Annotated in this window: 56 protein-coding genes and 1 pseudogene (2 of these 57 running past the window's edge); 19 read left to right on the top strand and 38 right to left on the bottom strand. The window is 67.8% G+C overall.

The window, feature by feature from the left end; genetic code table 11:
• The 6 genes from IG196_RS18505 to IG196_RS18480 form a co-directional block, all read left to right on the top strand.
• Positions 1-112 carry the 3' end of an energy-coupling factor ABC transporter permease gene (locus IG196_RS18505; protein ID WP_192192280.1) on the top strand. It extends 566 nt beyond the left edge of the window, so the window shows 112 of its 678 coding nt (coding positions 567-678); its start codon lies off the left edge, out of view; the stop codon is at positions 110-112.
• 81 nt (positions 113-193) lie between these two features.
• The gene (gene cobW, locus IG196_RS18500) at positions 194-1,261 is read left to right on the top strand and encodes a cobalamin biosynthesis protein CobW (RefSeq protein ID WP_192192279.1); all 1,068 of its coding nucleotides are present in this window, start codon (positions 194-196) and stop codon (positions 1,259-1,261) included.
• Between the two features lie 7 nt (positions 1,262-1,268).
• Positions 1,269-5,081 carry a cobaltochelatase subunit CobN gene (gene cobN / locus IG196_RS18495; protein ID WP_192192278.1) on the top strand — a complete coding sequence of 1,271 codons (3,813 nt, stop codon included), beginning with the start codon at positions 1,269-1,271 and terminating at the stop codon, positions 5,079-5,081.
• Positions 5,078-6,136 (top strand): ATP-binding protein, encoded by a 1,059-nt coding sequence (locus IG196_RS18490; RefSeq protein ID WP_192192277.1) that lies wholly within the window; start codon positions 5,078-5,080, stop codon positions 6,134-6,136. Before cobN ends, IG196_RS18490 begins: the two co-directional genes overlap by 4 nt.
• 83 nt (positions 6,137-6,219) lie before the next feature.
• Positions 6,220-6,774 carry a vWA domain-containing protein gene (locus IG196_RS18485; protein ID WP_225616720.1) on the top strand — a complete coding sequence of 185 codons (555 nt, stop codon included), beginning with the start codon at positions 6,220-6,222 and terminating at the stop codon, positions 6,772-6,774.
• Between the two features lie 145 nt (positions 6,775-6,919).
• The gene (locus tag IG196_RS18480) at positions 6,920-7,204 is read left to right on the top strand and encodes a DUF1090 family protein (RefSeq protein WP_225616719.1); all 285 of its coding nucleotides are present in this window, start codon (positions 6,920-6,922) and stop codon (positions 7,202-7,204) included.
• A 24-nt stretch (positions 7,205-7,228) separates the two neighbouring features.
• Here the strand turns inward: IG196_RS18480 and IG196_RS18475 are convergent, their stop codons facing one another.
• Genes IG196_RS18475 through IG196_RS18455 form a run of 5 tightly spaced genes read right to left on the bottom strand, consistent with a single transcriptional unit; the run spans position 7,229 to position 11,557 of the window.
• On the bottom strand, positions 7,229-7,783 hold the full coding sequence (locus tag IG196_RS18475) for an SET domain-containing protein (RefSeq protein ID WP_192192275.1): 555 nt from the start codon (positions 7,781-7,783) through the stop codon (positions 7,229-7,231).
• Entirely contained in the window at positions 7,780-8,646 is an 867-nt protein-coding gene (locus IG196_RS18470; protein WP_192192274.1) for a GNAT family N-acetyltransferase, read from the bottom strand. Before IG196_RS18470 ends, IG196_RS18475 begins: the two co-directional genes overlap by 4 nt.
• A 10-nt stretch (positions 8,647-8,656) precedes the next feature.
• On the bottom strand, positions 8,657-9,586 hold the full coding sequence (locus IG196_RS18465) for an ABC transporter substrate-binding protein (RefSeq protein WP_192192273.1): 930 nt from the start codon (positions 9,584-9,586) through the stop codon (positions 8,657-8,659).
• A 22-nt stretch (positions 9,587-9,608) separates the two neighbouring features.
• Positions 9,609-10,460 (bottom strand): PA4780 family RIO1-like protein kinase, encoded by an 852-nt coding sequence (locus IG196_RS18460; RefSeq protein WP_192192272.1) that lies wholly within the window; start codon positions 10,458-10,460, stop codon positions 9,609-9,611.
• Positions 10,457-11,557, bottom strand: coding sequence for an N-acetyltransferase (locus IG196_RS18455; protein ID WP_192192271.1), 1,101 nt, complete (start codon positions 11,555-11,557; stop codon positions 10,457-10,459). The genes IG196_RS18460 and IG196_RS18455 overlap by 4 nt, the downstream gene beginning before the upstream one ends.
• A 337-nt stretch (positions 11,558-11,894) precedes the next feature.
• On the opposite strand from IG196_RS18455, the gene IG196_RS18450 reads away from it, so the two are divergent.
• Positions 11,895-12,707, top strand: a complete 813-nt coding sequence (locus IG196_RS18450) for an ankyrin repeat domain-containing protein (protein WP_192192270.1) — start codon at positions 11,895-11,897, stop codon at positions 12,705-12,707.
• A 3-nt stretch (positions 12,708-12,710) separates the two neighbouring features.
• Here IG196_RS18450 and IG196_RS18445 read toward each other — a convergent pair whose 3' ends face one another.
• Positions 12,711-14,132 carry a PLP-dependent aminotransferase family protein gene (locus IG196_RS18445; RefSeq protein ID WP_192192269.1) on the bottom strand — a complete coding sequence of 474 codons (1,422 nt, stop codon included), beginning with the start codon at positions 14,130-14,132 and terminating at the stop codon, positions 12,711-12,713.
• A 96-nt stretch (positions 14,133-14,228) separates the two neighbouring features.
• On the opposite strand from IG196_RS18445, the gene IG196_RS18440 reads away from it, so the two are divergent.
• The 4 genes from IG196_RS18440 to IG196_RS18425 all read left to right on the top strand — a co-directional run bounded on the left by IG196_RS18440 (position 14,229) and on the right by IG196_RS18425 (position 16,533).
• Positions 14,229-14,972, top strand: coding sequence for an NAD-dependent epimerase/dehydratase family protein (locus tag IG196_RS18440; RefSeq protein ID WP_192192268.1), 744 nt, complete (start codon positions 14,229-14,231; stop codon positions 14,970-14,972).
• The gene (locus IG196_RS18435; RefSeq protein ID WP_192192267.1) at positions 14,969-15,502 is read left to right on the top strand and encodes a cupin domain-containing protein; all 534 of its coding nucleotides are present in this window, start codon (positions 14,969-14,971) and stop codon (positions 15,500-15,502) included. Before IG196_RS18440 ends, IG196_RS18435 begins: the two co-directional genes overlap by 4 nt.
• Positions 15,503-15,564: 62 nt before the next feature.
• Positions 15,565-15,900 (top strand): SMR family transporter, encoded by a 336-nt coding sequence (locus tag IG196_RS18430; protein WP_101489956.1) that lies wholly within the window; start codon positions 15,565-15,567, stop codon positions 15,898-15,900.
• Between the two features lie 252 nt (positions 15,901-16,152).
• Entirely contained in the window at positions 16,153-16,533 is a 381-nt protein-coding gene (locus IG196_RS18425) for a helicase SNF2 (RefSeq protein WP_153283593.1), read from the top strand.
• Between the two features lie 119 nt (positions 16,534-16,652).
• Here the strand turns inward: IG196_RS18425 and IG196_RS18420 are convergent, their stop codons facing one another.
• Positions 16,653-17,042, bottom strand: a complete 390-nt coding sequence (locus IG196_RS18420) for a DUF427 domain-containing protein (RefSeq protein WP_101489957.1) — start codon at positions 17,040-17,042, stop codon at positions 16,653-16,655.
• 95 nt (positions 17,043-17,137) lie between these two features.
• Entirely contained in the window at positions 17,138-17,956 is an 819-nt protein-coding gene (locus tag IG196_RS18415; protein WP_192192266.1) for an NAD(P)H-dependent oxidoreductase, read from the bottom strand.
• An 88-nt stretch (positions 17,957-18,044) separates the two neighbouring features.
• Between IG196_RS18415 and IG196_RS18410 the strand changes: the two genes are divergently transcribed.
• Together IG196_RS18410 and IG196_RS18405 are read left to right on the top strand one after the other, a co-directional pair.
• Positions 18,045-18,938 (top strand): LysR family transcriptional regulator, encoded by an 894-nt coding sequence (locus tag IG196_RS18410; RefSeq protein WP_192192265.1) that lies wholly within the window; start codon positions 18,045-18,047, stop codon positions 18,936-18,938.
• A gap of 189 nt (positions 18,939-19,127) precedes the next feature.
• The gene (locus IG196_RS18405) at positions 19,128-19,439 is read left to right on the top strand and encodes a hypothetical protein (RefSeq protein WP_101489960.1); all 312 of its coding nucleotides are present in this window, start codon (positions 19,128-19,130) and stop codon (positions 19,437-19,439) included.
• A gap of 63 nt (positions 19,440-19,502) precedes the next feature.
• Here the strand turns inward: IG196_RS18405 and IG196_RS18400 are convergent, their stop codons facing one another.
• On the bottom strand, positions 19,503-20,924 hold the full coding sequence (locus IG196_RS18400) for an FAD-binding oxidoreductase (protein WP_192192264.1): 1,422 nt from the start codon (positions 20,922-20,924) through the stop codon (positions 19,503-19,505).
• A 103-nt stretch (positions 20,925-21,027) separates the two neighbouring features.
• Between IG196_RS18400 and IG196_RS18395 the strand changes: the two genes are divergently transcribed.
• Positions 21,028-21,744: a winged helix-turn-helix transcriptional regulator gene (locus IG196_RS18395; protein ID WP_192192263.1), complete on the top strand. Its 717-nt coding sequence runs from the start codon at positions 21,028-21,030 to the stop codon at positions 21,742-21,744.
• Positions 21,745-21,762: 18 nt separating this feature from the next.
• Here IG196_RS18395 and IG196_RS18390 read toward each other — a convergent pair whose 3' ends face one another.
• The gene (locus IG196_RS18390; RefSeq protein ID WP_192192262.1) at positions 21,763-22,149 is read right to left on the bottom strand and encodes a VOC family protein; all 387 of its coding nucleotides are present in this window, start codon (positions 22,147-22,149) and stop codon (positions 21,763-21,765) included.
• Between the two features lie 145 nt (positions 22,150-22,294).
• Entirely contained in the window at positions 22,295-23,080 is a 786-nt protein-coding gene (locus tag IG196_RS18385; protein ID WP_225616718.1) for a phytanoyl-CoA dioxygenase family protein, read from the bottom strand.
• A gap of 179 nt (positions 23,081-23,259) precedes the next feature.
• On the opposite strand from IG196_RS18385, the gene IG196_RS18380 reads away from it, so the two are divergent.
• The 3 genes from IG196_RS18380 to IG196_RS18370 are packed head-to-tail and all read left to right on the top strand — an operon-like array spanning position 23,260 to position 25,917.
• The gene (locus tag IG196_RS18380) at positions 23,260-24,807 is read left to right on the top strand and encodes an ankyrin repeat domain-containing protein (protein WP_192192261.1); all 1,548 of its coding nucleotides are present in this window, start codon (positions 23,260-23,262) and stop codon (positions 24,805-24,807) included.
• A 25-nt stretch (positions 24,808-24,832) separates the two neighbouring features.
• Complete coding sequence (locus IG196_RS18375) at positions 24,833-25,489, top strand: ankyrin repeat domain-containing protein (RefSeq protein ID WP_192192260.1); 657 nt, start codon at positions 24,833-24,835, stop codon at positions 25,487-25,489.
• Positions 25,486-25,917, top strand: coding sequence for a VOC family protein (locus tag IG196_RS18370; protein WP_192192259.1), 432 nt, complete (start codon positions 25,486-25,488; stop codon positions 25,915-25,917). The genes IG196_RS18375 and IG196_RS18370 overlap by 4 nt, the downstream gene beginning before the upstream one ends.
• A 92-nt stretch (positions 25,918-26,009) precedes the next feature.
• Here the strand turns inward: IG196_RS18370 and IG196_RS18365 are convergent, their stop codons facing one another.
• From IG196_RS18365 to IG196_RS18285, 17 genes and pseudogenes are all read right to left on the bottom strand, one after another.
• A complete protein-coding gene (locus tag IG196_RS18365; protein WP_192192258.1) occupies positions 26,010-28,220 on the bottom strand; it encodes a hypothetical protein in 2,211 nt (736 codons plus the stop codon).
• Between the two features lie 95 nt (positions 28,221-28,315).
• Positions 28,316-30,823 (bottom strand): TonB-dependent siderophore receptor, encoded by a 2,508-nt coding sequence (locus tag IG196_RS18360; protein WP_225616717.1) that lies wholly within the window; start codon positions 30,821-30,823, stop codon positions 28,316-28,318.
• Between the two features lie 130 nt (positions 30,824-30,953).
• The gene (locus tag IG196_RS18355) at positions 30,954-31,940 is read right to left on the bottom strand and encodes a FecR domain-containing protein (RefSeq protein ID WP_318646636.1); all 987 of its coding nucleotides are present in this window, start codon (positions 31,938-31,940) and stop codon (positions 30,954-30,956) included.
• A 2-nt stretch (positions 31,941-31,942) separates the two neighbouring features.
• Complete coding sequence (locus IG196_RS18350; RefSeq protein ID WP_192192257.1) at positions 31,943-32,467, bottom strand: sigma-70 family RNA polymerase sigma factor; 525 nt, start codon at positions 32,465-32,467, stop codon at positions 31,943-31,945.
• Between the two features lie 73 nt (positions 32,468-32,540).
• A complete protein-coding gene (locus tag IG196_RS18345; protein ID WP_192192256.1) occupies positions 32,541-32,912 on the bottom strand; it encodes a VOC family protein in 372 nt (123 codons plus the stop codon).
• Between the two features lie 300 nt (positions 32,913-33,212).
• Positions 33,213-34,261, bottom strand: a pseudogene (locus tag IG196_RS18340) (IS110 family transposase).
• A 175-nt stretch (positions 34,262-34,436) separates the two neighbouring features.
• Positions 34,437-34,997, bottom strand: a complete 561-nt coding sequence (locus IG196_RS18335) for a hypothetical protein (RefSeq protein WP_192192255.1) — start codon at positions 34,995-34,997, stop codon at positions 34,437-34,439.
• 21 nt (positions 34,998-35,018) lie between these two features.
• Positions 35,019-35,228, bottom strand: coding sequence for a DUF4287 domain-containing protein (locus IG196_RS18330; RefSeq protein ID WP_101489970.1), 210 nt, complete (start codon positions 35,226-35,228; stop codon positions 35,019-35,021).
• Positions 35,229-35,378: 150 nt separating this feature from the next.
• Entirely contained in the window at positions 35,379-35,795 is a 417-nt protein-coding gene (locus IG196_RS18325) for a VOC family protein (protein WP_192192254.1), read from the bottom strand.
• Positions 35,796-36,590: 795 nt separating this feature from the next.
• Positions 36,591-37,019: a hypothetical protein gene (locus tag IG196_RS18320; protein ID WP_192192253.1), complete on the bottom strand. Its 429-nt coding sequence runs from the start codon at positions 37,017-37,019 to the stop codon at positions 36,591-36,593.
• A gap of 45 nt (positions 37,020-37,064) precedes the next feature.
• Positions 37,065-37,517, bottom strand: a complete 453-nt coding sequence (locus tag IG196_RS18315) for a hypothetical protein (RefSeq protein ID WP_192192252.1) — start codon at positions 37,515-37,517, stop codon at positions 37,065-37,067.
• Positions 37,514-37,762, bottom strand: coding sequence for a DUF1272 domain-containing protein (locus IG196_RS18310; RefSeq protein WP_192192251.1), 249 nt, complete (start codon positions 37,760-37,762; stop codon positions 37,514-37,516). Before IG196_RS18310 ends, IG196_RS18315 begins: the two co-directional genes overlap by 4 nt.
• Positions 37,763-37,828: 66 nt before the next feature.
• A complete protein-coding gene (locus IG196_RS18305; protein WP_192192250.1) occupies positions 37,829-38,347 on the bottom strand; it encodes a GNAT family N-acetyltransferase in 519 nt (172 codons plus the stop codon).
• Positions 38,348-38,462: 115 nt separating this feature from the next.
• The gene (locus IG196_RS18300) at positions 38,463-38,990 is read right to left on the bottom strand and encodes an AAA family ATPase (protein ID WP_192192249.1); all 528 of its coding nucleotides are present in this window, start codon (positions 38,988-38,990) and stop codon (positions 38,463-38,465) included.
• Between the two features lie 67 nt (positions 38,991-39,057).
• The gene (locus IG196_RS18295) at positions 39,058-39,441 is read right to left on the bottom strand and encodes a DUF1016 N-terminal domain-containing protein (protein WP_225616716.1); all 384 of its coding nucleotides are present in this window, start codon (positions 39,439-39,441) and stop codon (positions 39,058-39,060) included.
• Between the two features lie 45 nt (positions 39,442-39,486).
• Positions 39,487-39,747 carry a hypothetical protein gene (locus tag IG196_RS18290; RefSeq protein WP_192192247.1) on the bottom strand — a complete coding sequence of 87 codons (261 nt, stop codon included), beginning with the start codon at positions 39,745-39,747 and terminating at the stop codon, positions 39,487-39,489.
• Positions 39,748-40,043: 296 nt separating this feature from the next.
• Positions 40,044-40,538: an Lrp/AsnC family transcriptional regulator gene (locus tag IG196_RS18285; protein WP_192192246.1), complete on the bottom strand. Its 495-nt coding sequence runs from the start codon at positions 40,536-40,538 to the stop codon at positions 40,044-40,046.
• A 65-nt stretch (positions 40,539-40,603) separates the two neighbouring features.
• Between IG196_RS18285 and ilvB the strand changes: the two genes are divergently transcribed.
• Positions 40,604-42,397 carry a biosynthetic-type acetolactate synthase large subunit gene (gene ilvB, locus IG196_RS18280; RefSeq protein WP_192192245.1) on the top strand — a complete coding sequence of 598 codons (1,794 nt, stop codon included), beginning with the start codon at positions 40,604-40,606 and terminating at the stop codon, positions 42,395-42,397.
• Positions 42,398-42,498: 101 nt separating this feature from the next.
• On the opposite strand, the gene IG196_RS18275 is transcribed toward ilvB, so the two are convergent.
• From IG196_RS18275 to IG196_RS18230, 10 genes are all read right to left on the bottom strand, one after another.
• Positions 42,499-43,704, bottom strand: coding sequence for a hypothetical protein (locus IG196_RS18275; RefSeq protein ID WP_192192244.1), 1,206 nt, complete (start codon positions 43,702-43,704; stop codon positions 42,499-42,501).
• Between the two features lie 443 nt (positions 43,705-44,147).
• Entirely contained in the window at positions 44,148-45,869 is a 1,722-nt protein-coding gene (locus IG196_RS18270; protein WP_225616715.1) for a hypothetical protein, read from the bottom strand.
• Positions 45,870-45,892: 23 nt separating this feature from the next.
• On the bottom strand, positions 45,893-46,531 hold the full coding sequence (locus tag IG196_RS18265; RefSeq protein ID WP_192192243.1) for an FMN-binding negative transcriptional regulator: 639 nt from the start codon (positions 46,529-46,531) through the stop codon (positions 45,893-45,895).
• 10 nt (positions 46,532-46,541) lie between these two features.
• Positions 46,542-47,531: an alpha/beta hydrolase fold domain-containing protein gene (locus tag IG196_RS18260; RefSeq protein ID WP_225616714.1), complete on the bottom strand. Its 990-nt coding sequence runs from the start codon at positions 47,529-47,531 to the stop codon at positions 46,542-46,544.
• Positions 47,528-49,189 (bottom strand): ABC transporter ATP-binding protein, encoded by a 1,662-nt coding sequence (locus IG196_RS18255; RefSeq protein WP_192192242.1) that lies wholly within the window; start codon positions 49,187-49,189, stop codon positions 47,528-47,530. The genes IG196_RS18260 and IG196_RS18255 overlap by 4 nt, the downstream gene beginning before the upstream one ends.
• Entirely contained in the window at positions 49,186-50,001 is an 816-nt protein-coding gene (locus IG196_RS18250) for an ABC transporter permease (protein WP_225616713.1), read from the bottom strand. The genes IG196_RS18255 and IG196_RS18250 overlap by 4 nt, the downstream gene beginning before the upstream one ends.
• Entirely contained in the window at positions 49,998-50,942 is a 945-nt protein-coding gene (locus tag IG196_RS18245) for an ABC transporter permease (protein ID WP_099790235.1), read from the bottom strand. The genes IG196_RS18250 and IG196_RS18245 overlap by 4 nt, the downstream gene beginning before the upstream one ends.
• A 15-nt stretch (positions 50,943-50,957) precedes the next feature.
• Positions 50,958-52,562: an ABC transporter substrate-binding protein gene (locus tag IG196_RS18240; RefSeq protein ID WP_192192241.1), complete on the bottom strand. Its 1,605-nt coding sequence runs from the start codon at positions 52,560-52,562 to the stop codon at positions 50,958-50,960.
• A 38-nt stretch (positions 52,563-52,600) separates the two neighbouring features.
• Positions 52,601-53,698, bottom strand: coding sequence for a C45 family autoproteolytic acyltransferase/hydolase (locus IG196_RS18235; RefSeq protein WP_192192240.1), 1,098 nt, complete (start codon positions 53,696-53,698; stop codon positions 52,601-52,603).
• 56 nt (positions 53,699-53,754) lie between these two features.
• A complete protein-coding gene (locus tag IG196_RS18230; RefSeq protein WP_225616712.1) occupies positions 53,755-55,113 on the bottom strand; it encodes an aspartate aminotransferase family protein in 1,359 nt (452 codons plus the stop codon).
• 164 nt (positions 55,114-55,277) lie between these two features.
• On the opposite strand from IG196_RS18230, the gene IG196_RS18225 reads away from it, so the two are divergent.
• On the top strand, positions 55,278-55,739 hold the 5' portion of the coding sequence (locus IG196_RS18225) for a GntR family transcriptional regulator (protein WP_192192239.1). The gene runs 486 nt beyond the window's last position; 462 of the gene's 948 nt are visible here — the first part of the coding sequence; its start codon is at positions 55,278-55,280; its stop codon lies off the right edge, out of view.

Genomic DNA, 55,739 nt, shown 5'->3' with positions numbered 1-55,739 from the left:
CGTCGTGCTGGTCGAGCCGCTGGTCGACCTGGGCGTGCTGGCTGCGGCCAAGGCCAGGCGCCGCCTGCAGGGCACGGCCCTCGTCGAGCGCCGCCTGTACAGCGCCGTCTGATTCGCGCCCATCTGAAGAGGGGGCGCCGCTCGCCGGCGCCCGATTCCCTGTGCGCCCTCGGCGCCTGAAAGCACTCACTCCATGACATCCAGCAACAACGCCAAGATCCCCGTCACCATCGTCACGGGCTTCCTCGGCAGCGGCAAGACCACGCTGCTGCGCCACATCCTCGGCAATGCCGAGGGCCGTCGCATCGCGGTGGTGGTCAACGAGTTCGGCGAACTCGGCATCGACGGCGACATCCTGCGCGGTTGCGGCATCGGCTGCGACGACGAGGGCAACGAGCGCGAAGGTGCGCTGTACGAGCTCGCCAACGGCTGCGTCTGCTGCACCGTGCAGGAAGAGTTCCTGCCCGTGATGCTGCAGCTGGCCGAGCGCCGCGGCGACATCGATGCGGTGATCATCGAGACCTCGGGCCTGGCGCTGCCCAAGCCGCTGGTGCAGGCCTTCCAGTGGCCCGACATCGCGAACATCTTCACCGTCGATTCGGTGGTGACCGTGGTCGACGGCCCCGCCGCCGCCTCGGGCCAGTTCGCCGCGAACCCCGCGCAGGTCGACGTGCAACGCCGCGCCGACCCCAACCTCGACCACGAATCGCCGCTGCACGAGCTGTTCGAAGACCAGCTCTCGGCCGCCGACCTCGTGGTGCTCAACAAGACCGACCTCATGGACGCCGCCGCGCGCGCACAGGTCGAGGCGCTGGTGCGCGAAGAGCTGCCGCCCGAGGTGAAGATCGTCGGCGCCACCGAAGGCAAGCTGCCGCTCGCACTGCTGCTGGGCCAGGGCCGCGCCGCCGAAAGCACCATCCACCTGCGCGAGAGCCACCACGACCATGAGGAAGACCACGACCACGACGAGTTCGACTCGCTCGTGATCGAGCTGCCGCCCGTGGACCGCGACAGCCTCATCGCCGTGCTGACCACGCTGGTCGAGCGGCACACCATCTACCGCGTGAAGGGCTTCGTCGCCGTGCCGAACAAGCCGATGCGCCTGCTCGTGCAAGGCGTGGGCCGCCGCTTCGACCACCACTTCGATCGCCGCTGGCGCGACGGCGAGGCGCAACGCACGCGCCTCGTGTTCATCGGCGAAGACCTCGACGAGGCCGCGCTGCGCAAGGCGCTCGAAGGCGTGGCCGCCGTGCTCGCCTGATCAACGCATGCACCTGCTGAGCACCCAGCCCGGACGCTTCGTCGAAGACGATCCGAGCGTCGTCACCCGGCTCGACCAGACGCCGGGCGACATCGTGGTGCTCAGCTCGGCCGACACCACGCTCGCGCTGCTCGCCGCCGCGCGCACCGCGCTGGCGGCCACCGACCCCGGCTACCCGTCGCTGCGGCTGGCCAACCTCATGCACCTGCGCCAGCCTGCGTCGCTCGACCTGTACGTCGACGAAGTGCTGCGGCATGCGCGCGTGGTGGTGGTCGATCACCTGGGGGCCGAATCGGCCTGGGCCTACGGGCTGCAACAGCTCGAAAAGCTCGCCAAGCGCCAGGGCCAGCAGCTCGCGATGTTCTCGGGCGACCTGCAGGAAGACGAAGACCTGCTCGCGCGCGGCACCGTGCCGCGCGGCGTGAGCCGGCAGCTCTGGCAGTACCTGCGCTCGGGCGGCGCGGGCAACGCGGCGCAGTTCCTGCGCGCGGTGGCCTTCCACGGGCTGGGCCATGGCGAAGCGCCGTTGCCGCCGCGCAGCCTGCCGCAGGTGGCACTGCATGTGCCGGGCGGCATCGATGCGGCGCACACGGTTGCGGGCATCGACGACCTGCGTGCGGGCTGGCATGCGAACGCGCCCGTGGTGGCGCTGGTGTTCTATCGCTCGCACCTGCTGTCGGGCAACACCGAAGCCTTCGATGCGCTGGCCGCCGCGCTGCATGCCGAAGGGCTGAACCCGCTGCCCGTGGCGCTCGATTCGCTGAAAGACCCGCTGTGCCTTTCCGCACTGCGCGCGCTGTGCATCGAGCACGACGTGCAGCTGGTGCTCAACACCACCGCCTTCGCTGCGTTGGGGCAGGGCGCTTCGGACGAGAGCGGTGAGCCCGTGGCACTCGCGGGCGACGCCCCCGTGCTGCAGGTGATCGTGAGCGGCGGCAACCGCGAAGACTGGCTTGCTGACAGCCAGGGCCTGCGCCCACGCGACATCGCGATGCAGATTGCCCTGCCCGAGATGGACGGGCGCATCGTCACGCGCGCCGTGAGCTTCAAGGGCCTGTCGCACCGCTGCGAACTCACGCAGACCGAAGTGGTCGGCTACAGGCCCGAGCCCGACCGCATTGCCTTCGTGGCCGAGCTGGCGCGCCGCTGGTGCCGGCTGCGCAGCCTGCGCGCCGACGAGAAGCGCGTCGCGCTGATCCTGGCGAACTACCCCGGCAGCGAAGGCCGCATCGGCAGCGGCGTGGGGCTGGACACGCCGGCCTCGGTGATGGCCATCCTGCGCACGATGCAGGCCGAGGGCTACACGCTCGACGCGCTGCCCGCGGACGGCGACGCGCTGATGCGCACGCTGCAGGAAGGCATCGCCAACGATTCTGCTCAATGGGCCGCGCGGCCCGCGTGGCAGAGCTACGCGCTCGCCGACTACCGCGCCCGCCTTGCCGCGCTGCCCGAGGGCATGGCCGCTGCCATCGATGCGCAATGGGGCCCGCCTGAAAACGATCCGATGCTGCGCCAGGGCCGCTTCATGATCGCCGGGCTGCGGCTGGGCCGCGTGTTCGTCGGCATCCAACCGGCGCGCGCGCTGGGCCCGCTGGGCTTGGCCGACTACGCGAGTTACCACGACGCCGAATTGGTGCCGCCGCACAGCTACCTCGCCTTCTACTTCTGGCTGCGCGACGTGTTCGCCGTCGACGCGGTCGTCCACGTCGGCAAGCACGGCAACCTCGAGTGGCTGCCGGGCAAGAGCCTCGCGCTGTCGGCCACCTGCTGGCCCGATGCGATCCTCGGGCCGCTGCCCAACGTCTATCCCTTCATCGTCAACGACCCCGGCGAGGGCGCGCAGGCCAAGCGCCGCACGCAGGCCGTGATCGTCGACCACCTGATGCCGCCGCTCACGCGCGCCGAGAACCACGGCCCGCTGCAGGACCTGGAGCGGCAGGTCGACGAGTACTACGACGCGCTGCTGGTCGACGCGCGCCGCGCCAAGGTGCTGCGCGCGCAGATCCTCGCGACCGTGCGTGCCCAGCACCTGGTCGAAGAGCTGGGCATGCCGGGCGCGGAAGACGATGCCGTGCTCGCGCGCGTCGATGCGTACCTGTGCGAACTGAAAGAAACCCAGATCCGCGACGGCCTGCATGTGTTCGGCGACTCGCCGCGCGCGCGGCTGCGGCGCGACACGCTGCTCGCGCTCGCACGCTACCCGGCCGGCGACGGCGCGGGCGAGAACGCCGGGCTGCTCGGCGCGCTCGCGGCCGATCTGCTGCCCGGCGAGGCCTTCGACCCGCTCGACATCGACGCAGCGCGGCCCTGGCAGGGCGCACGGCCGGCATTGCTGGCGGCCGTGAGCGACGAGGCCTGGCGCCACCAGGGCGACACGCGCGAGCGACTGGAGCTGTTGGCCCAGCAGCTGCTCGAAGCGGAGAGCTGCCCGCCCGGGCTGCCGCACACCGCTGCGGTGATGGGTCGCATCGCACGCAGCCTCGCACCCGCGCTCGATGCGTGTGGCGGGGAAGAACTGCGTCAGCTGTCGCGCGCATTGCAGGGCCGCTTCGTGCCGCCGGGCCCGAGCGGTTCGCCCTCGCGCGGCCGGCCCGACGTGCTGCCGACCGGGCGCAACTTCTACGCGGTCGACACGCGCGCCATCCCCACGCCCACGGCCTGGATGCTCGGGCTCAAGTCCGCCGCGCAGCTGGTCGAACGGCATCTGCAGGAGCACGGCGACTACCCGGTCGCACTGGGCCTGTCGGTCTGGGGCACGGCCACCATGCGCACCGGCGGCGACGACCTGGCGCAGGCCTTCGCACTCATCGGCGTGCGTCCCAAGTGGGCACCGGGCAGCCAGCGCGTGGTCGACTTCGAGGTGCTGCCCACGGTCGGCATCGGGCGTCCGCGCATCGATGTCACGCTGCGCATCTCGGGCTTCTTCCGCGATGCCTTTCCCAATGCCGTGCAGATGTTCGACGCGGCCGTGCAGGCCGTGGCTGCGCAGGAAGACGAAGACGCCGAGCGCAACCCGATCCGCGCGCGCATCCTGCGCGAAGCCGCGGCGCTCGAAGCGCAAGGCGTGGCGCCCGACGAGGCGCGCACGCAGGCCGGCTGGCGCGTGTTCGGTTCCGCGCCCGGCAGCTACGGCTCGGGCCTGCAGCCGCTGTTCGACCACGGCGACTGGCAGACCGACGACGACCTGTCGAAGGCCTATGTCGGCGGCAGTGCCCATGCTTACGGGCAGGGCAGCGACGGCGTGCCGGCCAGCGACGCGCTGGTGCGTCGGTTGCGCACGATGAACGTCGTGCTGCAGAACCAGGACAGCCGCGAGCACGACCTGCTCGACTCCAACGACTACTACCAGTTCCAGGGCGGCATGGCCGCCGCCGTGCGCCACCTGAGCGGGCAGCAGCCCGCGATGTACCACGGCGACCACGGCAACCCGCAGGCGCCGCGCGTGCGCACGCTGAAGGAAGAAATCAGCCGCGTGATCCGTTCGCGCGTGGTCAACCCCAAGTGGATCGACGGCGTGAAACGCCACGGCTACAAGGGTGCCTTCGAGATGGCTGCGACGGTCGATTACCTGTTCGGCTTCGACGCCACCGCGCGCGTGGTGGGCGACCACCAGTACGCGATGGTGGCCGACGCCTACGTGCTCGACGAGGCCACCCGCGACTTCGTCAACGCGCACAATCCGCGCGCGCTGCAGGACATGCTCAACCGCCTGCTCGAAGCCATGCAGCGCGGCCTCTGGCAGTCGCCCGGCGACTACAAGCACCAATTGGAAAACCTGCTGCTCGACCACGAGCAGCAGATGGAAGGAAGCTCCCGATGACCACAGCCGCCCCGATGCCGGTGCCGTTTCCCTTTGCCGCGATCGCCGGCCAGCCGCAGCTGCGCCAGGCGCTGCTGCTGGCCGCGGTCGATCCCGCGCTGGGCGGCGTGCTCATCGAAGGCCCGCGCGGCACCGCCAAGACCACGGCCGCGCGCGCGCTCGCCGAGCTGTTGCCCGGCGCGCCCTTCGTCACGCTGCCGCTCGGCGCGAGCCTCGAAAGCCTCGTGGGCACGCTCGACCTGGGGCAGGCGCTGGCCGCCCATGAACTCAAGTTCGCGCCCGGCCTGCTGGCGCGCGCGCACGGCGGCGTGCTGTACGTCGATGAGATCAACCTGCTGCCCGACGCGCTCATCGACTCGCTGCTCGACGCGGCGGCCAGCGGCGTGAATGTGGTGGAGCGCGACGGCATCTCGCACCGGCATGCCGCGCGCTTCGTGCTGGTGGGCACCATGAACCCGGAAGAGGGCACCCTGCGCCCGCAGCTGCTCGACCGCTTCGGCCTGTGCGTGCGGCTGCGCAACCTCCAGGACGCGGCCGAGCGGCAGGCCATCGTGCGTGCACGCTTGGCTTTCGATGCCGATCCGCAGGGCTTCCGTGCGGCGCATGCGGATGAAGAAGCTGCGCTCGCCGCCGCCCTGGTGCGTGCGCGAAGCCTCGTGTCAGACGCTGCGGCACTGCCTTATGGCGATGCCGTGCACGAAGCCGTCGGCGCGCTGTGCATCGCGGCCGGCGTGGACGGTCTGCGTGCCGACCTCGTGATGCTGCGGTCCGCGCGTGCGCTCGCGGCGTGGGAGGGCGCGGCATCGATCACCGACGACCATGTGCAGCGCGTGGCCGAGGCGGTGCTGCTGCACCGTCGCCATCCGGCGGCCGAAGCGGCGGTTGCTCCACCCATGGCATCACCCGCACCGAGTCGCAACCCCGGTGACACGCCCGCGCGCAATGCTGGCGACGGCGATTGGGGCGCTATGCCGGCCGAGCCAGTCGGCATCGAACGCGTGAAGCCGCTGCGTCCGCTGATCTCCACTCAGCAGGCCGTCCCAAAAAAAGCCTGAGCCTCCGGGACGCCGCACCCGCTGGCGCACGCCAGGGTGACCGGAGGCAGGGCACGCAACGGGACGCATGGCACGGCGCCGCCGTGCCCGGCACCGCCTTCGACTGGCCACGCACGCTGGTCGCTCGTGGCGCCGATCGATTGAGCGCCGCGCACCTGCGCCATCGCCCACAAGAGGCGCGCAGCGGCACGCTGCATTGTTTTTTGCTCGACTGCTCGGCCTCGATGCGCCACGACGGCCAACTCGCGCGCGCCAAGGGCCAGCTGCTCGCGCTGATGCAGGAGGCCTACCAGCGGCGCGACCACGTGGCGCTGCTGTGCTTTGCCGGCGATGTGGTCGAACTGCGCCTGCCGCCGCGCCGCGCCAGCGCCTGGAACGATGACTGGGTTGCGCCCATCGCGGCCGGCGGTGGCACGCCCCTGGCGCTGGGCGTGCAGCGCGCGCAGCAACTGCTGGCAAAGCACGAGACCCGCCAGCGCTGGCTGTGGCTGCTGACGGACGGCCGCAGCAACGAAAGCCCCGCGCGCCCCGCCGCGGCGGATGTTGCCTGCGTGATGGACTTCGAGCGTGCCCGCACGCCGCTGCACCGAGCCCGGGAACTGGCGGCGCAGTGGGACGCGCGCTACCTCAGCGCCTGAATCACAGGTGCGACCTTGGCCGACCGGAACGGCTGCGACCTGAAGGGGTGAAGGCCTGTTCCGTTGGGGAGTTCAGGTACCGTACGGCATGCGTCCGAAACCCCGTCTCCTGGCCCTTGTGTTGACCCTGGCAATACCCGCCGCCTTGGCACAAGCCGAGCCCTCCGCACAGCCATTGAATGCCGAAAACTGCATGGCGCAGGAAGCGGTGCTGGAGCGCGACATGGCCTTGGCCCGCTCGCGCGGCCAGATGCTGCGCCGGCGCGAGCTGGCCGACACCCTGAGCGCGCTGCAACTGCGCTGCCAGGCGCTGGCACCGGCGAGCCGCGAAGTGCGCATCGAAAAGCTGGAGCACGAGATCCGCACGCTGCGCACCGAGCTCGAACGCGCGGAGGCGCAACTGCGCAGCGTGAAGAGCGAGTCGCCTTGAGCCTTGGCGTTTGTCGCCGCTACTTCACCAGGGCAGCTCGCTGAGCGGCCTGCGCGGGTCTGAAACGGCCGGCGCCACGTCGGCGGGGGTGGCCGGCCCGTCTTTCTCCGACACGACCTCCACCGGCGCCAGCATCGTCCCGCGGCAGCCCGGCGAGCCGCAATGGCAGGGGTACTTCGATGGCGGCGAGCCGTCGTCGGCCGTCAGCGAATAGTCGATGAACAGCTCGTCGCCGGCCTCCACCGCCTCCATCGTCTGGAACCGCAGCACCATCTCGCCCGCCTCGTCGAACTCCTCGACCGCTTCGCAGTTCGGCTCGCACGAATGGTTGAGGTGGCGCGTGGCGTTGCCGCCCTTGGCACCGTCGATGGTCTCGCCGGTCGTCAGCGTGAACAGGTAGGTGAGCTGGTCGTCCCAGGCCTTGGCGGCCACTTCCTGCTTGGTGTAGCGGCGGCCTTCGTACAGGCCGAGGAAGGCTTCGGCCGGCAGGTCGCGCGTGGCGAAGGCGCCGAGGCCGTGCACGCCGCTGGGGCCCACGCGGATGAACGGGGTGGACGAGGTTCGCTTGTTGGGCTTCATGAACGGGCGGGGCGCGAAGAATCGGAAGAAGAAGAGGTGGGCTGGAGTGTCGCGGTCATCTCGATCTGGCGGATGACAAGGGTGGCGCCGCGTGCGACCAGGGCGCGGTGCATCGGGCTGCCTTCGGGCTCGTCGACCAGCCGCCAGCGTGCGCCGGGGCGTGCCTGCGCGAGCGTGTCGAGCAATGCGTGGGCCGAGGCTTCGTCGGGTGCGGCGGCGTCGAGCAGTGCGTGCAGGGGCAGGGCCGGAGGCAGGAGGATGGCGTAGCCGCCCGTCGATGTGCCCAGGGCCACAGCGCCGTCGTGTGCGAGCGCACCCTGAACGGTCGGCCACTCGCGGCGCCAGGTGGGGCGCGAGAGGGCGGTGCAGGCGGCGTGAACGGCGGCGAGCGCGTCGGTGTCGGGCGTCGTCGGGGGCGCAGCATCAGCGGGAGATTCGAAGCTGCCTTCGAGCACTTCGAGCGTGCGGCTTTCAACGAAGCCCGCCTGCCGGTAGAGCTGCCGCGCCGGGTTCTGCTCGATCACTTCGAGCTGCACCTGCGTGATGCCGGCTGCCGACAGGTCGCGCAGCTGCGCCTCGATGAGCTGCTTCGCCAACCCCCGGCGCCGTTGCGCGCTGGCGATGCCGAAGCCTGCGAGGTACGCACGCGAACCGCGCCGGCCGACGAGCGAGAGGCCGCAGGCGTCGCCATCGACGACGATCACGCGCGAGAGCGCAAGGTCGGCTTCGGCGCGCCGCACATGCCGCTCGAACATCGCGCGGTCGAACGCGATCGGCACGAAGTAGTCCTCGTAGGAACGGTTCCAGAGGGCGGTGAGTTCGTCGGTGCCGAAGTTGGCAGCGGGAACGATGTCGAAGTTCATGGGCAGAGAGTCAGTTGCGCGGCGCATCCAGCGACGCAAGGCAATTCACGATGGCGTCGGCCGCCTCGTCGAGCCGGGGGCCGGGCCGCATCATCAGGTCGAAGCGCGCCGAGGCAAAGCTGCAGACGCGCCCGCGCTGGATGGCCGACATGGCCGACCAGCCGGGCCGCGAAGCCATCGCCGAGATTTCGCCGAGGGCCGAGACCATCAGCACGTCGGGGTTGGCGCGCACCACGAACTCGGGGTTCATCTTCGGGAAAGGGCCGAGCGAGCCCGGCACGGCGTTGGCCAGGCCCAGGCGCGCCAGGGTCTCGCCGATGAAGGAGCTTTCGCTCGCAGCGGCGACGCCGCCATGCACCTCGAAGTACACGCGCCGCCCCTGCCAGTTCAGCGGCACGCGGGCGCGCGCTGCGTTCAGCCGGGCATCGAGGGTGCGCCAGAAGGCCTCGCCCGCGCCCGGCTTGCCGGTGGCGCGGGCCACGGTTTCCATCACGCGGCGCATGTCGGCATGGGTCTTGGCGTCGAGCGCCAGCACCTTGATGCCCAGGCGCTCCAGCGTCTCGGCGGCGCGGCTGCGCGGGCGCAGCAGCACGAGGTCGGGCTTGAGCGCGACGATGCGCTCGATGTTCGCGTCGTCCATGCCGCCCACCTGCGGCAGGCCCTTCACCGCCGCCGGCCAGTTGGCGTGGCGGTCGATGCCCACGAGCCGGTCGCAGGCGTCGAGCGCGCAGACCGTCTCGGTGAGCGAGGGCATCAGCGAGACGATGCGTTTGGCGGGCGCCTGCAGCTCGAGCACGCGGCCGCGGCCGTCTTCCAGGCGGATGGTGCCCGCATGCGCCGCCGGGCCGAGGCCCAGAGCCACGAAGGCCGCGGCCCGGGCGATGTGGCGGACGGCGGTGGAAGCAAAAGGTGGGCGCAGGGGCAGGGCGGTGGAAGTCATCGGAGCGGGGGGGGCGGCCCCGCTATTGTCGCGGCGCTTGCATCCGCAGCTGGCGCGCCGCTTCTTCCGAGCGCGCGTCGTCCACTTCGCGCAGCACGTTGCTGAGGTCGACCGGGCCGGTCTCGCGCACGAAGGTGCCTGTGAGCTCGGTCTCGGGCCGCAGCAGGCCGCGCTCGTAGAGCTGCCAGATCTCGTCGCCGTAGTGCGTCTTCAGCAGCGAGGGCGCGTACTGCCCGAAGAAGTTGCGAAGGTTTTCCACGTCGCGCAGCAGCATGCGCTTGGCGTGGTTGTTGCCGGCTGCGTCGACCGCTTGCGGCAGGTCGATGATGACCGGGCCGTCTTCGGCCAGCAGCACGTTGAACTCCGACAGGTCGCCGTGCACGATGCCCGCGCAGAGCATGCGCATCACTTCTTTCAGCAGGCTCGCGTGGTGCAGCAGCGCGTCTTCGGGCGAGAAGGCCACGTCGTTCAGGCGCGGGGCGGCGTCGCCGTGAGCGTCGGTCACCAGGTCCATGAGCAGCACGCCTTCGAGAAAGTTGTGCGGCGTGGGCACGCGCACGCCGGCCGCGGCCAGGCGGTAGAGCGCATCGACCTCGGCGCTCTGCCAGATGGCCTCGGTGACCTGGCGGCCGAATTTCGTGCCCTTGGCCATGGCGCGCGCCTCGCGCGTGTTCTTGACGCGGCGGTTCTCGGTGTAGTCGACGGCCTGGCGAAAGCTGCGCTTGTCGGCTTCCTTGTAGATCTTGGCGCAGCGCGTTTCGTCGCCGCAGCGCACGACATAGACCATGGCTTCCTTGCCGCTCATGAGCTGGCGCACGACGCTGTCGATCAGGCCCTCGTCGACGAGGGATTGCAGTCTGGGGGGTGTCTTCATGCGTGCGCCTCCGGCACAGCCAGGGGGTGGGTCGAGAGGAAGGCCCTCAGGCTTTCCCTGCCGATCTGGTAGACCCCATCATGCCTGTGCGCAGCAAAGCCGAGCCGGCGGTTGATGGCGAGCATGGGGGCATTGACCTCGGCGTTGTGGGTGACGGCCATCACCACCTCGGGATGCCGCTCGCGCACGAGCTGCAGCATGATGGCCTTCACCCCCTTGGCCAGTCCCTTGCCGCGCCAGGCGCGCGCCACGCCCGTGAGGCGCTGGAACATGCGGTCGGGGTACAGCTGGCTCCAGCTGGCATCGCACACCGCGGCCACCTCGTCGTTGGCGTCGCGCAGCAGCACAAGAAAGTGCTCTCCGCCGGAGCGATCGAGTTCTGCGTACCAGGCATGGAAGCCCTCGAGCTCGAAGCGCAGGGGCGCGCGTTCGAGCGCGCTGGTGGGCGCGTCTTCGAGCAGCGCGGACAGCGGCGCCATCAGCGTGGCCAGCCGATCGAAGGGCACGCGGCCTGCGTGGATCTCGAGGCGCAGCCCGTGCGCGGGCGCCAGAGCGTCGGCGCGCCAGCGCGCGAGCGCCGCCCAGTCGAGGCTGTCGAAGGCCATGCGGTTCTCGATGCTGCGGTGCTTCTCGGTCGCGCCGATGGCCGCGAGGAACGCGCGGCCTTCCGGCAAGTGGGTCTTGAAGGTCGCGGTGCTGGGGTCGCGGGCCTCCATCAGCGCCAGCAGCCGGTGCAGCAAGGTGCTGGCCACGCCCTGGCGTTGGTGCGATCGCAGCACGCCGCCCCACACGTCGATGAAAGGCGCGAAGGTCGCGTAGTCGGGCGAGCCTTCGCGGCGCACGCCCATGTTGAGGCTGCCGACGATGCGGCCCTGCGCGTCCCGCGCGAAGGCGCGGTGCACCACATGCAGCGGTGTGTGCTGTTGCACGTTCTGCTGGGTGTGGGCGTCGTCGGGCTGCGGTTCGCCCGGATAGTCTTCGTCGTGGCGCTGGCGCCAGTAGGCCAGCGCCTGCGCCCATTCTTCAGCGGACGCCCGCTGCGGATCGAAAGGAGAAGTCACGAACTGCCGCGCATCGGCGGCACGGGTTTCAAGCATGGTGAGCCTTGATTCGAAAAGGGAACGGACCGCACGCGGCACTTAGGTGCCGGCGTGGCGTTGTCTGAATCGGACGGCGTGTCGCGGCAGAGCACCGCGAGGGTCGAACGGGCTGGCTGGTGGTGCCTTCAGCGGCACCGGGTGCGCGGAGAGCGCTTCAGCAGCAGTTCGGATGCGACCCGACAAACCGTACGTGGGAGGGAGAGTGAATAGCTGTGTCTTCCATCGCGCACCTCCAGTCCGGTTTGTTGATCGAGGCGTCGAATGTAGCGAGGTTCGCGCGGTCTGTGAAGTGCAAAGCGCCTGCGGCAGAATCCAAAAACCAACAGGGGATGCCATGAATCCGAAGAAGATCTTCGACGCGGCGCGCGAGGCTGATGTCGACACGGTGCGTGCCTGCATCGAAGCCGGGGCCGACCTGGCCGGCGTGAACAAGCAGGGCTTCACCGCGCTGCAATGTGCCGCGATGGGCACCAACGAATCCGAGGTCGAGCCGATCCTCGCGGTGCTGCAACTGCTGCTCGACGCCGGCAGCCCGCTCGAATACATCGGCACCGACGGCCGCACCGCGCTGTACCTCGCGGCCGAGTTCTCGCCGGCCACAGAGCCGGTGCAACTGCTCATCGATGCGGGCGCCAACCCCGATGTGCGCGACAGCCACGGCAACCACATCACGGAGAACGCGATGGAGGAAGAGGTGGCCGAGTTGCTGTCGCGCATCACCGGCCACGCATTGCCCGAACCACCGCCGCCTGAACCTGATCCGGTGAAGATGAGCACCACGCAATGGCGCGCGGCCGAAGCGCGCATCGCCGAGGTGTTCGCCGCGCTGACGCAAGCTGGCCTGGTCGCGCTGCAGGATGCGGGCGACACGCAGTCCGATGGCTTCTCCGATTGCTCGGAAGCGTTTCGCGCGCGCGGCGGCAAGAAGGCCGGCTTGCACGGCTTCTGCTTCTACACGCGGCAGGACCAGAACCGCGCCAAGCGCACCAGCCAGCTCTCGCTCGCGTTCTGGGGCGCGCCCGAGGGCGGCGCTGCTGACATGCAACGCGTGGGTGAACTGGTGGTCAGTCAGTTCCGCAGCGCGGGCTTCGAGGTGCGCTGGAACGGCGTGTCGTCGATGCGGCCTGAAGTCGATCTGCGCGCCTGAGCCTCAGCCCAACGCCGTGCGCAACCGCGTCGCGAGCTGCCGCGCCTGCGTCGGCGTGGCAACGTTGGTGAAGCCCATCAGCAGCCCCTGGCCTTCGAAGGTGGAGGTGCCTCGGGCCGACAGCGGCTGGCAGTTCAGCCCGGCCTCTTGCGCGCGGCGCGCCAGTACGAGGTCGCTTTCGCTGCGCGCGTCGAAGCGCGCAATCAGATGCATGCCGCCGGCCTGCAGATCGATGCGCACGCCGTCGCCAAAGGCCTTCTGCAACGCCTCGACCAATAGCGCGCGGCGGCGCGCATAGAGCAGGCGCATCTTCTTCAGATGCCGCGAGAAATGGCCGTCGCGCATGAAGTCGGCCACCGTGGCCTGCGTGATCTGCGGGCAGCCGTTGGAGGCGATGCGCGCCGCCTCCTCGAAGCGCGCACGCAGCGATTCGGGCACCACCAGGTAGCCCAGCGCCAGCCCCGGGTACAGCACCTTGGAGAAGCTGCCCGCGTACAGCACGCGGTCATGCCCGTCGAGGCTCTTGAGCGCGGGCAGCGGCGCGCCGGCGTAGCGGTACTCGCCGTCGTAGTCGTCCTCGACGATCCAGGCCTTGGCGCGCGAGGCCCATTCGAGCAGCTGCAGCCGGCGTGTCAGCGACATCGACACGCCCAGCGGCGCCTGGTGCGACGGCGTGACGATCGCCATGCGCGCCTTCGGCGAGCGGCGCATGCCCCGCGCGACGATCAAGCCTTCGTCGTCCACCGGCACGGGCACCACGCGCTGGCCGGCGCTGCGCAGCACGTCGTGCGTGGGGGCGAAGCCCGGGTCCTCGGTCCACACGCGGTCGTCCTTCGCGAGCAGCGTGCGCGCCACGAGCGCGAGCGACGCGCGGTAGCCGCCGGTGACGAAGACCTGCGCAGGCTGGCAGGCCACGCCGCGCGACACCAGCAGATACGCCGCGATGGCCTCGCGCAGCGGCGCGTAACCTGCGGGGTCGCCATAGAACAGGTCGGCCGCGCCCATGGCACGCGCACGGCGGGCGACCAGGCGCGCCCAGAGCTTGCGCGGGAAGGCGTCGAGCGCCGGGATGCCGAGTTGCAACGGGGGCGGGGCGATGGGACCGGCCAGTGCAGGCCCATCGACGACAGGGCGCGAACCGGCGCGCACGGCCCGTTGCATCGGCAGCGACGGTGACACCACCGTGCCCGCCTGCCCCTGAGCAGAAAAATAGCCTTCGCCCGCGAGCTGGCTGTAGGCCGCCTCGACCGTGCCGCGCGCCACGCCCAGCTCGCCGGCCAGGCTGCGCGCCGACGCCACGCGATCGCCGGGGCGAAGCACGCCGCGCTCGATCGCCGTGCGAAAGCGTTCGTAGACCTGGCGGTGCAGCGGGGTCGACGTCGAGCGGTCGATGCCAGGGAGGGCGTTGCTTGGCGGGTTGCTCATGGACCAGTCATTTTGACGATTCTTGGTTCTTTCGTCTGGGGCATCGAAATCCTAAGCTCGTGGCTTCGAACAGCCAGCAGGAAAGAAGGACACGCAATGGGCGAAAAGGTATTCGTGGCGGGCGCGACCGGGGCCGTGGGCACCGCGCTGATCCCGCTGTTGGTCGAGGCCGGCCACGCGGTGTACGGCGGCACCCGCCGTGCCGATCGTGCGGCGGCGCTGGAAGCACGCGGTGTGACGCCGGTCGTCGTCGACGTGTTCGACGCGCAGGCCTTGCGCGACGCGCTGGTGCGCATCGCGCCCACGGTTGTCATCCACCAGCTCACCGATCTGCCGCAGGACCTGAACCCGGCGCTCATGGCTGAGGCGGTGGTCCGCAATGCGCGTGTGCGCATCGAGGGCACGCGGCATCTCGTGGCGGCGGCGCTCGCGGCCGGTGCGACGCAGATGATTGCGCAGAGCATCGCCTGGGCCTATGCACCCGGGCGGGCGCCGCACACCGAAGGCGATCCGCTCGACCTCGGGGCCGAAGGCGGTCGCCGCATCAGCATCGACGGCGTGGTGGCGCTGGAGCGTAGCGTGCGCGGCGCCGCCGGCCTCACGGGCACGGTGTTGCGCTATGGGCAACTGTATGGGCCGGGCACGTCGAACGCGGCACCCAAGGGCGCGAGCCCGGTGCATGTCGAGGCTGCGGCCTGGGCTGCGGTGCTGGCGATGCGGCATGCGCGCGGCGGCGTCTTCAACATTGCAGAGGGCAGCCCCGAGGTCAGCAGCGAGAAGGCCAAGCGCGAGTTGGGTTGGCACGCGGCGCTGCGGCTGTCGCAGGAGGTCGTGTCATGAAGGCCGCACGCTGGCATCGCACGCCGTCGATCGGCGCGGGCCTCGCAGGGTTGTCGCTGGTGCTCGCCGCCGGTTGGGCGCTGATGCCGCGCACCGGTCAACAGGAAGCCGTGCAGTGGTTCGCCGACGTGTGCAGCTCGGTGGGTCGGCCGATGTTCGCGTCCGCCCCGGTGCCCGCCGGCTCGGAAGCGACGGCGCGGCCGGCGACACAGGTCAAGGTGCTGTCGTGCGAGGCGCTGCCGCATGTGCCCGGCAAGTCGGTGACGACGGTGCTCGTCGACTTTCCGCCGCTGGCCTATTCGCCGGCGCACCGGCACCCGGGTTCGGTGACCGCGATCATTCTCGAAGGCACCATCCGCTCGCAGCTGGGCGGTGGTCCGGTGGGCATCTTCCAAAGCGGCGAGACCTTCTTCGAGCCGCCCAACACGCTGCATGTGTTCGCGGAGAACCCCGACCCGGTGAAGCCCGCGAAGCTCATGGCGGTGTTCGTCACCGACACCAACTGCGGGCCGCTGCTGCTGCCGCCCTGATCGGCCCCGGGTCGCGGTAGGGCTCTGGTGGCTGCGCCGCCGTGCGCGATTAGAGTCTGGCGATGACCCTGACCTATGCCTACCTCGCTGTCGCGATCGTCGTCGAAGTGCTCGCGACCAGCTTCCTCAAGGCCTCGGACAGCTTCACGAAACTCTGGCCCAGCGTGGCCACGGTGGTGGGCTACGCGGTGTCGTTCTACTTTCTCTCGCTCGCGCTGCGCGTGCTGCCCACCGGCATCGCCTACGCGATCTGGTCGGGCGTGGGCATCGTGCTGATCTCGGTGGTGAGCTGGCTCTGGTTCGGCCAGACGCTCGACGCGCCGGCCATCGTCGGGCTGGGGCTGATCATCGCGGGCGTGGTGGTGGTCAATGTGTTCTCGAAGTCGGTGGGGCACTGACCTAGGGTGGCTCCCCGGCGCGCCGCATTGTTTCCGTTTCGGGAACGCCGTGGTTCCTTTTGCCGCGGGTTTTTACTTGGATCGCCGCGCACAATTCATCTCACGGACCGGCCCCCAAGCAGATCCGGATGAACAGGCCCCGAGCGAGTTGGCCGCCCTTCCAACAGAGGGGCGGTGACCCACCCAAGACCGGTTCAACCCCTCCAAGTCAAACACTTGAACCACTGAACTGAATTGAAGAAGGAAACCGACATGACCGCCTCCAAGCTCCTCTCCGCCGTTGCTGTTGCCCTGATGGCCGTTGCCGGCGCCGCCCACGCTGAAACCTACGAAGGCGTGCATCGCCTGACCTCGGCCGCCAGCCGTGCCGATGTCGCCGCAGAAGCCGTGGTGGCCGCACGCAGCGCCAACCCCTATGCCACCGGCGCCGATGCAGGCCCCGCCCAGGTGTTCGTTTCGACCGTGAGCCGCGACGCCGTCCGCGCCCAGGCCGTGGTGGCCGCTCGCAGCGAGAACCCCTACAGCGAGGCCGTGACCTCCCGCGTGGCCCCGGTGCTGGCCAGCGGCCTGGACCGTGCCTCGGTGCGTGCCGAAGCCCGCGCCGCCGCACGCGGTGACGCACTGCCGCTGTAATTGATTGGTATCAGGCACGCGCACCTTGCCCCATGGCGAGGTGTCAGCGGGTCAGCGAAAGAAAAACCGGCCTTGCGCAAGCAAGGGCCGGTTTTTTCACGAACGGGGTGAAGCCGTCGTCAGAAGCAGCGTTCTTCGATCGTGCCCACGCGGTCCGGGTAGAAGGCCACGTAGTCCTTGATCGGCGCGACCGAGTCGTAGGGCGACTCGTAGGTCCACACGGCATTCACCGAGCGCTCACCGCCGGCCGGAATGCTGTAGTAGGCGCACTCGCCCTTGTACGGGCAATAGGTCGCGTGCGCGGTGCGCTCCAGCAGCGACATGCGCACGTCCTTGCGCGGGAGGTAGTGCACCGTGCCGAAATGCGACTCGCGCAATGTCAGCGCTTCGCGCGAGCTGGCAATGACATGGCCTCCCACAGACACCACCACGCGCATCGGATTCGGCGTGATGGTGATCGCATGGTCGGGGCCCGGAATCTTGACGGTGCGTTCTGGCGTGGCGAACATGGACAAGCTCCTTCGGACGAATCGGCGGATGCGCATCTTGCTGCGTTGTCGCGACGATTTGAAGTCTCCTGCGAATCCACCTGCTCCCGGCGTGGTTAAAGGCCGTGGAGTTCGGAAACCAAAGTTTCAGATTCGCTGCTTTTGCGGTGTACCCCGAAGCCCGCGCGCCCCGGCGCGATGTGTTCGCGCAGCGTGAGCGCCGGAATTTCGTAGTCGCCGCCGTTCTGCGGGCGAAACGGAATGGGGTCGGTGGTCCACAGCGTGTCGAGCTGTTCGCCCAACTCGCCGGTGATGCGCTCATAGGCTGCTGCATCGACCTTGTCCGTGCGGTGCACCACGAACGGCGGCAGCACGTCGAAGCCCGGGTAGTAGAGGATGCCGTGGTGAATGGGAAACAGCAGCTCGTCCATCGGCCCGTTGATGCCGCGGGGGGTGTAGTGCGAGGCCCAGCCGCCGGTCGTCACTACCAGCATCGCGCGCTTGCCGGCCAGCGTGCCTTCGCCGAAGCGGTCGCCCCAGTGTGTGTCGGAATGTTCGCCCACGCCGTAGGCAAAGCCATAGGCGTAGATGCGCTCGATCCAGCCCTTGAGGATGGCGGGCATCGAGTACCACCACAGCGGGAACTGCAGGATCACCGTGTCGGCCCACAGCAGCTTCTCTTGTTCGGCGGCGATGTCCGCGGTCTGCGTGCCGCCTTCGAAGGCATGCAGCGAATCGCGCACGGGGTCGAAGGGCGCGGCGGTGTCGCGCGCCGGAAAGTCGTCGGCGTCGAGTGCGGGCTTCCAGCGCATCGCGTACAGGTCGGACACGCGCACGGAGTGGCCAGCGCTCGTGAGGCGTTCGACCATGAAGCGATGGAGCGAGCCGTTCAGCGAGGCGGCTTCGGGATGGGCAAGGACCAGCAGGATGTTCACGGTGTCAGAGAGGTTGAGTGAAGATGCCCTCAGGTTAGGTAGTGGCGCGCTATATTGGAAATGAATAGTTTGAATGCCAGGTATCGCCATGAACAATTTCAGCCGCATCGACCTCAACCTGCTGGTCACGCTCGACACCTTGCTGGCCGAGCGCAACGTGACCCGTGCGGCCGAGCGCCTGAACCTCTCGCAGCCCTCGGTGAGTGTGCAGCTCGCCAAGCTGCGTGAGCTCTTCAACGACCCGCTGCTCGTGCCCGCGCAGCGCGGCATGCGGCCGACCGCACGCGCCGACGAACTGCGCGAGCCGCTGCGCGAAGCGCTGGCGTCGCTGGGCCGCGCGGTGGCACCCAGCCAGCCCTTCGACCCCGCCCAGGCCACCACCACCTGGCGCGTGGCTGCGGCCGATTACGCCGAGTCGGCCATCCTGCTGCCTGCGCTGTCCGGCCTGCGCACGGCCGCGCCGAACACCCGGCTCGCCGTGGTCGAGGCCGTGCCGACGCGCATGGCGCGCCAGCTCGAGCAGGCGGAGATCGACCTGTTCTTTCACACCAGCGTGGGCGCGCCGCCCGGCCTGCACCGGCGTGTGCTGTTCCACGAGCGCTACGTGCTGGCCGGCCGGGCAGGGCACCCGCGCCTGAAGCGCCGGCCCACGCTGGCGCAGTTCTGCGCGCTGGAGCATGTCGTGGTGTCGCTGGGCGGCGGCGGCTTTGTCGGTCCCACCGACGAGGCGCTGGCGGCGCAGGGCCTCACGCGGCGCGTGGCGCTGTCGGTGCCGCACTTCCTGTTCATGAAGTCCGTGCTCGCCAGCACCGACATGGTCGCAATGCTGCCCGAGCGCCTGGCGCGCGGCGCGCCGGGGCTGCGTGTGGTGGACGCGCCGCTGGAAGTGCCGGGTTACGAGATGGCGATGCTGTGGCACGAGCGGCGGCACCGCGACCCGGGGCATCGGTGGCTGCGGGAGTGGATTGCGGGGAGCTTGTAGATCCCTTCGCAGGCGCGCCTGCCGGCGGGCGGACGAGCGCTTGGAACGACAGGCCCCGGGGTTTCCGCAGTCGGCCAGACGCCGCCCTTCGCGTGCGTCGGCTTTTCGGAATGACGAAGAGAACTTGCTGCCGCGGGCGTACAGTCGAACCGCAGCCCTGTCGGGGCTCTGCACGAATGGAGGTCGAAGATGGCCCAGCATGCAATTACCGCTGTTCACTTCAAGGACGGAAAGATGGATCTCGTCGCCATTCACCCGGTCGTGGAGAAAGAGTTCGGCTCGACAGAGTTTGCCCTTGGCACGGCACAACGAATCAGCGTCGGCGAATGCGCCAAGCTCGTTGCTGCCGGTGAGGAGGTATGCCTTGCCCGGCGCACTGAAAGCCATGGCTGGGAAATCGTTTGCGACGTCAGACTCTTGCCGGGCGGAACCGAGCTCACTGGCGTCGACATTGCGGATCGTCCCAACGACGCCTTGCAGCACCTTCCTGCGTGGGACTAGATCACCGGGCGCTTGCGCCGGATGGCCCTTTGAAGGGCCGCTGGCAAGTCGCCGGCGATCGGTTCAACCGGCGACGCTCTTTGTGTGACGGAAGAAGTTCTCGGGGTCGTACTTGCGCTTGAGCGCCGCGAGTTTGTCCAGGTTGGCCCGGCCGTATGCGGCTTCGATGCGGTCCTGGCCCTCTTCCTCCGTCAGGAAGTTGATGTAGGCCCCGCCTGTCGAGCAGGCGCGCGTCGCTTCGAAGCAGTCTCGCGCCCACTGGATGTTGATGTCGTCGTCGCCCGGCTGCTCCCAGGAGCCCGCGATGTTCAGCACATAGGCCGCGTCCCGGTTGCCCGCCGGCGAATGCCCGGCAGGCAGCTCGCCCAGCGCACCCTGGATCTGGAACAGGAGGATGGCCGAATAGGGCGATTGAATTCGCCCCGCATGCGTCACGGCGATGTCGATGGTCTGCTGATCGATGCCTGGCAGGTAGTGCGACTTCCAGTAGTAGCGCCGTCCCTTGGGCTGCGTGGCATCGAGCAGGCTCTGCATCTGTGTGTAGGGCCGGCGCGTCACGATGTCGGCCACGGGCTTGCCAAGCCCGCGCAGCGGCGCGATCAGTGCTTCTCCGTCTTCGACCTTGCCGGTGTAGCAGACGAAGATGGCCACGATCGGCTTGCCGTGCACCTCCTTCGGTAGCCAGGGTGCCGGCGGCGCGATCCGCAGAACAGCCACGCTGGTCAGTTCGCGCGGTGCCCCGGCGCTGAACTCGCGGTAGGCGTCGAGAACCTGCCGGGCGTCGTTGCCGCTCCATGCAATTGCGCCTCCCAGGATTTCGGGGCCGACGGGAAAGAGCCGGTACTCGAAGGAGGTGACGATGCCGAAGTTGCCGCTGCCACCACGCAGCGCCCAGAACAGGTCCTCGTTCTCGTCCGCAGACGCACGCAGGACCTCGCCGCTGGCAGTCACGACTTCCATCGAGACCACGTTGTCGCAGGTCCAGCCGTGGCGGCGCGTGAGGTAGCCGAATCCGCCGCCGACGGTGAGGCCCGCGATCCCGGTGGCAGACACAAAACCGAGCACGGCTGCGAGCCCGTGCAGCTGTGTCTCGCGGTCGACGTCGCCCAGCGTGCAGCCCGCTTGCGCGCGCGCCGTGCGGCGCGCCGGGTCGACCCAGACACCTCTGAGCAGCGACATGTCGATCATGAGTCCGCCCTCGCAGACCGCAAGCCCTGCGATGTTGTGGCCGCCACCGCGCACGGAACTCAGAAGCCCGTGCTGACGTGCGAACCGGACGGCCTGCACGACATCGACCGTCCCGGTGCAGCGCGCCACCAGGCCGGGGCGGCGATCGATCATCGCGTTCCAGACCTTGCGCGACTCCTCGTAGGCCGGGTCGTCCGCCGTCAGCACCTGGCCTTTGAACGTGGCCTTGAACGACTGCAGGATCTCCGGCGAAAGGTCCACGGTCCCGCCGTCCATGCGTGTGAGTTGGGTCGTCATGAGTCGTCTCCATAAAGAGTGATGAAGTCGGGGGCAGCTTGCGCGTGACCAGGTGCCCGAACAAGTCCAGAATCTGAAGCGTTGCCGCTCTGGAGACGAGGCGATGGAAAACACCTACGGTCAGTTCTGCACCGTCGCCAGAGGGGCCGAGGTGTTGTGCGAGCGATGGACGCCGCTGGTCGTGCGCGAGTTGCTGTGCGGCAGCAAGCGCTTCAACGACCTGCATCGCGGGGTACCGCGAATGTCCACCAGCCTGCTGGCGCAGCGGCTTCATCGCCTCGAGGAGTTCGGTGTCGTGCGCCGCAACACCGTCGGCAAGGTGTGGGAATACAGCCTCACCGAGGCCGGCGAGCAGCTTCGACCCATCGTCATGGCGCTGGGCCATTGGGGTGCGCAGTGGATCGGCAGCCGCCTGCGCGACGATGAACTCGATGCGGGCTTGCTCATGTGGGATATGCGCCGGTTCGCGTGCATTCCGGAGTTCCCGCCCAGACCCGTGATCATCCACTTCCAGCTGCGCGATGCACGGACGCGCGAGCGCGCTTGGTGGCTGGTGGTGGAAGACGGCGTGGCCGATCTGTGCCGCGACGACCCGGGGCGCGAGCTGACGCTCGTGGTGGATGCCTCCGTGCGCGCCTTGACCGAAGTGTGGGTGGGCGACCGCACGCCTCAGCAGGCCTTGCAGTCGCGCGAGATCCGTGTCGATGGGGCGAGGTGCGACGCGCAAGACCTGTGGCGGTGGCTGGGCACCAGCGCATTCGCCTCGACGCGGCGCGCTGCGGGACGGATGCCACCGGACGGCCAGTCGGTGACGCCGTAGCTGCTCACGGAGAGCCGGTTACGTGGGCGCTAGGTCCTCGTGGATGCAAAGGAAGTTGCCTTCGGTGTCCTTGAACCACGCCGCTTTTTCCGAACCGAGCACGCAGACATGGTCGACGGTCTTCAGGTCGGGAAAGTCGTAGTCCTCGAACACCACGCCCGCGCGCTGCAGCTTCTCGACGCTGGCGGCGATGTCCGGCACCTGGAAGCTGATCGCCGTGTGGTCGGCCTTCGTCCCCTCGGGTTTGGGGAACAGCGCGAGCGTGCTGCCGCCCACCGTGTAGACAAACTTTCCATCGGGCCGCAAACCACCGGCCTCTAGGCCCAGGCAGCCCTCGTAGAAGGCACGCGCGCGGTCCATGTCCTTCACCGGAAGCATGGTCGTGACAGACGAATCGGACAACATGGACAGTCCTTTCGCAGAACTCGGCGCAGCGGGTGCCGCCGCTTGGCGGCGTTGCCTTGGCTGGCCGAGCGTGGTCAGCTTACGCCTGCGGCGGGGGCGATGCCAGCGCGGTGGGTAACCTGTTTGGTGATGCGTGGTCGTTTCGTCAGGTGTTCATGAAGCAGCGCGTCGTCGCCATCATCCGCACGTTCTTCGTCGCGTTGACCGATGGCGTGTGCAAGAGGCGCAGGTCCATCAGGAAGACGTCGCCTGCGTGCCCGGACATCTCGATGAGGCCGATGCCCAGTGGGTGAAGACTTCGCTCCAGGTCATCGGTCGTCTTCAGGACTTGCCGCAGCGCCGAAGCCGCAGGCCACCCCGGCGTACCGACGCGATGCGATCCGGCCAATGCCAGGGTCGCACCGCCGCCGGACGCCACATCGTCGATCAGGAAGAAGGCCTGGATTCCCGGCAGCGGGTCTTGCGGTTGGGCCGAGACGTCGACATGCCAGTTCAAGCCGGTGAAGGTCGAGGCGCCTTGAAGGGGTGGCGACAGCAGGAGCTGCGTGTCCTGGATGGCTGTGGGCGCGCGCCCGCCGAGTTGGGTGACGCAGTCGATCAGCGCTGGCGTCACCAGCGCTTCATGCACGCCGGGCACCTTGGCGAGCGCGGACAGCTTGCCGATCTGCTGGAAGAGCGGGAGATTTTGCAGCGCGCTCGACAGGCTCTTGCCGCCGGGCAAGGCTTTCAGGCGCTTGATCTCATCCAGCAGCTTCTGTCGGATGCCCGCGATCCGTTTCTGCGGATGGAAGCCTTCCAGCCGCACATAGCCTTTGTCGATGAAGAAGTCGGCGTGAGAGGGTTTCATTGCGTGAAGCTGCTGCGCGGTCCGTCCATGAACATCGCACGGCGTGAAAGCAAGAATACAAGAGCGACCGGACAGGGCGGGCATGGCTAACATCGGCCGAAAGCAGATCAAGGAGGGCGCGGGATGACGGTGGTTGCAGAGACTTTGCGGGTGGCGACGCTATATGAGCTGGGGGCGCCCGTGCCCGAAAGCAGTCGTCACGATGCCGCGCGCCGGGTCGGTTGCGCACGAGGCCCGGTGCTTCACTGATTCACTGCGTTTCCATGCACAAGACCTCCCGGCTGATCTCCCGCACTGCGCTGTGCGGAACGCTCCAACGCATCGCCCTTGTGGCCAGTTTCGTGATCAACATGCCCGCACATCCGGCCGAAGCCGAACCCACGCGTGACACGACCTTCGCGCAAGCGCAGATCCAGTTCTTCGATGCCGTGGAGCGCGGTCGCGTCCGCGAGGTCGAGGTTTTTCTTGCGCAGGGTTTCGGTGTCAACGATGTGCAGGGCTACGGCTTCAACCTCGGCGACTCTCCGCTGATGAAGGCCGCGCAGCAGGGCAACGCGCAGATGGTGAAGTTCCTGCTGCGTCGCCATGCCGATGTGAACTACCGCAACGCGAACGACGGCGAGACGGCGCTGTTTCGGGCGGCCAAGTTTGCGGGTGCTGGCGGTGCCAGCGACACGCACACCATCGACCATCGCCAGACCCTGGCGCTGTTGTTGAAAGCCGGAGCGAATCCCGACACGCCCGATCGCAATGGTGGCCTGCCGTTGTTTTTCGCGCGCACGACCTGGGTCATCCAGGCCCTGTTGGCTGCTGGCGCCGACCCCAACGCGGTGACCACGAACCCGCCATTGATCGAGCATGCGCACGACCCGGCGCGCGTGCGGCTGTTGCTGGCAGCTGGCGCTCGTCCTGATGTGCGCGACGCTCAGGGCGTGTCGGCGCTGGCAGCGGCAGCGGGGAAGGGCAGTCTGGAAAGCGTCCGGCAACTGCTGGCGGTCATGTCTTCGGACGCGGTGCGTGGCACGGACGCAGACGGGCACAACGCGCTTGATGCAGCAGCCAGAGGCGGTGATGCGAGGATCGTTCGCCTTCTTCTGGCGCAGGGCTTGCCGGCCACCGAGAACGCTTTGCGTAGTGCTGCAGCGCAGGGGCATCTGCAGGCGGCGAGTCTGCTGCATCGGGGCATGGGCCAGCCGCATTGGCCATCGCTCGAAGCGAATGCATCGGTCGAATCGCGGGTCTACTTTCTGATCCTGCAGCAAAAGCCGCAGGAGGCCCTGGCCGCCTATCGCGCCTTCGAGGCCGTTGCGTGCGGACGCATGACGCCGTTGGCGTCCGCGGTGGATGCCGGCAACGCGGAGGCGGTACGGGCCTTGCTGGCCCTGGGCGTCGACGTGAACTACCAGACCCCCGCGCCGCTGCGCAGCGAACTCGTGCCGCGGCCGCACACGTCGTCGGGACTGCCTCGCCTTGTCCACCTGCTGCCGCCTCCTTGCGACGAGGCGTCGTCTGCCTTGAGGTCGGGCCTGGCGGCGGTGCCGCAGGCCACGCCACCTGTCGGCGCGTTGCCGCACGCCACCGGAAGCGTCCTGCCGTCGGCAGGGTTCTGGATGGGCAGCGCCTTGATGCGCGCCGTGGAGCGCGACAACCTTGAGATCGCTCGGCTGCTGGTGGCCGCCGGTGCCGATCCGGCGCTGCGAAGCAACTACCCGCCGCATGCCTCGGCGCAGACGTGGCTGAGGGCGCATCCGCCATCGCACGGTGCTTCGCTGGTCGCGTGGAAGAAATTGATGAAGCCGAATCGGGCCTGATGGAGCCCACGCGAAGGAGACCCGAATGCGCCAGCCCTCCAAGACATCGCTTTTCGCTGCGGCGAAGCGCTGGGATGCAGCCTCGGTCACGGCGATGCTGGCCGAGGTGCCCGAACTGGCCAGCGCGAGCGACCCCAAGGGCCGCACGGCGCTGCACCTGGCCTGCGGCGTAACGCCCGGCAGCGCGCAACTCGCGGAACCGCACGGACTCGACACGGTGGCTGCACTCCTCGCTGCCGGATGCGACCTCGAGCGCGAAGTGCCCATGGACGAGGATGAAGGCGACTTTCGCGCAACGCCGCTCTGGTATGCCGTCGCACGCGGTGAGAACCTGCCGCTGGCCACGTTCCTCGTGGCGCGCGGTGCGAACGCCAGCTACTCGTTGTGGGCGGCTGTGTGGCGCGATGACGAAGCGATGTGCCGTGTCCTGCTCCGGGCCGAGCCCGAACTCAACCTGCGCGCGCACGGTGAAACGCCGATCTTCTACGCGGCGAGGCTCCAACGGCTCAAGACACTGGCGCTGTTGATCGACGCCGGGGCGGACGCCTCCATTGCCGACTTCAAGGGGCGCGACGCCCTCGACATCGCGCGGGCCCGGCGCTTGCCGACACCCCTCATCAGCCGCTTGCAGGCTTTGGTAGATTCCGCCACTCCGACCTCCACCGACAGGAGCGCTTCATGAGTACGCAAAAAGAATTGCATCGCGGCCGCTTGATCGACCACATCGGACTGGTCGTTCGCGATCTGGCCGCCAGCAAGGCTTTCTACAGCGCCGTCTTCGAGGTGCTGAACATCCCGATGGGCGGCTCCGACGAACACAACTTCTGGGCCGATGAACTCTTCGTCTCGGCGCCCGGCAGCGAGGAAGTGCAGGGCGCGCTGACCGGACGCCATCACATCGCGTTCCAGGCGAAAGACCGGGCCGTGGTGGATGCCTTCTACAAGGCTGCATTGGCGCACGGTGGGCGGGACAACGGCCCGCCAGGGGAGCGTCCCTACCACCCGGGCTACTACGCGGCGTTCGTGCTGGACCCGGATGGCAACAACATCGAAGCCGTGTTTCACGGCGAGGCCGAGCGGAGTGCGGCGTCGGTGCGGATCAGGTTTTGAGCTATCGCGGCACGTCATCTCCAACGCGCTTCTGCGTACGCGGCAACCCACGTGCTGCATCGACCGATTGACGCCGCCGCCCGAAGCAGTCTCTAGTACACGTAGGCCGCCCCGCGGTTGGCGGCGCTGTTGTCCGCCTGATCGCCACCGATGCCGCTCGCAGCGCTGGCTTCTCCCGTCGCCCCCACCGCGATCGTCCGGCCGTCCGCCGTGATGTCGAGCACGTCGCCGAACAAATCGCCGCTCCCGGTATTGGGTGCTTTCAGGTACCGCGCATGGGCGAACTGCGTGCCTGCCAGTCGGTACAGGTGAACAGCGCCGGCCGTCAGGGCCGCACCCTGCGTCGTGTCGGCATCGACGCCCGTTCCACTGCTCGAGTCGCCGCGCGCTGCAATCGCCAGAGAGGTGCCGTCCGGCGTGAGCGCCAGACCGAAGCCACCGAAAGTGCTGTTCAGCGTGGGCTGCGGTGCCAGGATCGTCTGGGCGAGGGTGTAGGTGCCCGCCGTGCGCCGGAACACATGGGCGACGCCCGCGCGAATCACGCCGCCGACCGACGCGTTGCGCACGCCGATGACCACCGTGTTGCCGTCGCCCGAGATGGCGGTGGAGGCGCCGAACAGATCGTTGACGGTGGGCACCGGTGCTTTCAGGTAGGCACGTTTGGTCCATGTGCCCGAGCCCGTGTCGTAGCCGTAGACGAATGCCGCGCCAGAATTTTCTTTGCTGGTGTCGGTTTCGTCGGTGAGCGAGCCGCTGCTTTCGTACTGTGCGCCCACCACGATCGTGGTGGCATCGGCCGAGATCTTGGCCTGCACGCCGAACAGCGAACCCCTCTGCGCGTGCTCGGGTTCGATGGTGGCCTCTCTCGCCCAGGCGCCGCCTGTCTTGCGGTACACGTGAAAGCTTCCGCCACCGCGCGCGCTCATGAATTCTCCGACCACTGCCACCGTGCCGTCCCGGGAGATACCAAGGAATGCGCCGAAGTTGCCGACGACACGAGGCACAGGCGGATCCCACGTGTCGGCCAGCGTCCAGCCCGAGGGTGTTTTCGAAAACACCTGTACCTGCCCCTGGTCACCAAGCGCACCGTCGTAGCCGAACATGCCCACCAGCACGGTGCCGTCTTCTGCGATGGCGGGGCGGGGAAAGCTCCCGCGCTCGAAGCTCAGCGATTGCACCCACTGCCATTGGCCCGCGCTGCGCGTGAACAGGTCCACGCTGCTCGCAGCGCCAACCGCCATGACGCTGCCGTCGGGGGACAGGCCAATGCCCTGGCCGAAGGCGCGGGTGTCGGCGGCCGCCGGCTTGAAATAGCCGATGGCCCGGGTGGCATCCGCCGTCACCGGCAGCGACCACGGGCTGCAGCCATTGGCATTGCAGGCCTGCAGGGCATAGCGCCAGGCGGTGGGCGGCTGGGTCAGTGCCAGCTCTTGCAGCGCATAGGTGGTGCTGCCGAGGTTGTTGGCCAAGACCGTGAAGCTGCCAGTCGCGCCGGGGTCTTCGCCCAGCCGGTAGTAGGTGGCGTTGGCGATGGCCGGCCAGCTGAACAGGAATGACTTGGGCGCATAGCCCACGGCCGGCGCGGCCGGAATCGGCGGCGGCTGCAGCGATGGGTCGGGGGTGCAGAGGGCCGCCACCGAAGTGACGGCCGCATGGACCGTGCCGCTGGCGCCGGAGAGCGCGCACAGCAGACCGGCCGGTTGCGAGTGCACGGTCACGTCGTACGTCGCGCCTTCGGGTACGGCCTGCGCGAATGCGAAGCTGCCATCGGCCGTGAGGCTCAACGCATCCGCGCCGTTGTTGTGCAGCACCAGCGTGCCGCCCGCCAGACCCGAGAGCGAGCCACCCACCGTGCGCGTGATGGCCGCACACGCCACGCGCACGTCGGTGATGGGGGCCGAGGCCGTGCCCTGGCCCGCGCTCACCGCACAGGTCTGGCCCTGCGGTTGCGTGGCGATGCTCACTGCGTAGGGATTGCCGGCCGTCACCGGGTCGGCGAAGCTGAAGGCGCCGTCGGCCTGGAGCGTGAGATCGCCGTTGCCGTTGTTGCGCAGCACCAGCGTGCCGTTCAGGCCCGTGACGCTGCCGCCGATGGTGTAGCGCGCGGCCGGCACCTCGGGCTGCGTGGGCTGTTGAGGTTGTGCAGGCTGTTCAGGTTGCGCCGTCTGTGCAGGCTGCAGAGGCGGCCAAGCGATGCCGCCGCCTCCGTCGCTTCCCCCTCCACCGCATGCGGTCAGCACCAGTGCGGCCATCCACGCCGCATGCCTCGCAGCCAGGCGCTGCATCCCCTTTAGTTGAATCACACGCCTACCTCGTCTCGTTTGGTTACGAGATGCTACGCAGCGAGGCGGGTGCTGGAAATACCAGAAAACTGGTAGACGCGCAGAAGGCGCGCGGCTTACAGCTTGGGCGTGTACTTCACCGTGAACAGCACATTGCGCGGATCGCCGTAGTTGTTGTTGCCGTTGGTCTCGTTGTATGCCGGGATGTAGTAGCGCTTGTCGAAGACGTTGTTGATGTTGACGGCCAGCGCCACCTCCGGCGTCAGCTGGTAGGCCAGGCGCGCGCTCCACACGGCGAAGCCGGGCACCTTGTACGTGCGGTCGTAGCCCAGCGTGTGGCTCTGGATGCTGAAGCCGCCGCCCACGCTGAGCCGGCTCCAGTCGCCGGGCAGCTGGTAGTTGCTCCACACGCGCAGCATGTGCTTGGGCGTCCACTGGCTGAAGACCTGGCCCTTGTTGTCGGGGTCTTCGAGGAACTTGGTGGTGTTGTAGGTGTAGCCCGCCGTGAGCTGCAGGCGCGGCGCGACTTCGCCGCTGACCTCGGCTTCGAAGCCCTGGCTGCGCACCTTGCCCGACGACTTGGAGCAGTACCAGCCGTCGCAGGCAAAGCCGCCGTCGCGGTCGGTCACGGCGCGGTTGGTGTGGTCGTAGCGGAACACGGCCAGCGACGTGTTCAGGCGGCCGTCCATCAGCTCACCCTTCAGGCCCACCTCGTAGTTGCTGCCGATGATCGGCTTGAGCCCTTCGCCCGAGACGGTGCGTTCGGTCTGCGGCTCGAACACGTCGGTGTAGCTTGCGTAGGCCGACCATTGCTTGTTGAGCGCAAACACGAGGCCGACGTACGGCGTTACTTCGGCCGACGTGCTGACGGTGCTCGTGAAGCCTGCAGACTGGCTCGAATAGAGGTAGTCATACCAGCTCAGGCGTGCGCCGACGATGGCCGTGAGCGGCTCGGCCAGCTTGGCCCGCCAGCTGCCGTAGATGCCCTTTTGCCGCACGTCGTACTGCGTGTGGCTCTTCGCGCCACCAGCGGCCAGGATGGTGTCGTAGTTCTGCGCCGGGCGGTTGTGGTCGATGGCGAAGATGTTGCCGCCGCCGCTGAACCGGCGCGCATACCGGTCGGTCGACACAAACTTCGAGTAGTTGGCGCCGAGGGTCACGTCGTGTTCCATCGACAGTGCGTCGAAGCGTCCGCGCAGGTAGACGTCGAAGCCCTGCTTGCGCGAATCGAAGCGGGTGTCCCAGTCGGCGAAGTCCAGGCCGCTGCCGTCGGCCGCCACGTCGCCGTGCATGCGTTGGTGCTGCGAGCTGTTCTTCTCGTTCATGCCGAGCGCGGAGAACTTCAGCTTCCACTTGTCGTTGAAGCGGTGCTCGGCGTCGACATACACCGCGGCCTGCTCGACGTCGCTGTGGTTCCACAAGGCGCCGGTGAACACGGAGCGCGGCAGGCCGATGTCGACACCGTCCGGGTAGCGCGGAAAGCCGCGCAACATCGGGCGTCCCTTGCCGTGCGAGTGGCTCACGCCGAAGCCGACGGTGGTGTCGGGAGAAATGTCGTAGTCGATGGCGCCGTAGAGCGAGCGCGTCTTGCCCCACACGTAGTCGGTGAACGAGTGGCTGCGGTTCTCGTCGACCACCACGCGGCCGCGCAGCGTGCCCTCGGCATTGAGCGGGCCGCCTGCGTCGAGCTGCGCGCCGTAGTGGTCCCACGAGCCCGCTTTGCCGGTGAGCGTGAGCGTCTTCTCGGGCTGGCCGCGCTTGCGCACGAGGTTGATCGCGCCACCCGGGCTGCCCGTGCCCTGCAGCAGGCCCGAGGCGCCGCGCAGCACTTCCACGCGGTCGAAGAACACCGTGTCTTCGGTGGCCCAGTTGCCGAGCGAATACATGTTGCGCGGCACGGGCACGCCGTCGTACTGCCAGGCGTCGATCTGGAAGCCGCGCGACGTGAGGATCATGCCCGGCCCCACGCCCTTGACGCCCACCACGCCCGTGACGTTGTTGACCGCGTCGCGCAGGTCGACCAGGCCCTGGTCGTCCATGCGCTGGCGCGTGATCACGCTGACCGATTGCGGAATGTCCTTGAGCGCCTGCTCGCCCTTGCCGAGGGTCAGCGCGCGCGCCGTGTACGAGCGCGTGCCTTCGGTGGTGGCGCTGCGCTCGGCCTCGGCCGTGACGGTGACCGGTGCGAGCGTGGTGCTGCCGTCGGCGCCAGTGTCCGATGGGCCGCCGATGCTCGAGCGACGCAGCGCATACGAGCCGCCCGCGCCACCCGCCGCCTCGAGGCCCGAGCCCGCCAGCAGCCGCGCAAAGCCATCGCCCACGGCGTGCTGGCCCTGCAGGCCGGGCGACCGCTTGCCCTGCGCGAGGGCCGGCGGAATCGTGATGCTCACGCCGGCAGAGGCTGCGAAGCTCGACAGCGCCTCGTCGAGCGGGCCCGGGGCGATGTTGTAGGCCTTGCGTGCTTCGGCCTGCGTGGCCGGTGCGTTGGGCGCGCCCGGCGTCTGCGCGGCGACGGTCCCGGCGGCGGCGCACGCCATGGCGAACAGCGCGCCATGCACGGCAAGCGACAGCGCACGCAACGAAACGGCGTCGGAATCAAGGGGGGACGGTCGGCGACGGGCCATGGGTTTCTCTCTCTCCTGCAAGGGGTGTGAAGTTGCTGTTCCTCAAGGCTTCACACGCGAGGAAAGAAAAGGGGACAGGCCGCGACAGAAAAAATCGCAACAACCGAAATCGCCGGCAGCACCCGATGCCTCAACCGCCCGGCGCGACCACCGTGACCCAGTAGCGCGTGCGAAAGAGCACGTCCACCGGCAAGGCCTGCGGCAGGCTGTCGAGCACCGGGCCCGTGTCGCGCAGCTGGAACACGCCCGACACGCGCAGGTCGGCCACGGCCGGATCGCAGCGCAGCACGCCGGGCCGGTAGCGTCCCAGCTCGGCGAGGAAGTCGTGCAGCCGCATGTTCCTGGCGCGCAAGACACCGCGCGACCAGTCGTCGGCATCGATCTCTGCCGCCGTGATCTCGCCAACGGCCTTCGCGGAGAACATGGCCTGCTCGCCGGCACGCACCACCGCCGTCAGGCTGCGCGCATCGTCGGGACGAATCTCGACCGCGCCGTCGAGCACCGTCAGGTGGCTGCGATCGCCTGCATGCTGCCGGACCGCGAAGCGCGTGCCCAGCGCACGCAGCCGTCCCTGCGCGGTCTCGACGATGAAGGGGCGATAGCCGGGGTCGGAGGAGGGCACTGCATCAGGTGCCGTCTCGATGAGGATCTCGCCCGCATGCAGCCGCACAAGGCGCTGCGTGGCGCCGTAGGCCACGTCGACGGCGGTCGCTGTGTTGAGCTGGAGGCGCGTGCCGTCGGCCAGACGCAGCTCGCGGCGTTCGCCGGTGGCGGTGCGGTGGTCGGCCAGCCATTCGCGCGCTGGCGACGCGCGCCACGCCAGCCAGCCGGCGGGCGCCGCGGTCAGCAGCACGGCGAGTGCCTTGACGGCCGCGCGACGGTCGCTTCGCACCGTGCGGCTCAACACCGGCATCGACAGTGCACCCGGCAGCCTGCCGAACTTGCCGCTCACCTGCTCGGCGCGCTGCCAGGCCGCCTCGTGCGCGGGGTCGGCCGCGCGCCAGCGCGTCCATCGCGTGCGATCGGCCGCCGTGGCCTCGCCCGATTGCATCAGGAAGAACCACTGCGCCGCCTGAAGGGCGACCGCCTTGTCGACCACGACTGCCATGCGCTGCATCGTCACGCGACCAGCAGGATGCAGCGGGCCATGGCCTCGGCCATGTAGCGCTTGACCGTGCGTTCGCTCACGCCCAGCTTCGCCGCGATCTCGGCATAGCCCAACCCTTCGAGCTGCGCCATCAGGAAGGCTTGGCGCACCGGCGGCGCCAGGCCGTCGAGCATCGCGTCGATCTCCTGCAGGGTTTCGAGAATGATCGCCTGCTGCTCGGGCGAGGGCGCCAGCGGCTCGGGCAACGCGCTCAACGCATCGAGGTAGGCCTGCTCCAGCGAACGCCGGCGGTACAGGTTGGCCAGCAGCCGCTTGGCGACCACCGTCAGGTAGGCGCGCGGCTCGCGCAATTGCCAGTCGCACTGCTTCTCGGGCGTGTGGTCTGGCGCGGTGAGGATGCGCAGGAAGGTGTCTTGCGCCAGGTCCGCCGCATCGAAGGCATTGCCGAGCTTCCTGCGCAACCAGCCCTGCAACCACCCGTGGTGCTCGCTATAGAACGTGTGGATGTGCGGGTGCAGAGCGGGATCGGCGGCCATGGCGAACGTAGTGCGGTGGCCAGGCCATCCAAATAAGAATTATTCTCATTGTATGACGACTGTGCACCTATGGCTACGTTCGGGGCTGCTGCACCAGTTGAAGCTCGTTGCCGGCGGGGTCGCGCAATGTGGCGAGGATGCCGCCCCATGACTGCGGCTCGGGGAGGCCGCTGAAGGCGACGCCGAGCGACGAGAGTTCGGTGTACTTCGACTGGATGTCTTCCACGTCGAAAGACAGGCCTGTGAAGCGGCCCACCAGGGCCTGGTCTTCTGCTGGGGCATCTTCATCGACACGTTCGACCACGAGACTCATCGGACCTGCGCCGAACACGCAAAAGCCTTGTTCGCGTCCGTCGGCTTTCAGGGGCAGGCCGAGGGTCTCTTCATAGAAGCGGGAGGCGAGGGCAAGGTCTTTGACGAAGATGCGGGCGGTGTGAAGCTGCATGGTGTCTTATATGGACGCCTCCCGTGTGGCAAGCGAGTTCTTGAAGTTCCGGCTGGCGGTAATGACTGCGGTCTTATATCCGGCCTGTTTGTGCAGATCGGACCGAAGTCCGCCCGCTGGCCTTGATGGTCATGCGCGGGGTCGGTGCTCATCTCCATCGCGGGCTTCGCGCGAGGGCTTGCCCGAGACAACATTCAGCTTTACCCGACCCGCGGTCCGACCGCTTCACCATCACTTCATCGACTCGACTCACGCACTCTTTGCGGCTTCCACTCCTGTGGTTGTTGTCTCAGGTTGTTGCTAAGCCGCCTGCGCTCGCGCGCCGCAGCCACTTGGTGGAGTGCTTTTCCACTCCGATTGGTACGCCCGCCCGTGCGCCACCAGCGCCCAGGCCGTGCGAGCCATCTTGTTGGCCAACGCCACCACCGCCACATTCAGCGGCCGGCGTCGCAGCAGTTCCTCCAGCCACGTGGGCATGTCCTTGGCGTGCGTGATCACCGCACGCGCACCGTGGATGAGCAATGTCCGCAGGTAGGGGTCGCCGCGCTTGCTCAGGTGCCCGATGCGGGTCTTGCCGCCCGTGCCGCTGTGCGCAGGCACCAGCCCCAGGCTGGCTGCGAACTCCCGTCCCGAGCGCCAGCCGCTGGCGTCACCAGCGTTGCGGCCAGCGCCGTTGCACCGAGCACGCCGATGCCCGGCACCTCGCGCAGCGTGCGCGCCTTGTCCAACTGGCGCTGCTGCCCGGCGATCTCGGTTTCGAGCTGATCGATGCTGCGCTCGACTCCTTTGAGCGCTTCGAGCTGCAGGTCGACCAGCCCACGCATCAACGGCGGCAGCTTGTCGTCAATATCGGCGCGCTTGACTGCGATCGTCTTTAGTCCGGCCTTCTTGCCGCCTGGCAGCACCACGCCAAATTCGTACAGCAAGCCTCGCAGCATGTTGAGCGTGGCCGTGCGCACGCTCACCCAGTGCGAGCGCACTCGATGCAGCGACATCACCGCCTGCTGCTCCTTGCTCTTGACCGGTGCGCGGCGAATGTCCGAGTGCTGCGCGGCCAGCCAGATCGCTCGGGCATCGGCTGCGTCGTCTTTGTTGCCGCGCACAAATGCACGTACCTGGCGTGCCGGCAACAACTCCACCTGATGTCCCAGAGCACCCAACTCGCACGCCCAGTGGTGCGCGCTGCCGCACGCCTCCATCGCCACGCGTGCCGGCTGCAACTGGGCGAAGAACTCGCTCAGCTTGGCCCGACCGAGCTTCCTGCGCCCGATCTCGCCCGTCTCGCTATTGACCCAATGAAGCTGCATCACGTTCTTTGCAATGTCCAAGCCATACGTCGTACGATCCATTTCGGGGCCTCCGTCTGTAAGTGGGTAGATCGAACTTCCACTTTGGCACTCGATGCCGTTGACTGCGAGGCCCCCCTTCCTTGCCCACATCCCCAGCGCTCGCAATCGCTCAGTTAGGGGGAGGCGTCCATACCATCTCCTGGCTCGGGGTGAGGCGCATGCCAGGCGGGGACCTTCAGTGAAGGGCGCCCGCAAGGCGCTCGAAGTGGCGCTGATAGACATTCGCGTAGTTGTTGCCGACCTGGCAGCACGTGATGTCTCCGTAGCTCACCACGGAGGGTGTGTCTGCCCAGTTGCCGGCCCCCGTGAAATGCTCGATTTGCAGCGAATCGCCTTCGATCTGAACAATCCGCCCGATCAAGAACTCGTTGAGTTCGCCGGCCTCGCATTCCACGATCATCAGCGCTTGACGCAAGGTCAGCTGCGCAATCAATGTGCGCCAACTGCGCACGTCGAACTCGAATTCAAAGGGAACCTGCACTCCCAAGCCTTCCTCGAAGATCAGCTGCTTCTGAAGGCTGTTGGTGGCCGTCAATTCCACCTGCGTGATGTCCTCGGTTCTGAGTGCCATCAGGCCGTCCAGTCGGAAGTCGTAGACGTACTGAATCAGGACCAGTTCTGACGAGACCGCCAGCACGAAGCCCTGGATTTGCGAATCGTCGATGCCCGTCCGGTAGATCGAGACAAGATCACGATCCTCCAAATGCTGTTCGAGCTGCTGCTTCTGGGGTGTCATTGAGGAGCGGTAGGGCCAGTGTTACTTCTTCGCAAGAAACGCCGCAACCAACGCATTCGCATGCCCATGACCCATCTTGTGCTGGGTCTTGAGTTGGCTCACAAGCTCCATGTGCTTCAGAGGTCCTGCAGCCTGAAGAATGTCCATCCAATGCGAAATCGGCTGGCCGTAGTTCTTCTCGATGGAGGGGAAGTACGAGGCGGGTCCTTTTACCTTGGCGGTCTCGGTCATGAGCGGCTCTTTCTTAGGTTGAGAGTGCGGTTCGTGCAAGGCCCGAAGGCCGGTTGCTGAAGCGGCATCGACGTGATCGGTGCTGGCCGGATTCTTACCTATCCATGTCGCCAGGCATTGCCATGCGCCACGAGGGCAGGCGATGTCACCTTACTGTTGCCAGCTCCTGTTGCTGGCATTGGGCTGGATCAGGTCCCACATGTTCCCGTACAGGTCTTTGAACACAGCCACGACCCCGTGCGGCTGTTCTTCCGGCGGGCGAACGAACTCCACGCCTGCGGCCTTGTACTTTTCATAGTCGCGCCAGAAGTCGTCCGTGTACAGGAAGAGGAGGACGCGACCTCCGGCCTGATCGCCGACGGCGCGTTGCTGTTCCGGCGTTGACGCTTGCGCCAGGAGCAGGCTCGCCCCTGATCCGCCCTGAGGCCTGACCACGACCCATCGCTTTCCTTGCGCAGGCACGGGCGTGTCTTCGACGAGCTCGAAGCCCAGTGTGCCGACGAAGAATTCGAGCGCCTTGTCGTAGTCGAGGACCACCAGGGAGATGAGGCCGAGTGATTGATGCATGGGGTGTGGTCGGAAAAATCAGGGATGGTAAGGCGATCAGGTCGACCCGCCACAGAGAAGACGGGTCTGTGCTCCTGGTCGCCTGATCGCACGCTGAGCCAACTAGTACCTTTGGTTTGACGTCGCCGGGTCGCTCGGAACCGAAACTTAGTTCGTAGACGCGATGGCCGCATTCACTACCGAGAAATCGGAGGTGCTGAACTCGAGTCCCACTTTGATATTCGTACGCATCTCTGCATGTGGGAACCGCCCCAATCTATTCACCCATCCCCTGAGCAAGAGGTCATCGACGCCGATATAGATATCGATTTGACGAAAACCTCGGTGTATGGCGGTCACCCGATGACACCTCACACCATCGACGCATGCAAATTTGCGAAAGCGTGGCCGCGCGAGGGTCGAAAACAGGCCATCACCTTCTTCGCGGAACAGGAGAGACCAGATGGTGAAAGCGGACCCCCTGGACACGCCGGTTGCGCCAGCAACTGCCATGAGGAGAGATTCCTCCTGTTCCAGTTCCGCGGGCGAGTTGTAGTGCTGGCTCCAGTAGTACGGATTCCCCGAGTCCAAGCCAACTTGCGAGCGTGAGATCAAGTGCTGTTTCGGCCTGTAGGGATGCGGGCTGCTGAAGCGAAATTTGAAGTCTGCAGGCCGCCGAAAAAGCTGTCTCGAATGACATCGGCGAAGACTTCGGCCGATCCAGCTCTTGGACGAAGCCCGAATCAGCATAGGAGTCCATGGCGCGGTATCGCGAAGCCACTTGTTCGAGCAGGCCTCGGGCGCTGGAGAAACGTGTCATTGGGGAGAGTCGCTAGCGAGCTGAGTTGCGGAGGCACCAAGGGAGAGTGCCGGGCGCCAGTGAACGTTGACGGGATATTTTCGACAGTGCTTGAAGCAGAGAAAAATCGCTACGACGGCGTTGGCCTGAAACCATTTATCGGACATCAACCTCAGTTCCCCAGCGCCGAAAGCGAGCATGGTGCCATCGGGAAATATCGGGCTTGGCTTGTCGTGGAATGCACGCACCATGGTCGAAGATAAAGCGTCGAAGCGTTCAACCATGCACGTGACGCCGCCGCCAGCCACTTGAAGGTAGTTGCCCTGATCGTCGGTCAGCGAGGCAAACGAATGCCGACCGTAGCTACGAAGCGCGAGAAGCCTGCTTTCCAGTACACGGTCGGAAGGCGCGGTCAAAGTGGAAAAATTCTGACCTTCAAATTTCATGATTCGATAGCTGGCTGGAATATTCGGTTCTGGCCGCGTCCCGCCCTATTCAGGCTGTGGAAGGACAAGATTATTGAGCGCCTCTTGAAGACTCCACTGCTGCCACCCAGGCTGCGCAATCGAACCATCCGAGCGCAGTGAAGAAAGGTTGAATCCTTCTTCTACATCCTCGAAGTACATGGCGACGGTGCGGTTCATCGCAACAATGAAAACGGTCTCGCATTCACCTGAGCGCTCGATAGCCGCGAGACGAAATGGAATGCGGTACTGCGCAAAAATTTCCCGCTCCGTCAGCGTGCACTCTGAGAGTTGGAGTTCTACCAAGGCTTCAAGCTCACTGGCAGAAATCGGCGACCATTCCATGATTTCTCCCGCTCGGACTTTGATGGAAGGATCCTGTTCGAACAGTTTTTGAGGGCCTCGCGACGTAGCCATCAACGTCTGTTCTTCCTGGCCACTGGCAGTCGTCGGTGAGACGAATCTGGCTAGGCGCTTCACGATGCCGCTGCGCAACCTTCCGGCTTGAACACCCGCGTAGTCGACCCCGGAAACTTCTCAAGCGTGGCAGCCGGCCGCGACGGACGCGGAAGCAACTCCCCGCCGCAGTTCGGGCATGTGCCTGCGAGGCGTCCACTTGCGCATTCACTGCAGAACGTGCACTCGAAAGAACAGATCCGGGCATCGGCTGAATCCGGCGGCAAGTCTCGGTTGCAGCATTCACATCCGGGGCGCATTTGGAGCATGGCGAAACCTCAGAGAGAGTTTTGTCGGTTGAGCTTAAACGAGGGCAAGGCGGTCGATGGCGGAAGTCAGTCCGTCGGTCCAACAGGCCCGAGTGCAAGGCTCATCGGCTGCACCGTCAGATGCGAGTGTTCCCGCAGCGGCTCCAACGCACCATCGGGGCGGAAGCCGCAAGCTGCGTACAGGCGCATCGCCGGCGTATCTCCGGCAGTGACACCCAAGCGAACGCGGTTCACGCCAACGCTCTCGGCCCAAGAAACCGCCTCGTTGAGCAAAGCACGACCGGCCCCCATTCCTCGCGATGCGGGATCGATCCACATCTGGAAAAGGTCGGCGACAGCCGGTTCATCGCTGGACAACTTGCACCAGATCAGACCGCAGGCGTCGTCGCGATTGAACGCGAAAAGGACACGATCCTTCCCGGACGAAGCAGCCGCGGCAATTCGAGCGGACCACATCGCATCGGTTTTCGTGGACTCTGCTTCATGCGTGCTTCCGAAGGCGTCTGGGGAGTCGAGCAACGCCCGCAGACGCATGTCCCGATAGGTCTTCCACTCATCCGATTTCGCTGGGTGTACCGAGATCAAAAAATCACCTTCTGGTTAAGAGCGGAGGGACTGAGCTTGCGATGGCATCGAACGCAAACTCGAGTCCGAGTCGATGGCACCCAGGAAGGCATCGATGAAACGTGAGCGCATCGATTTACCGCTCACGCACGTGCCGCCAGATCAAGTCCGCCGCCTCACCCGCACTGACAAGCGCCGAATCAACCACCAAGCGCTCCGTGCCCCAAGCCTCGTAGTCATGCCGAAGCACAGCCTCCCAGCTCGGCAGCGCAAAGCCCGCAATGTCGGCTTCCCGGCTCTCCACACGCCTGCGGTGTTCCGCAACGTCGGAGCACACGACTTCAACCTCGACCAAATGCGACGAGGTCTCCGCCGCCACGGTGCGCCATGCTTGGCGCGTGACCGACAGCGGGTTGACGCAATCGGCGATCACGGACATGCCAAGTGCGAGGTTGGACTTGGCCAGCTCGTAGGCCACGATGTAGCCCGCTGGGCCCACGTCTTCAGCGCTCCCGCTCGCAGTTTTCAGCGCGTGCTCGATAGCGTCGATGCGCAGGTAGACGGACGGGACGCGCGCCACGAGTTCGCGCGCGATGGTGGTCTTGCCTGTGCCGGGCAGTCCGCTCAGGACAATCAGCGTTCGATGTTTCGAAGTCGATCTCATCGAGATGGGTTGGCTTCAATGAAAGGCCGGTCGTCGGCGACCGGGTCTTTGAGTGCGGTTCTACTGCTCAAGCGCCCGGTCTGGGAGAGGGCACGCGCAGGTAGAACTCGCGCTCCTCCTCGTGCTTGGTACGGTCGAGAACGTGCAAGTGCGAGGACCACGGAATTTCTCTCAACAGTGTTGAGAGTTTTGACCCCGGTGAATAAGCCTGAAAAAACTGCCGCATGCGCCACAGGTTCTGGGCTGAAAAGCCGCGCCGACCCGGCTCACGCTGGGCGATGTAGGCCGCCAGTTGCTCCACGCTTTCCTTGGCCCAACCATCGGCTTCGATGCGCTGAATTGATCCATCGCCAGATTGTCTCGCACGGGGAGCGTTTCCCGGGGGCAAGAGGCGGCGGGGAGGGGCACTTTCGATGGCAGGGCTGCCAAGCGAAATGACGCATGGCTGCACGCGCGCCGTCCCTGGTTTGCGATCGCCGGCTGGCAATCGCGCGCATCACCCCTGCGCCGCTCTCCCCACCCCACACGCCTGAAACAACCCCATCGCATCCCGCGCCAGCTCCGCCGCAATCCACAGCACGTTGTCCAGGTGTTCCGGCCCCGCATCTTCAAACCAGCGGTTGCCGTCGCCATGGCAGCACCACAGCAGCGAGTTCAGTTGCGCGAGTTTGTTTTCGAGGAGGTCCGACGGGGTGGGCCCGCAGGCGGTGTCGGGGGATACCGGCGTGCGAGGCCGGGCTATAGTTGAAGTAGCCATTTGGTGTGCTTGCTTTCTAAAGTGATTGCACGACTTGTGGTTAGACGGCTGGGGTGCTGACACACCCCGGCCGTCGCCTTTTGTGCCTCGCGTTCGCACCGATGCGCATTGCCGCATCGATGACCCGCCGCGAGGCGAAGCGGTCCTGCCTTCCTTGCCCACATAGCGGGGTGTCGGATGACAGGGGCATCCACTGTAGAGAAGCGCGGCACCCGCTGGTGGGCCGAATGCGCCAGTAAGTCTCGAATCGCGCGGATAAGTGACGTGGCGGGCAGATAGAGAAGAGCAGGGCGCCGTCAGATCAGCGGCACGGTCGCTTCCTTCAGCACGCGCAGCACGAAGTGCGACTTGCTGTGGCGAATGCCGGGAATCTTGTAGAGCTTTTCGCGCAGCAGTCGCTCGTAGTCGCGCGTGTCGCGCACGGCGATGCGGATGTAGTAGTCGTAGTCGCCCGACACGAGGTAGGCCTCCTGGATCTCGGGAATGGTGGCGAGGGTGCGGCCGAAGTCGTACAGGGTTTCGTCGGTGTGGCTTTCGAGGGTGACCTGCACGATGACCGAGTCGTGGTACCCGAGCTTGGCCGGGTCGATGTCGACGGTGTAGCGCTTGATGACGCCCGAGGCCTCGAGTTTCTTGATGCGCGTCCAGCAGCTGGTGGGCGACAGGCCGACCTCGTTGCCGATCTCCTGCAGGGTCTTGCGCGAGTCGAGCAGCAGCACCCGCAAGATCGCCAGATCGGTCTTGTCGAAAGATCCTTCGCTGTCTGATGGGGTTTGGCGATTGGTTTTCATGTTTCGAGCTTAAACAGCCAAAAGAAAGAAGCAAATTCTGCCTCAAGAGCGGAAGAATTGACGGCATGCGACTGCTCGACCTTCCCCCCACATCCTCGCCCTCCCTCTCGCCGGCCCTGCCCGAGACCGAGACCCCACTCCGCGTGCGCAACGGCGCCGAAGCGCTGCTCGACACGCTGGTCGCGTGCGGCGTCGACACGATCTTCGGTTACCCCGGCGGCGCGGCGCTGCCGCTGTACGACGCGCTGCACGGCGAACCCCGGCTGCGCCACGTGCTGGTGCGCCACGAACAGGCGGCGGTGCATGCGGCCGAGGGCTATGCGCGCAGCACGGGCCGCGTGGGCGTGGTGCTGGTCACGTCGGGGCCGGGCGTGGGCAACACGATCACGGGGCTGCTCGACGCGATGAGCGATTCGGTGCCGGTGCTGTGCATCAGCGGGCAGGTGTCGACGGCGGTGATCGGCACGCAGGCGTTCCAGGAAAGCGACGCGCTGGGCATGTCGCGCCCGGTGACCAAGTGGAACCGCCAGGTGCGCGCGGCCGACGACGTGCCCGCGCTGGTGCGCCGCGCGCTCGACATCGCCACCACCGGCCGCCCCGGCCCGGTGCTGCTCGACGTGCCGAAGGACATCCAGCTCATGCGCCTCACGCACGGCACCGCGCCAGCACCGCTGCGCGCCCTGCGCACGGGCCGCGCGCCGCTGCCGCCGCGGGCGATGCTGCAGCGCGCCGCCGACCTGATCTCGACCGCGCGCCGGCCGGTGCTCTACGGCGGCGGCGGGCTCATCAACTCGGGGCCGGCGGCCTGCGAGGCGTTCACGCAACTCGTGCACCGGCTGCACGCGCCGTGCACGCTCACGCTGATGGGGCTGGGCGCGTTCCCCGCGTCCGACCCGAAGTTCGTCGGCATGCTGGGCATGCACGGCATGCTCGAAGCCAACCTCGCGATGCACGAGGCGGACCTGGTGGTGTGCGTGGGCGCGCGTTTCGACGACCGCGTGACGGGCAAGCTCGACGAGTTCTGTCCGCACGCCCGCAAGATCCACATCGACATCGACCCTGGCAGCATCAACAAGGTGGTGCACGTCGACGTGCCGATGGTGGGCGACTGCGGTGCCATCGTCGAAGCGCTGCTGGGGCTGCTGCCCGAAGACTTTGCGCCCGAGCGGCTGGCGCCGTGGTGGGCGCGCATCGAGCGCTGGCGCGCCGAAGACTGCTTGGCCTTCACGCCGTCGACCGAAGAAATCCTGCCGCAGCAGCTCATGTCGTCGCTGCAGCGGGCCATCGCGGGCCGCGATGCGATCGTTTCGACCGACGTGGGCCAGCACCAGATGTGGGCCGCGCAGTACCTGCGCTTCGACAGCCCGCGCCACTGGCTCACCTCGGGCGGCGCCGGCACCATGGGCTATGGGCTGCCCGCGGCCATCGGCGCGCAGATCGCGCACCCCGACGCGCTCACGGTGTGCGTGAGCGGCGACGCCTCGGTGCTGATGAACATCCAGGAGTTGTCGACTGCCATGCAGCATCGCACCCCGGTGAAGCTGGTGCTGAGCAACAACGGCTACATGGGCATGGTGCGCCAGTGGCAGGAGCTGAACCACGGCAACCGACTGAGCCACAGCTGGAACGAGGCGCTGCCTGATTTCGTGGCGCTGGCCAAGGCCTTCGGCTGGGGGGCGCGGCGCGTGTCCGACCCGGCGGAGCTGGAAGAGGCGCTGGCCGAATGCCTGGCGAGCAAGGGGCCGTTCTTTCTCGACGTGCAGGTGGCGGCGCAGGAGAACTGCTTCCCGATGATGCCGTCGGGGTGTGGGCATCACCGGGTGATGCTGGCGAAGGACAGGTGGTACGAGGGGGAGTGAGGGCAGGGGCCTGACAACATCGCGCGGCCTCCATCGCCGCTCACCGCCGCAGACGGCGGCTGATGCGGCGACGCGCTCGGCGCACGTCGCCGCAGCGCGCCTCAGGGCGCCCGAACCGGCGTGACCTTGCGGATCACATTGCCGAAGGTGTCGGCGACATACAGCGTGCCCGCTGCATTGATCGTGAGCCCTTGCGGCTGATTGAACGTGGCAGCCTTGCCGATGCCGTCTTGCCTACCCGGAGTACCCTCTTGGCCGGCGAGCGTGGAGACCACCCCTGCCGGTGTGATCCTGCGCAACAGGCTGGTCCCGAAATCGGCCACGTAGACATTGCCGTGCGCATCGACAGCCACGCCGCGGGGATCGGAGAAGGTCGCGGAGTCCCAGGGGCCATCGGTGGCGCCGGGCGTCCCCGTCCCTGCAAATGTCGTGACCACCCCGGTGGGGGTGACCTTGCGAATTCGATGGTTGCTGCTGTCGGCGACGTAGAGGTTGCCTGACGCATCGATGGCAATGCCGTAGCCGCGCCCGAATTTCGCGGCGGTTCCCGTGCCGTTGGCAAAGCCCCGCGGGCTGCTGCCGGCCAGCGTGGTGACATTGAGGGCCGGGTCGATCTTGCGAACGACGCCGCCGTCATACTCCAGAACGTACAGATTGCCGGCAGCATCCACGGCCACCGACGTGGGCGCGTTGAAGGTGGCGCCGGCTCCGTTGCCATCGGTCGTGGTCTTCGTGCCATTGCCCGCCACCAGGCTCACATTGCCCGTCGGCGTGACCCTGAAGATTCGATGGCCTTGGGCGTCCGCGACGAAGGCGGTGTCGGTCGCATCCACGGTGAGGCCGGCGAGGTCTACGAACGGTGGGTTGGGGCCGTCGCCGGCAATCGTAATGACGTCGGCCTCGGGCGAAATCTTGCGCACGAAATTGTTTCCCCAGTCACCGATGAGCAGACCACCATCCTTGGTGGGGGCGATGCCGTAAGGCAGCAAGAACGATGCGGCCGTACCCTTGCCGTCGGCGGCGCCCGGGGTGCCGCCGGCGAACGTCTCGACCTTGGCGGCGGCGGCCGAGCAGGCCACTGTCACGTCGCTCACGTCGGCCGAGGCTTTGCCGGTGTCCTGGGTGACGGTGCAGAACTGCCACAGGGGTTGCGTACGGATGCTGACCTTGTAGTCCGAGCCCTCGGCCAGGGTCGTTGCAAAGGTGAACTTGCCATCGGCCGACAGCTGGAGGTCGTCGCCGGCATTGTTTTGCAGCACCAGGCGGCCTTCAAGGCCGGTGACCGTGCCGCCGATGGAATGGTTCACGACGGGCGGCACTGTCGCCGGAGGGGGCGGTGCGACCATCGGCAGAAAAGTACCACCACCTCCACCCCCGCCGCACGATGCCACTAACATGACCGCACCGGCCACGGCGCCGATTCGCGCGACCGAACTTGCTTGACTGAAACGCATCTTGACTCCTCTTTATGGTTGTATGACTCAACAAAAAGAAGCCCCCTGCCGACGGGTCTGCAGGGGGTTTCTAAATGTCAATCATTGTTAAAAAGAGTGTCTGTCGGTATCCCCAGAACTTGGTATTTTTCGCGGTCGGCCCTCTCATCTGGCGCCAGCAATGGCTCCCTGGTCCGCCAGCCAGGGGGACCTGACAACATCGCGCGGCCTTCATCGCCGCTCACCTTCACCCCAACGCTCTCCCGCAAGCGGGAGAGGGAGTCATTCATTCGGGAGCCGTACGGGGGGAGCCCCCTTCACGAATGCCCGTCCACCCGCATCTGGAAGAGGAAGTACGGCGGAATGCACGCGCCACGTCCTTCGGGTTGGCCCTCCGCCTGCGCGCAGATGTAGTCCTCGCGGCAAGGCTTCTGCGCCGAGCAGCTGCGCAGGTTGCCCGGCCGCGTGTGCTTGCTCAGGCAATCGCCAAACGGTTGCTTCGCCGCCAGACACTGGTTGAAGTCGCCGAGGATGGCGATGCCCCCGCAGGTGCCGTTCGGGTCTTTCGGATCGCAGCGGCCCGAGCACATGCCACCAGGGAAGCCGACGGATGTCTTCTCGCAGACCGAATCTGCACCCTCGCAGGTCGTGGCCATGGTGCGCGGCAGCTTCTGCGCGCGATCACGCCACGGGTCGGCCGATGCGGTGATGCGCGTGGGCTCGCAGCTCGCGCCCACGGTGGCTTTTTCAGGCGCGTCGTTCGCGTCGTCCGGCGCGGCCAGCGGGCGGAACGGGTCGGGCACGGGCGTTGTCAGCGCCGCCTTCACATAGCGTTCGCGCCGGGCCAACTCATCTTGCAGGTGCGGCGAGTGTGGCAACGCGAGTGCATTGCCGGTCGTGAAGGTGCGCGAGGCGCCGCGCCGGTCTACGCCCAGCAGGTGAAAGCCCGCGACTGCGCGGCTCTGGTGGCAACCCGCGCAGCTCAGGTCGTCGAGCCGGCGCAGCACGGCCTGCGGTGACTGCAGCGTGCGGCTGCCGGGCACGGGCTGCCAGTCGCCGGGCGCGAACAGCTGTTCGAAGGGGCGGTTCGCCAATCGCTCGAGGCCGCGCGGTGCGACGGAGACAGACTCGGTCGCCAGAAAGCGATCGGGGATGCGCACGGTGGCGGTGTCGAGCGCGCGCAGTGTGTCGGGTTGCTGCAGCCATTGCAGCAGCGCCTTGCGCAGCGGGGCGTCGGCCTTGAGCTTCGCAATGTCGGGCGTGTTCTCCAACGGGCCTGCGTCGAAGCGCTGCGTGCCCGCGTTCCAGCGGAAGGCGCGCAGCAAATATTCGGCATGGCCGCCGAGGTCGGGCCGCACGGCCGAGGGCCAGCGCACGCTCTGCAGGTTGGTCGTCACCTGCGCGATGCGGGCTTGCGCGAGTTGCTGCGGCGCGAGCGGGCCGTCGGCCGACACGAGCCAGCGGCCGAGGGCTTCGTCCTTCATGGCTGCCTGCGGCGGCTGCCAGCGCCGCGCGGCGCTGGCGCAGCTGCCGTCGGCATCGGGCGCATCGCCGCGCAGCTCGACGGCGACGGTCATCGGCAGGCGCGACTGCATCGCGGCCGAGCGGTACGCCAGCCGGTACACGAGCCGTGTCTCGCCGCAGGCGCCGGGCTGGAAGGGGCGGCGGTCCATGCGGTTGGCGACGCCGACCAGTTCGAAGAAAGCGTCGGGGCTGGCAAGCCAGCGCGCGTCGAAGATCCGGTGCGGGTAGCGCGCAATGCCGACGCCGGCTTGCGGGTCGCGGCGCTGCAGGGCGGCGAGGCTGCCCTTCAGCGGATCGGCGATCGATTGCCAGGCGGGCGAGCGTGTGAGTGCTTGATTGGTGGCGATGCCGCTCGCAGCAGAGGGCACGTCGAACCAGTGGCCGAAACCGGCGCCGGCTTTCTCGGCAGCTTGCAGCGCAACGGGCGAGGTGACGAGCAGTACCGGGTCGGCCGCGTGGGCGAACGAGGACGCGAGCGCGAGGCCGGCGATGAGGAGGTGAAGTAGGCGTGGCACGCGGACGATTGTGCCGCCGCGATTCAGCCCGCCACCGTCGACGTCATCTGCTGCCGCATGAGCCCGGCCACGGCCACGCCCTGCGCATCGCCCAGCCGCTCCAGCGCGGCAATCACGCCCGTGCGGTCGTCTTCTGAACGGTCCTGGTTGAGCTTGAACTTGCCTTCGAGCACGCGCACCGGAATCTCGACCGCCGCGATCATGTCCAGGCGCGGCGCCACGAAGTCGAAGGGCATGGCGTCGAAGTCCCAGTTGCCGCCCAGTGGCGTGTCGTACAGCGCGACGGTGCGGCGCAGCACGGCATGGATGGCCGTGCGCTCTTCGATCACGCGGGGTGTGCCGCGCGCGTGGATCGCGGTGTAGTTCCAGGTCGGGAAGGTGCTCTGCTTCACGTACCAGCTGGGCGTGATGAAAGCATGCGGCCCCTGAAAGATGGCCAGCACCTCGGCGCCCGCGCGCAGTTCGTCGAACTGCGGGTTCTTCTTCGACAGGTGCGTGGTGAGCAGGCCGGGGCCGTCGTCTTGCGCGTCGAGCAGAAAGGGCAGGTGCGTGGCGCTGGCGCCCACCGGTCCCACGGTGATGAGCGTGCCGAAGCTCCACGCGCGGATGCCGGCGTGCAGCGTCGCGAGGTCGTCTTCGATGTACGGTGTGGGCGTGTACATGGCGAAGGCTTCAGCGCGCGGCCAGCGCGTGCATCCAGCGGGCAGCGTCGTCGAAGGCGCGGCCCGCCACGTCGGCGATGGACACGGCTTCGAGAAAACCGTGGATGGTGCCGGGGTAGAGCACATCGGTCACGGCCACGCCGGCCTCGCGCAGGCGCGCGGCCATGAGCACGCTGTCGTCGTGCAGCGGGTCGCACTCGGTGATCGCCAGGCACGCGGGCGGCAGGCCCTCGAGCCGGGCCGTGAGGCTGGCCAGGCGCGGGTCGCAAGCGTCTTCGGGCCGGCGCAAGTACAGGCCGTAGAACCACACCATCATGTGCAGCGACAGGCCGTACTCGCCCGCGCCGTAGCGCACGACCGATTCGCGGTACAGCTCGGTGCTGTAGGCGCCGTAATTCAGCAGCATGCCCAGCGGCAGCGCTTCGCCCGCGTCGCGCAGCACGAGGCAGGCGCCCACCGACAGGTTGGCACCCGCCGAGTCGCCGCCGATGAAGAGCTGCACGGGATCGATGTCGAGCGCGCCCGCATTCACCGCGAGCCAGCGCATCACGTCGACGCATTCGTCGTGCGGCTGCGGAAACTGCGCCTCGGGCGCCCGCGTGTAGTCGATGCCGATGACGGCGATGCCCGCGCGGCCCGCGTACTCGCGCATCACGCGGTCGTGGGTGTCGAGGCTGAACAGCACGAAGCCGCCGCCGTGGATGTAGACCAGCGCGCCCTGCAGCGTGCGCGTCTCGGGGTAGTGCACGCGGATGCCCACGTTGCCGTGGCGCGTGGGCACCTGCTGTTCGACCGTGCGTGCCATCGTCGGGCCGCCTTCGGTCCATGGCGCGCGCACCTTCTCGGCATTCGCGCGGCCTTCGGCGATCGGGATGGTGTGGCGCTTCGGGTAGCGGCCGCCCTCGGCCGCCATGAGGCGCATGAACTCGACGATCTGCGGATCGAGCGGGGGCGGGGCGGTGGGGTTCAGCCAGGTCGCGGGCAAGGAGGAGGCGGTCACGCAAACACTTTCTCGGAAGGGCGGGAGACAGATTCGGCCAGCGACGCCAGCGGCCGTGGCGTGGCTGCGAGCAGCGCCTGCGTGTACGCATGGCTCGGCTGGTCGAACACGGCGTCGCGCGGGCCTTGCTCGACGATGCGACCGCGCTCCATCACGACCACGCGGTCGGCGATCTGCTCGACGGCCGCGAGGTCGTGGCTGATGAACAGGCACGCAAAGCCGTGGTGCGCCTGCAGGCTCTGAAAGAGGCGCAGCACCTGCGCCTGGATGGTCATGTCGAGCGCGGACACGGGCTCGTCGGCCACCACGAACGCGGGCCGGCGCACCAGCGCGCGCGCGATCGCCACACGCTGGCGCTGGCCGCCCGAGAGCTCGTGCGGGTAGCGCGCACCCAGGCCGTCCAGGCCGACTTCGTCGAGCGTTTCGTGCACGCGCTTCACACGCGCGGCGGCATCGAGCGCGGGCAGGTGGCGCAGCGGCTCGGCCACGATCTCCTGCACGCGCATGCGCGGGTCGAGCGACGAGAACGGGTCTTGAAACACGAGCTGGCAGGCGAGGCGGAAGCGGTGCAGCGCGGCGCGGTCGGCACTGCGCACGTCGTCGCCGCGAAACAGGATCTGCCCCGCATGCGATGGCGCCAGCCGCAGGATGGCGCGGCCCAGCGTGGTCTTGCCCGAGCCGCTGCCGCCCACCAGCGCAACCATCTCGCCGGGATGGATGTCCAGGTCGAGCTGGTCGATGATCTGCACCGGCGCATGGCGCTTGAAGAAGCCGGCGCGCGGGCCGGGGAAGCTCACGCACAGGCCGCGCACCTGCACCAGCGGCTGCTGCAGCGCCGTCGGGGCCGGCTTCGCGGCCTGGCGACGCGGCAGGGCGTCGACCAGCTTGCGGGTGTAAGGCTGCTTCGGGTCGACGAGGATGGCGGGCACGTCGCCCGTCTCCACCATTCGGCCTTTTTCCAGCACGATGGCGCGCTGCGCATAGCGCCCGACCAGCCCGAGGTTGTGCGTGATGAGCAGCACGGCCGTGCTCTGGTCCTTCGCGAGGCCGACCATGAGGTCGAGCACTTCGCGCTGGCTCAGCGTGTCGAGCGCGGTGGTCGGCTCGTCGGCAATCAGCAGGCGCGGCTTGAGCAGCATCACGCTGGCCAGCATGATGCGCTGGCGCATGCCGCCCGAGAATTCGTGCGGGTAGGCGTGCATGCAGCGCTCGGGGTCGGCGATCTGCACGCGCCGCAGCATGTCGAGGCAGTGCGCGCGAATCTCGGCGGCCGACAGCTTGGTGTGCATGCGCAGGCCCTCGGCCATCTGCTCGCCGATGCGGTGCACTGGGTTGAGCGAGACCATCGGCTCCTGGAACACCATGCCGATGCCAGGCCCGCGGATGGGGCGCATGGCTTTCACGTCGCGCGTGCTCAGGTCTTCGCCGTCGAACACGATCTGCCCGCCGCTTTGCGCGATGCCGGGCGGCAGCAGCTGCAGGATGGCGCGCGCGGCCATGGTCTTGCCGCTGCCCGATTCGCCGACCACGGCAAGGAACTCGCCGGGGCGCACGTCGAACGAGAGGTCGTGCACCAGCGTCTGGGCGCCGCCGTGCAGGTCGATCTTCAGGTGCCGCACCGAGAGCACGGGCGCTGCGGAAGTAGAGGAATGGGTCATGACTTCTCCGTGCGCGGATCGAGCCGGTCGCGCAGCGATTCGCCCAAGAGGTTGATGCCCAGCAGCGTGAGCGCGATGCACAGGCCCGGTACCAGGCACAGCCACACGGCCGAGGCCATGTAGGGGCGCGCGCTGGAAAGCATGTTGCCCCAGGTGGGGGCGGGCGGCGGCACGCCCAGGCCGAGGAAGCTCAGGGCGCTTTCCGACAGCAGCACCCAGCCGAACATGCTGGTGGCCAGCACGGCGACGGGCGCCACGCAGTTGGGCAGGATGTGGCGCCACATGGTGTAGATCTCGCCGTTGCCGATCATGCGCGAGGCCTCGACGTATTCGCGCTCGCGCAGCGACAGCACGGTGCCGCGCACCACGCGCACCACCGAGGGCGCGTAGGCCATGCTCAGCGCGAGCACGATGCCCCACTGGTTGGCGCCCACGATCACCATCACGCCCAGCGCCAGCAGCAGGCCTGGAAAGGCCAGCAGCGTGTCGTTGAAGGCCATGAGCACGCGGTCGGTCCAGCCGCGCACGAAGCCGGCGACCACGCCGATGACGAGGCCGATGGCGGTGGCCAGCGCCACGGTGAGCAGTGCGATGAGGCAGCTGGTGGAGGCCGCGCGCATGGCGCGGCTGGCCACGTCGCGCCCGAACTCGTCGGTGCCCAGCCAGTGCGCCATCGATGGCGGCTGCAGCTTGCCGCGCAGGTCGATGCCCAGCGGGTTGTAGGGCGTCCACAGCGCGGCCACCACGGCCAGCACCAGCAGCACGCCGATGAGCACGCCGCCTACGAGGGTATGGGTCTTGATCTTTTTCACTGCACCGACACCCGGGGATCGAAGAGGGGATAGCACATGTCCACGATCAGGTTGATGACCACGTAGATGCAGGCCGTGAACAGCAGGCAGCCCTGCAGCACCGGGTAGTCGCGCGCGAAGATCGAATCGATCATCAGGCGGCCCAGGCCGGGCAGGGTGAACACCGTTTCGAGCACCGCGATGCCGCTCAGCAGATGGCCCAGGATGAGGCCGATCATGGTGAGCGTGGGGTTGAAGGCGTTGGGCAGCACGTGGCGGCGCAGCACCTGCGACTCGGGCACGCCCTTGGCGCGTGCGTGCGTCACGTATTCGAGCCGCAGCACCTCGATGGTGCTGGCGCGCGACATGCGCGTGAGCACGCCGGTCTCGACCAGCACCAGCGTGACGATCGGCAAGATGACGTACAGCAGGCCCTGCGAGAAGTCTTCCGACATGGGCACGTAGCCCACCACCGGCAGCCAGTGCAGGTACTGGCCGAAGAACATCAACAGCAGCAGGCCGAGCCAGAAGCTCGGCACCGACAGCATCAGCGTGGCCGCGCCGATGATGGCGAGGTCGGTCGGCCGGTCTTTGCGCCAGGCGGCGATGAGGCCGGCGGGCACGGCGATCAGCGAGGCCAGCGCCACGGCGGTGAGCACAATCACGGCGCTCACGTGAAAGCGCTCCCAGATCAGCGGCAGCACGGCCAGGCCGTTGGTGGTCGACACGCCCAGGTCGCCGGTGAGCGCGTGGCGCAGCCACACGAAGTACTGGGTGACCAGGGGCTGGTCCAGCCCCATCTGCTGGCGTGCGAGTTCGAGCTGCGCGGGGTCGGCGCCTTCGCCGAGCATGAGCTGCACCGGGTCGCCCGGAATCAGCCGCATGAGCGTGAAGACGGCGATCGACACCAGCAGCAGTGTCGGGACCGTCATGGCGATCCGGCGCAAGAGGTAGGCAAGCATGGCGGCGGCGCCCCGTCAGCCGCGCGCGTCGAGCCGGACGTTCCAGAACCGCGGCTTGGCCGGCGCCCAGCCCTTGAAGCCGGTCACGCTCTTGCGCATGGCGGTGGCGTCGCTGGCGTTGAAGAGCACGACCATCGGCACGTCCTGCAGCATCTGCTTGTGCAGCTCGTCGAACAGCACCTGGCGGCGCGCCTTGTCGCGCGAGACCATGCTCTCGGTGAGCCGGGTCTGCGCGGCGGCGTTGTCCCACACCTTGCGCGGCTGCGCGGCCTTGTCGCCGGTGACCATCTCGTAGTTGAGCGAGGGGTCGATGCGCGCCGAGTACACGAAGGCCATGCTCTGGTACTGGCCCTTGGTGTAGCGGTCGAGCTGCGTAGCCCAGTCGAGCACTTCCAGTTCGACGTTGATGCCGGCCTCGGAGGCCATGGCCTGCACCAGCACGGCGGCCGAGTACAGCGCCTCGTAGCGCTTGTTGGCCACGAGCTTGATCGGCTGGCCGCGGTAGCCGGCTTCGGCCAGCAGCTTCTTTGCACCGGCGATGTCGCGCTTGTAGCCGCCGGCCTGCACGGCGCTGTAGAACGGGCTCGACGAAGGCACGACCGAGTTGTTGACGGCCGAGAGGCCCTCGGTGACCGACTTGGCGATCTCGGGCGTGTCGAGCGCCAGTGCCAGCGCGCGGCGAATGCGCACGTCTTTCAGCAGCGGGTCGGTGGTCTGCAAGAGCAGCGCGACCATGGTCATCACCGGCGTGGTGTCGACGCGCACGTCGCTGCGACCGCGCATCTCGACCACGTCGGCGGGGCTGGGGCTGATGAAGGCGTCGATGCCGCCGCTGTAGAGCGCGGCCTTGGCCGCGGCCGAGTCGGGGATGACGACGAAGCGCAGGTTCTCGATCTCGGCCTTCTTGCCGCCCGTGAGGCCGTCGCGCGCTTCGGGGCGCGCGCTGTAGCTGTCGAAGCGCGTGAGCTCGATGTACTGGCCGCGCTTCCACTCCTTGATCTTGTAGGGGCCGGTGCCCACGGGCTCCTTCCACTGGCCGTCGGCGCCGAGCGAGCTGCGGTGCACGATGGCGGCGCCGCCGCAGTCGGGGCGCGCCATCATGGTGAGAAACAGCGCGCTCGGGCGCTCGATCTTGAACACCACCGTCTTCGGCGTGGGCGCTTCCACCGCAAGCACCTTGGTCATGCCCTTGCCGTCGAACTCGGGCAGGCAGCGCCAGCCGCTGTTGGGCTTGAGGTAGCGCTGCCAGCTCCACACCACGTCGTCGGCGGTGAGCACCGCGCCGTTCTGGAACTTCACGCCGTCGCGCAGGGTGAAGGTGTAGGTCAGGCCGTCGGCCGAGGTGTCGACCTTGCTCGCGAGCATCGGACCGACCGAGGTGTCTTCGCGCAGCGCGACCAGGCCTTCGACGACGTGGGTGAGCACGTTGTCGGTGTTGTCGTCGCGGTTGCCGCCGGGGTCGGTGGAGCGGATGTCGGAGTTGATCTGGATCCGCATCGTCTGGCCGGCGCCGACGGGCGCTTGGGCAAAGGCCGCGCTGGCGGCCATGCCGAGGCCGAGGGCCAGTGCGGCAGCGACGCGCGCAGCGGGAGGGAGGGACGGGGGCGTGGGCAGGTTCATGGCAACACTCCTGGCGATGGCTGGGCGGGGCGGGCGGATCAGAGGGAATACTCGGTGAAGCGGTGCGCCTTGAAGGGCGCCGGCGCGATGCGCATCTTTCGTGCCGCCGGGTCCATGACGATGGTCGCCACGGTGGCCGACGACGCTCCGCCGGGGCCCGCGCTCGGGCTGCGGCACACGGCGCGCGGCGCGCCGAAGCGGTCTTGCAGCGCATCGAGAACGTCCTGCTCTGTGAGCAAACCTGCCGCGCGTTTGTTGTGCAGCGCCTCGGTCACGCGGCGGTCGCGGTAGAGCGAATCGGGCGTGGTCTCCAAGCTGCGGTCGACCACGCGCGCCAGTGCCGCCGGGGTCTTGAAGTGGTTGGCGTGCACCAGGATGCCGCCTTCGGGCTGCTGCCAGAACACCTGCTCGGGGCAGGTCTCCAGGCTCACGGCCTCGCCCTCGGCGTGCGTGATGATCATGTTGTTGGAGATCGAGCGCGCGCTGCGGCACACCACGCCCAGCGCGTTGGCGTACAGCGTCGACTGCAGGATGCCGCGGCGGATCAGCGCCAGCGGCACGCCTTGCTGCTTGCCGTCGTTGTCGGCCTTGATGAAGTTGCCGGTGACGGCGATGCCCGCGCTGTTGAGTCCCGCGCGCGCCAGCGTGCCGGCCTCGGCGAAGGTGAGCATGGCCGGGCCTTCGTCGGGCTGGATGCGCAGCACCACGCCGAGTTCGAGGCTCTCGACGCGCCAGTCCCAGTTCTGCGCGTGGATCAGCTTGCCGTCGCGCGCGGCCGAAGGCATGACGACCACGCCGGTGCAGCCGTCGGGCGGCTCGGTGGCTTCGAGCTGCTGGAAGGCGTAGAGCATTTCGCTGCGCGCGTTGAGCGCCACGATGTCCTCGGCCGGCACGCCTGCGCCTTCGGCCACGCCCTCGATCTCGCGCAGCATGCCGGCGTCGAAGGCCTCGACCATCGGCATGAAGCGGCGTGCCAGCGCGCGCGTGCGCTCCCAGTTCAGGCCCACGCGCTCGAAGGCGGCGCGGTAGGTGCGCAGGCTCAGGTCGATGCGGTCGCCGGCGGCGCGGCCGTACTGGCGCCCGCGCTGCTGTGCGTCGCCTTCGATGTCGTAGAGGGGGAACGATTCGATGTCCATGGTGTGTCTTGTCTCCGGGGCTTGTCTTGTGTGTCGGTGCGTGCAGCGTGAGGCGGTCAGGCTGCCGTGTCGGTGGCTTGTGCGGTCTGCGCGATGGCGGCGCGCAGGCTGTCGATGATCTGGTCGATGTGCCGGCGCTCCAGCGTGAACGGCGGCGACAGCGCAATGGTGTCGCCCACCGAGCGCACCAGCACGCCGCTTTCGTCCAGGCAATGTTGCGCCACCGCCTGCGCATGCGTGCCGGGGCCCGAGGCCCAGCCTTGCAGCTCGATGCCCGCCAGCAGGCCGACGTTGCGCACGTCGATCACGCCCGGCAGGCCGCGCAGGCTGTGCAGGCCGTCTTCGAAGTAGGGCGACAGCTCGGCGGCGCGGGCGATGAGGCCGTCTTCGGTGTAGGCGTCGAGCGTGGCCAGGGCGGCGGCGCAGGCCAGCGGATGGCCCGAGTAGGTGTAGCCGTGCGACAGCTCGACCGCGCTCACGCTGCCCTGCATGAAGGCGTCGTGCACCGCGCCGCGCATGAGCACAGCGCCCATCGGCACGGCGCCGTTGGTCAGGCCCTTGGCGGTGGTGATGAGGTCGGGCGTCACGCCGAACAGGTCGGACGCGAAGTTGCTGCCCACGCGGCCGAAGCCAGTGATGACCTCGTCGAAGATCAGCAGGATGCCGTGCTTGTCGCAAATTTCGCGCAGGCGCTTGAGGTAGCCGCGCGGCGGCGGCAGCACGCCGGTGGAGCCGGCCACGGGCTCGACGATCACGGCGGCGATGGTCGAGGCGTCGTGCAGCGAGACCAGTGCTTCGAGCGCGTCGGCCTTGTCGATGCCGTGCGCCGGCTCGCCGCGCGAGAAGGCGTTGCGCGCCAGGTCGAGCGTGTGCGGCAGGTGGTCCACGCCGTTGAGCAGCGGCCCGAAGGTGCTGCGCTGGCGCCCGATGCCGCCCACCGAAATGCCGCCGAAGCCCACGCCGTGGTACGAGCGCTCGCGCCCGATGAGCCGGTAGCGGCCCGCGTCGCCGCGCGCCCGGTGGTAGGCCACCGCGATCTTCAGCGCGGTGTCGACCGACTCCGAACCCGAGTTGGTGAAGAACACGTGGTCCATGCCGGCCGGCGCCATCTGCGTGAGGCGCTGTGCCAGCGTGAAGGCGGCGGGGTGGCCGATCTGGAAGTTGGAGGCGTAGTCGAGCACGTCGATCTGCGCCTTCATCGCCGCGCTGACCCGCGGGTTGCGGTGCCCGGCGTTCACGCACCACAGGCCGGCAATGGCGTCGAGCACGCGGCGGCCGTCGGCCAGGTCGTAGTACAGGCCCTCGCTGCCGACGATGAGGCGCGGCGCTTGCTTGAACTTGCGGTTGGGCGTGAAGGGCATCCAGAACGCGTCGAGCGAACCGGGTGGCGTTGTCAGGGTATCGGCGGAAGCCACGGTGTTTTTCTCCTTGGGAAACGACCCGTCGTCCGGGTCGGCGTGGGGCCGATCTTGGAATCCAAATTGTATTTTTGGCGCGAGATGTACATGGTTTTTTGGAGCCAAAAATACAAAGAACCCGCGATGATCGGCACCCAGCCCGTGTTTCCGGAGACCCATGGATGGCCCCGCAGCAGCAGATGCAGACGCAGATGGACAACAAGTCGGTCCCGCCGCTCACCCAGCGCGTGAGCCGCTACATCCTCGACCAGGCCCTGGCCGGCGGTTATGAGAACGGCCGCCACATGACCGAGACCGACCTGGCGGGCCGGCTCGGCATTTCGCGCACGCCGGTGCGCGCCGCGCTGCGTCTCTTGCACGAGCGTGCGCTGCTGGCGCATGTGCCCAACCGCGGCTACACGCTGGTGGCCGACCGCGAGGCGCTCGACCGTGCGCGCCGCGAGATGCCGGAAGACGAGGAGAAGACGCTCTATTACCGCGTGCTGCGCGACCGCCTCGCGGGCAAGCTGCCGACGCGCGTCAACGAGCTCGAGCTGGCCCAGACCTACGGCGTGCCGCGCCCGCTGCTGCGCAACGTGATGACCACGCTGCTGCAGGACGGCGTGCTGCGCGGTCGCCACTAC

Origin of the sequence: Variovorax sp. 38R, assembly GCF_014843395.1 — a bacterium.
In the GTDB taxonomy this organism is placed as follows: Bacteria; Pseudomonadota; Gammaproteobacteria; order Burkholderiales; family Burkholderiaceae_C; genus Variovorax; species Variovorax paradoxus_H.
Note: the sequence above shows the minus strand (reverse complement) of the source record. Positions and strands in the feature narration are given on the sequence as shown.

What these genes read in the sequence shown, in the direction of transcription:
- cobW (WP_192192279.1), top strand. Translation starts at nt 194, where the DNA reads ATGACATCCAGCAACAACGCCAAGATCCCCGTCACCATCGTCACGGGC.
- cobN (WP_192192278.1), top strand. Translation starts at nt 1,269, where the DNA reads ATGCACCTGCTGAGCACCCAGCCCGGACGCTTCGTCGAAGACGATCCG.
- IG196_RS18490 (WP_192192277.1), top strand. Translation starts at nt 5,078, where the DNA reads ATGACCACAGCCGCCCCGATGCCGGTGCCGTTTCCCTTTGCCGCGATC.
- IG196_RS18475 (WP_192192275.1), bottom strand. Translation starts at nt 7,783, where the DNA reads ATGAAGCCCAACAAGCGAACCTCGTCCACCCCGTTCATCCGCGTGGGC.
- IG196_RS18470 (WP_192192274.1), bottom strand. Translation starts at nt 8,646, where the DNA reads ATGAACTTCGACATCGTTCCCGCTGCCAACTTCGGCACCGACGAACTC.
- IG196_RS18465 (WP_192192273.1), bottom strand. Translation starts at nt 9,586, where the DNA reads ATGACTTCCACCGCCCTGCCCCTGCGCCCACCTTTTGCTTCCACCGCC.
- IG196_RS18460 (WP_192192272.1), bottom strand. Translation starts at nt 10,460, where the DNA reads ATGAAGACACCCCCCAGACTGCAATCCCTCGTCGACGAGGGCCTGATC.
- IG196_RS18455 (WP_192192271.1), bottom strand. Translation starts at nt 11,557, where the DNA reads ATGCTTGAAACCCGTGCCGCCGATGCGCGGCAGTTCGTGACTTCTCCT.
- IG196_RS18450 (WP_192192270.1), top strand. Translation starts at nt 11,895, where the DNA reads ATGAATCCGAAGAAGATCTTCGACGCGGCGCGCGAGGCTGATGTCGAC.
- IG196_RS18445 (WP_192192269.1), bottom strand. Translation starts at nt 14,132, where the DNA reads ATGAGCAACCCGCCAAGCAACGCCCTCCCTGGCATCGACCGCTCGACG.
- IG196_RS18440 (WP_192192268.1), top strand. Translation starts at nt 14,229, where the DNA reads ATGGGCGAAAAGGTATTCGTGGCGGGCGCGACCGGGGCCGTGGGCACC.
- IG196_RS18435 (WP_192192267.1), top strand. Translation starts at nt 14,969, where the DNA reads ATGAAGGCCGCACGCTGGCATCGCACGCCGTCGATCGGCGCGGGCCTC.
- IG196_RS18430 (WP_101489956.1), top strand. Translation starts at nt 15,565, where the DNA reads ATGACCCTGACCTATGCCTACCTCGCTGTCGCGATCGTCGTCGAAGTG.
- IG196_RS18425 (WP_153283593.1), top strand. Translation starts at nt 16,153, where the DNA reads ATGACCGCCTCCAAGCTCCTCTCCGCCGTTGCTGTTGCCCTGATGGCC.
- IG196_RS18420 (WP_101489957.1), bottom strand. Translation starts at nt 17,042, where the DNA reads ATGTTCGCCACGCCAGAACGCACCGTCAAGATTCCGGGCCCCGACCAT.
- IG196_RS18410 (WP_192192265.1), top strand. Translation starts at nt 18,045, where the DNA reads ATGAACAATTTCAGCCGCATCGACCTCAACCTGCTGGTCACGCTCGAC.
- IG196_RS18405 (WP_101489960.1), top strand. Translation starts at nt 19,128, where the DNA reads ATGGCCCAGCATGCAATTACCGCTGTTCACTTCAAGGACGGAAAGATG.
- IG196_RS18400 (WP_192192264.1), bottom strand. Translation starts at nt 20,924, where the DNA reads ATGACGACCCAACTCACACGCATGGACGGCGGGACCGTGGACCTTTCG.
- IG196_RS18395 (WP_192192263.1), top strand. Translation starts at nt 21,028, where the DNA reads ATGGAAAACACCTACGGTCAGTTCTGCACCGTCGCCAGAGGGGCCGAG.
- IG196_RS18390 (WP_192192262.1), bottom strand. Translation starts at nt 22,149, where the DNA reads ATGTTGTCCGATTCGTCTGTCACGACCATGCTTCCGGTGAAGGACATG.
- IG196_RS18385 (WP_225616718.1), bottom strand. Translation starts at nt 23,080, where the DNA reads ATGCCCGCCCTGTCCGGTCGCTCTTGTATTCTTGCTTTCACGCCGTGC.
- IG196_RS18380 (WP_192192261.1), top strand. Translation starts at nt 23,260, where the DNA reads ATGCACAAGACCTCCCGGCTGATCTCCCGCACTGCGCTGTGCGGAACG.
- IG196_RS18375 (WP_192192260.1), top strand. Translation starts at nt 24,833, where the DNA reads ATGCGCCAGCCCTCCAAGACATCGCTTTTCGCTGCGGCGAAGCGCTGG.
- IG196_RS18370 (WP_192192259.1), top strand. Translation starts at nt 25,486, where the DNA reads ATGAGTACGCAAAAAGAATTGCATCGCGGCCGCTTGATCGACCACATC.
- IG196_RS18360 (WP_225616717.1), bottom strand. Translation starts at nt 30,823, where the DNA reads ATGGCCCGTCGCCGACCGTCCCCCCTTGATTCCGACGCCGTTTCGTTG.
- IG196_RS18355 (WP_318646636.1), bottom strand. Translation starts at nt 31,940, where the DNA reads ATGCAGCGCATGGCAGTCGTGGTCGACAAGGCGGTCGCCCTTCAGGCG.
- IG196_RS18350 (WP_192192257.1), bottom strand. Translation starts at nt 32,467, where the DNA reads ATGGCCGCCGATCCCGCTCTGCACCCGCACATCCACACGTTCTATAGC.
- IG196_RS18345 (WP_192192256.1), bottom strand. Translation starts at nt 32,912, where the DNA reads ATGCAGCTTCACACCGCCCGCATCTTCGTCAAAGACCTTGCCCTCGCC.
- IG196_RS18335 (WP_192192255.1), bottom strand. Translation starts at nt 34,997, where the DNA reads ATGACACCCCAGAAGCAGCAGCTCGAACAGCATTTGGAGGATCGTGAT.
- IG196_RS18330 (WP_101489970.1), bottom strand. Translation starts at nt 35,228, where the DNA reads ATGACCGAGACCGCCAAGGTAAAAGGACCCGCCTCGTACTTCCCCTCC.
- IG196_RS18325 (WP_192192254.1), bottom strand. Translation starts at nt 35,795, where the DNA reads ATGCATCAATCACTCGGCCTCATCTCCCTGGTGGTCCTCGACTACGAC.
- IG196_RS18320 (WP_192192253.1), bottom strand. Translation starts at nt 37,019, where the DNA reads ATGAAATTTGAAGGTCAGAATTTTTCCACTTTGACCGCGCCTTCCGAC.
- IG196_RS18310 (WP_192192251.1), bottom strand. Translation starts at nt 37,762, where the DNA reads ATGCTCCAAATGCGCCCCGGATGTGAATGCTGCAACCGAGACTTGCCG.
- IG196_RS18300 (WP_192192249.1), bottom strand. Translation starts at nt 38,990, where the DNA reads ATGAGATCGACTTCGAAACATCGAACGCTGATTGTCCTGAGCGGACTG.
- IG196_RS18290 (WP_192192247.1), bottom strand. Translation starts at nt 39,747, where the DNA reads ATGGCTACTTCAACTATAGCCCGGCCTCGCACGCCGGTATCCCCCGAC.
- IG196_RS18285 (WP_192192246.1), bottom strand. Translation starts at nt 40,538, where the DNA reads ATGAAAACCAATCGCCAAACCCCATCAGACAGCGAAGGATCTTTCGAC.
- ilvB (WP_192192245.1), top strand. Translation starts at nt 40,604, where the DNA reads ATGCGACTGCTCGACCTTCCCCCCACATCCTCGCCCTCCCTCTCGCCG.
- IG196_RS18265 (WP_192192243.1), bottom strand. Translation starts at nt 46,531, where the DNA reads ATGTACACGCCCACACCGTACATCGAAGACGACCTCGCGACGCTGCAC.
- IG196_RS18255 (WP_192192242.1), bottom strand. Translation starts at nt 49,189, where the DNA reads ATGACCCATTCCTCTACTTCCGCAGCGCCCGTGCTCTCGGTGCGGCAC.
- IG196_RS18245 (WP_099790235.1), bottom strand. Translation starts at nt 50,942, where the DNA reads ATGCTTGCCTACCTCTTGCGCCGGATCGCCATGACGGTCCCGACACTG.
- IG196_RS18240 (WP_192192241.1), bottom strand. Translation starts at nt 52,562, where the DNA reads ATGAACCTGCCCACGCCCCCGTCCCTCCCTCCCGCTGCGCGCGTCGCT.
- IG196_RS18235 (WP_192192240.1), bottom strand. Translation starts at nt 53,698, where the DNA reads ATGGACATCGAATCGTTCCCCCTCTACGACATCGAAGGCGACGCACAG.